Raw genomic sequence first — 57,014 nt, 5'->3', positions numbered from 1 at the left:
GGCCGCCGGACCCCCTCGAGACTCCCCCCGGCTGCCCGTTCCAGCCGCGCTGTCATCAGGCCGGTAGTCGCGAGATCTGCCGTACCGAGTTGCCGCCGCTGCAGCAGATCGAGCCTGCCCACTGGTCGGCCTGCCATTTCGCGGCAGAGCGGTTCGCCGACCTGGCAACGCGCCCTGCCGCAGAGGTCCAGGCCGCCGGCGGGCGTGCGGTGGCGCAGGACGAGGTGCTGCGGATCGAGGGGCTCAAGGTCCACTTCCCGATCGTCCGCGGCGTGCTACGCCGGCCGGTGGGAACCATTCGCGCGGTCGACGGCATCGACCTGGTGCTGCACCGCGCCGAGACGCTCGGCATCGTCGGCGAATCCGGGTGCGGGAAGACGACGACCGGCCGGGCCATCGTCCGGCTGGTCGACCCCACCGAGGGCCGTGTCGTGTTCAAGGGCGAGGACGTCACCGGGTACGACCGCGACCGGCTGCGGTCCGTGCGCAGGAGCCTGCAGATCGTGTTCCAGGACCCGTACTCCTCCCTCGACCCGAGGATGAAGGTCGGCGCGCTGGTCGGGGAGGCGCTGCGCATCCATGGCGCGCCGAGGCCATCGCACCGCGACCGCGTTCGTCGGGTGCTCGACCTGGTGGGGCTGCGGGCTGAGGACGCGGACCGGTACCCGCACGAGTTCTCCGGCGGCCAACGCCAGCGCATCGCCGTCGCCCGATCGATCATCCTCGATCCGGACGTGCTGGTGCTCGACGAGCCGGTATCCGCCCTCGACGTCTCGGTCCAGGCACAGACCATCAACCTGCTGATGGACCTGCAGCGCGAGCTGAACATGGCGTTCGTCTTCGTCGCCCACGATCTCGCCGTCGTCCGCCACATCTCGCACCGCGTCGCCGTCATGTACCTCGGCAAGGTGGTCGAGGCCGGCGACAACAACGCGGTCTACGAGAACCCTCTGCACCCCTACACGCAGGCGCTGCTCTCTGCAGTCCCCGTCGCCGACGTCGACGCCGGCGAGCGCCCGCGCATCGTGCTGTCCGGTGAGGTTCCCAGCGCGGCGAATCCGCCGTCGGGATGCCGCTTCCGGACCCGTTGCTTCAAGGCGCAGTCGATCTGCGCCGAGCAGGAACCGCCTCTGGTGTACACGCCCACCTCGGAACACACCGTTGCCTGCCATTTCCCCGGGCCGCATCCGATCCCAATGAGGTGACCGTTTGAAGATCACGCAGGTCGAGGCGACGATGCACCGCGTCGCCACCCAGGTGCCTCTGCTCGAGGCGCCGGTCGTGCGCAAGTTCCTCCTGGTGCGGATCGAGACCGACTCCGGCATCGTCGGCTGGGGGCTGACCGCGGGCAGCCAGCGATACGTCGTCCAGAACATGATCAACAACGAGTGTCGCGAGCTCCTCGTCGGCACGGACCCGCTCGCCACCGAGCGGCGGTTCGACGAGCTGCAGGCGAAGCTCAATGCGCGGGCACAGACCGGCGCGTTCTCCTCCGCCCTCAGCGCGATCGACATCGGCCTGTGGGACATCAAGGGCAAGGACGCCGGCCGGCCGGTCTGGCAGTTGCTCGGCGGGTACTCGAACACCGTCCCGGCCTACACGACCTTCGGGCTGCGGGCGTACAGCCGGGAGCAGCTCGGCGAGGTCGCCAAGGAACTGGTCGGCAAGGGTCACGACAAGCTCAAGATCCGCGTCGGTGAGTACGGCAACGGCGAGGCCCCGGACGAGGACGCCGCCCGGGTCATCGCGGTGCGCGAAGCCGTCGGCGACGGCGTCCAGCTGATGCTGGACGCGAACTACAAGTTCAAGCTTCCACACGCGATGCGCCTGTGCCAGCTGCTCGAGCCGTACGGGATCACCTGGCTGGAGGAGCCGGTATGGGGCAACGACCCGCGCCTGCTGGCGATCCTTCGCCGCAAGACCAGCATCCCGATCTCCGCCGGGCAGAACGAGGGGTCGCTCGCCCGCCATCGTGAGCTGCTGATGAATGAGGCGGTCGACATCCTGCAGCCCAACGTCGTGCACCTCGGCGGCTACACCGAGGGCGCAAAGGTGGCCGCGCTGGCCAGCGCCTGGAACACGCCGATCGCCAACGGCGGCGGTTGGCCACTGTACAACATGCATCTGCAGGGCGCCGTTGCCAACGGGTGGCGGGTGGAGTTCCACATGGACGTCTGGAACTCCGCTCCGATGATCTACCGCGACCCGCCGTTGCCCGAGAACGGTGTGCTGCGGCTGCCGGACGCGCCTGGTCTCGGCCTCGAAATACGCGAGGACGGGTTCCAGGAGTCACTCGAGACGGTCGAGCGCCACCAGCCGGCCGGTGCGCGATGACCGCCCGCGCCGACCTGACCCATGAGCTGGCCGGCACCGCGCTGCGGATCACACTCGACCGGCCGGACCACCGCAACGCGTTCAGCGGTGACATGATGCACGCCTTGGTCCGGTGCCTGCGCGAGGCCGAAGAGCGCGAGTGCGCGGTCGTGAGCATCGAGGCGGTCGGCGAGGACTTCTGCACCGGCCGCGACCACAACGAGTCGCCCAAGGTGTCGACCAGGTGGACGCACGAGCAGTGGCGAGCGATGACCAAGGACGTGTTCGGCGCGTTCGGGGCGTTCGGCGGCGCGACGGTCGCAGCGGTCAAGGGCCGCGCGGCCGGGTTCGGTGCGCTACTGGCGACCTGCTGCGACGTCACGATCGCCGCCGACGACGCGCGTCTGGCGTTCGACGAGGTGGTCCTGGGCTTCGCGCCACGCGGCGTGATGTCCCGGCTCTTCAACCGGCTGGGCGAACGGCGGTTGACCGAACTGGTGCTCACAGGGCGGTCCGTGCCGGGCAACGAGGCCTGGGTGCTGGGCTTGGTCACCGAACACGTGGCGCCGGAATTGCTGGCCGGCCGGCTGGACGAGACCGTCGCCACCCTCACCCGGCACGATCGCACCATCCTGCGCGCGGCCAAGTCGTACCTCGCCGAGCTCGCCACGATGAACCCCGCGGATCGCGTCCGCCTCGGCACATCTGACCGGCTGCACCCGGTCGACGGCGCCAACGTCTAGGAGGTCACCGATGCCCTCGTTCTCGATCGACCAGATCCGGGAGCTGACCGTCCGGATCTTCGTGCAGGCCGGCGCCCCCGTTGAGCACGCCCAGCAGGTGGCCGCGGCACTCGCCGACAACCACCTGGCCGGCCACGACTCACACGGCATCCAGCGCATCCCGCAGTACGTCGGGGCCGTCCTCGACGGCGCGATCGTCCCGACGGCCAGTCCCACCGTCCTCCAGGAGACGCGAACCACCGCGGTCGTCGACGGGAACTGGGCTTTCGGTCAGGTGGCCGCAAACTACGCGGCCGACTTGGCCATCGAGAAGGCACTGGAGTCGCAGGTCAGCGCGGTGACGATCGTGCGGATGAACCATACCGGCCGGCTGGCGCTGTTCACCGAGCGCGGTGCCGACCGCGACATCGCGATGTTCATGGCGGCCGGCAGCGGAGCACGCTACACCGTTGCGCCGTTCGGCGGGGCCGCGCCGTCGCTGGGGACCAATCCGGTCGCCTTCTCGGTGCCGACCGGTGAGGACCATCCGGTCACCCTCGACTTCGCGACGGCGGCGATCGCCGCGGGCAAGGTCAAGGTGGCACTGTCCAAGGACGAGCCGCTGCCACCCGGAGCGGTCGTCGACAAGCACGGGCAGCCGACCACGAACGCGGCAGACTACTACGACGGCGGCCACCTCGTCCCGTTCGGCGGTCACAAGGGCTACGCGCTGTCGGTCATCGCCGAGCTGCTGAGCGGCCCGTTCTCGGGCGCGGACGCCTACACGAACAACACCAAACGTACCGGCGGCTTCCTCTTCGCCGTCAACGCGGCGGCCTTCCGGAGCATCGAGAGCTACCACGCGGCGACGGCGGCCGTCACCGACCGGCTGCGGAGCGTGCCGCCGGCCGCCGGCTTCGATCGCGTGCTGGTGCCGGGCGACCCGGAGGCGGCCAGCAGGCGGGCCCGCAGCCTGACGCCGCTGGAGATCCCGGAGAAGACCTGGGCCGCCGTGTGCGCGGCGGCCGACCGGGTGGGTCTCAGCGCCGAGGATCTGCTCGACGGCGCCGCCGTCGGCTCGTAGCCGGCGCTGGAGTCCGACCGTTTCCAGCGCGCCTTGCGCTGAACACAGCAATGTATACAATGATGGATACCTGGGGACACTTCCTCGGTTCGCAATGACGCGAAGGCCAGGAGGACTGACGTGCATGACCTCGGTGGAGTTCTCACGCGTCGGGCGTTCTACGGATTGTTGACACTCTTCCTGCTGATCACGCTGGTCTTCTTCGTCACACGATTCGTCGGCGATCCCGTCGCCATGCTGGCCGGCAGCGACCCCACCGAAGAGATGCTGCAGCAGATCCGCGAACGCCTCGGCCTCGACGTTCCGGTCTGGCAGCAGTACGTCACCTTTCTCGGCGACATCGTCCGCGGCGACCTGGGCGACTCCTACAGCCAGGGCGTGCCCGCGGTGGAACTGGTCGCGGAACGGCTGCCGGCCACGCTGCTGCTCGCCGTACTGGCGCTCCTGCTGGCGATCGTGATCTCCATTCCGATCGGCGTGATCGCCGCCATCCGCCCGGGCTCCCTCATCGACTCCGTCGCGCGCGTGCTCGCCGTGCTCGGCCAGTCGGTGCCGGTGTTCTGGCTGGCCATCCTGATGATCATCTTCTTCGCGGTCAACCTGCGGATCCTGCCCGCCGGCGGCACGGGGACCTGGCAGCATCTGGTGCTGCCGGCTGTCGCGCTGTCGATCTCGTCAGTGCCACTCACCATGCGACTGACCCGCTCCGCCCTGCTCGAGGTGCTGAACAAGGACTACATCCGGACGGCGCGCGCCAAGGGCTTGAGAGAATGGGAAGTCGTCATCAAGCACGGCCTGCGCAATGCGCTGATTCCGATCGTCACCGTGCTCACGCTTCGCCTCGGCGACCTCATCGGCGGCGCCATCGTCCTCGAGCAGGTCTTCGCCTATCCAGGACTCGGCCGGCTCGCAGTTCAAGCCCTGCACGTCCGCGATTTCCCGGTCATCCAGGCATTCATCATCGTCACCGCCGCAGCGATCATCCTCATCAATCTGATCGCCGACGTCATCTACACGGTCGTGGACCCGCGCGTGCGGGTGAACTGATCGGCCACAGGACGAGCCGAAAGGTCCAGAGGTGAGCGCAACGAAGACTCCGGCCGGCACCGACGGCCGTCCGGCCGACGGTCCGGCCCGTCCGGTCCGGCCACGGCGCCGGTGGCGGCGTGCGTGGCGGCGACATCGGCTGGGCGTGCTCGGCATCGTCATGGCGTCGTTCGTCGCGCTCAGCGCGATCTTCGGTCCGATCATCGTCGACTTCGATCCGAACGAGCAGGTGCTGACCGACCGGCTGCTCCCGCCCGGCACCGAGGGCGAGGCGGGCTACCACCTGCTCGGCACCGACAACCTGGGCCGTGACGTTCTTGCCCGGGTCCTCGCCGGCGCCCGCGCATCACTCGGCGTGGTGCTGGCAGCCCTCATCCTCGGGGCCGCCATCGGCGTCACGCTCGGCGCGATCGCCGGGTTCTACTCGGGCTGGCGCGACAACCTGATCATGAGGGTCGTCGACGCGCAGCTGGCGCTGCCCACCATCATCGCCGCCCTGTTCATCGCGGCGGTGCTCGGCACCGGCTACTGGAACACCGCACTGACGCTGGGCGTCACGAGCTGGCCCGCCTACGCGCGGCTCATGCGGGCGGAAGTCTTGCGGATCAGGGAGGAGGACTACATCGACGCCAGCATCGGACTCGGCGCACCAGACCGTAACCTGATCCGGCGGCATGTCTTCCCCAACCTGGTCAGCTCGCTGTGCGTGGTGGCCAGCCTCGAGCTCGGCCGCACCGTGCTGACCGAGAGCTCGTTGAGCTACCTCGGGTTCGGTATGCAGCCACCGGACGCGAGCTGGGGCTCGATGATCCGTGACGGTCAGGCCTACATCTTCGAGGCGCCCTGGCTGGCGACCGTTCCGGGGGTCTACATCATGCTCACCGTCCTCGGCATGAACCTGCTCGGTGACTGGCTGCGCGACGTGCTGGACCCTCACCATGAGTGACCGCAGCAGCGCCGTGGCGCCGGCCGGTTCGCTGACCCGGAGGACAGGAAGCATGGTTGCTGAACCCATCTTGTCGGTGCGTGACCTCGTCACCGAGTTCGACACTCGGGACGGTGTCGTGCACGCCGTGGAGGGCGTGTCGTTCGACCTGTATCCGGGTGAGGCGATCGGCATCGTCGGCGAGTCCGGGTCGGGCAAGAGCGTCACCTCGATGTCGATCCTCGGGCTCGTGCAGCGGCCGCACGGACAGGTGGTCTCCGGCGAGGTGGTCTATGAAGGGCGGGACCTGCTGAAGGTTTCGCCGCAGGAGCTCCGGGCGATCCGCGGCCGCGACATCGCGATGATCTTCCAGGATCCGATGACCTCGCTCAACCCCGTGATCAGCGTGGGCAAGCAGATCCGAGAATGCCTGCGGACCAAGAACCCCGGCATGTCCCGCTCGGCGCTGCGGCGCCGGTCGGTCGAGCTGCTGGACCTGGTCGGCGTGCCCGACCCGGGAAGGCGGGTTGGCCAGTACCCGCACGAGTACTCCGGCGGCATGCGCCAGCGCGCCATGATCGCCATGGCCATCGCCAACGCGCCCAAGGTCCTCATCGCAGACGAGCCGACGACGGCGCTGGACGTCACCATCCAAGCGCAGGTGCTGGACGTGCTGCGCACCGCGCAGGCCGAGACGAACGCGGCGACGGTCCTGATCACCCACGACCTGGGCCTGGTCGCAGAGTTCGCGTCCCGGGTCGTGGTCATGTACGGCGGCCGAGTGGTCGAGACCGGCGATGTCGAGTCGATCTTCGCCGAACCGAGGCACCCCTACACGGTTGGACTGCTGTCCAGCCTGCCGAGACTCGACACCAACCTGAAGCAGCTGTCCCCGATTCCCGGCCAGCCGCCGAGCGCAGTCAACCGGCCTCCCGGCTGCCCTTTCAATCCCCGCTGCCGGCTCCGGCAGGACCGAGCGATCTGCACCGAGGTGGTCCCGGCGCTGAGCGGCGACGCCCACCGGTCGGCCTGCCATTTCATCGAGGAGGTTCCGACGCTTCGACGGACCGTCGAAGAAGAGATCGGGCGCGTCCTCGTCACCACCGCCAGGGAGCCGGCGGAGGCGGACGTCGGCGCCCGCCTCCCCCCGCCCGCGAGCCTCGAGCTGGTCGAGCCGAGCGACGAGCCCGCGCCGTCGGGCAAGGAGATCCTCCGGGTCAGTGGGCTGAAAGTGCACTATCCGATCAAGGCGGGCATCTTCGGCAGGACCGTGGGGACCGTGCGGGCCGTCGACGGCGTCGACGTGACTCTGCGTGCCGGGCAGACGCTCGGTCTCGTGGGCGAGTCCGGCTGCGGCAAGTCCACCACCGGCAAGACGATCATGCGCCTGCTCGAGCCGACCGCCGGAAAGATCGAGTTCCACGGCGAGGACATCACCCGGGCGTCGCGCAGTGACCTGCGTGGCGTCCGCCGCCGGATGCAGATGGTGTTCCAGGACCCGTACTCGTCCCTGGACCCGCGGATGACGATCAGGGAACTGATCGGCGAGCCGTTGAAGCTGCACAAGACCTACCGCGGCCGCGACGTCCGCACACGGGTCGGCGAGCTGATGGAACTCGTGGGCCTCAGCCCGGAGCACGGGCGCCGTTACGCGCACGAATTCTCGGGTGGCCAGCGCCAGCGGATCGGGATCGCCCGGGCCATCGCACTGGAACCGGACCTGCTGGTGCTGGACGAGCCGGTGTCGTCGCTCGACGTGTCGATCCAGGCCCAGATCATCAATCTGCTGATGAAGCTGCAGCAGGAGCTCGGCATCGCCTACCTGTTCATCGCACACGACCTGGCCGTGGTCCGGCAGATCTCTCACGAGGTCGCCGTCATGTACCTGGGCCGGATCGTCGAGGTCGGCGAGAGGGACGAGGTGTTCGACCACTCCACCCATCCCTACACACAGTCACTGCTGTCCGCCGTCCCGGTGCCCGAACCCGTCAAGCAGGGTCGCCGCGAGCGGATCGTGCTGGTCGGCGATGTGCCGAATCCCGCTGCGCCACCCCCCGGCTGCAACTTCTGCACTCGCTGCTTCAAGGCGCAGGACCACTGCAGGGAGGTCGATCCGGACCTCGAGCCCCACTTCGGGCACCTCTCGGCATGTCACTTCGCCGGGCCCCGTGACCTTCTCACCTAGGAGCGCCATGCCCTACCTGTCCGCCGACTTCGACGACGACGTCGCCCGGGTGGTGTTCGAACGACCTCAGCACCGCAACGCGTTGGACCTGGACACGCTGGACGCTTTCACCGAAGCGCTGCTCGAGGCCGAACGCCGCGGCTGCCGCGCGGTGCGGATCAGCGGTGCCGGCGACGACCTGTCCGCCGGCCGCGACCACCGCGAGCGCGCCCATGCCGACCCGGCGCGCTGGCACAGCGCCAGCCGGTCGGTGGCGGGAGCACTGCAAGGCTTCGGCGGCCTGTCGATCGTCGCCGCCCGAGGCATGGCGTACGGCTTCGGCTGCGTGCTGGCCGCCACCGCCGACCTGTGCATCGCCAGTGAGTCGGCCCGGTTCGCTCTCGACGAGGTGCCACGGGGCTACACGCCCAAGTTCGTCATGGGTCAGCTCATGGTCCGGCTGCCGGAGCGCGTCGTCATCGACTTGGTGTGTACCGGCCGCACCATCGGGGCACAGGAGGCCATGCGGCTCGGGATCGTCAGTCAGGTGGTCGACGATTTGTGTCTCGAGGCGGCTGTCGACCGGCTGACTGCACGGATCACCAGCAACGACCCGCGTGCCCTGCGCGACTCGAAGCGGCATGTCCGGGGGCTGGCCACCCTCACCGAGATCGGTCGCCGGGAGGCAGCTGCGATCTACACCGGCGCGAACGTCATCATCCAAGAGGCATGACGTCACACAGAGCTGCCTCGCCAAGTCTTGACATCCTACATCAAGCACGATATTTTCAGCCATCGCATTCTACATGATGCATCATGCGGTCGCCTGAGGAGCCGCCGAGCCCAACCAGTCCGCCTCGCCACCCCTACGACTCGAGCGGTACTCGCGCAGCTGCCGTGGCCGCTCTCCCGGACGGCGGGGTGGCGCAGACAGGAGGCGCACGTGACGGGGCGAAACACAGCTCGGCTCATCCAGCCACAGAGCGTGTTCATGGCGACCGCGATCAACCACCTGAGCTACTGGGTCGCCGACTACGGAAAGACGCGCGACTACTACCTCGAGATGCTCGGCATGAGCCTGTTGTTCGATGACGGCGCGAGCTGTGCGGTGGGGTTCGGCACTCCCGTTCGCGCGCTCCACATCAAGCAGGCGCAGGGCGAACAGCCCGCTCCGATGGTCGACACCTTCGGCGTCTCGATCGCGGACTTCGACGCCGACGAGGTCGCCGCGAAGCTCGACTTCCATCAGGTGCCGCACGAGCGCGCGGATGACGGCTCCGTCATCGTCCACGACCCGGTCGGCTACACGTTCACGATCTGCCCGGAGGACCATCTGCTTCGGCCCGGCGCCGGCAGCGGCGATGCGACCGCCGGTGAGGGCGTCTTCACAGCGACCGCCTTCAACCACATCGCCTACCGTGTTCCCGACCACCTCGTCTGCCGCGACTTCTACGTCGACCTCCTCGGCATGCGGGTGGCTTTCGACGACGGGATCAAGCGCTGCTCGGTGGCGTTCGGCGACGAGCCGGAGGATGCGCTCTACATCACCCCACGCGGCCGGTCGCGAGGCGACTGGAAGGTCTTCGCGAAGCCCGGCGAAGGCTTCATCGACCACGTCGCCTACTCCGTGGCCGACTTTGATCTCGAGGGTTCGGCGAACGCCCTGCGCGAGCACGGCGTCGAGCCCCAGTACGACGGCGAGTACGCGTGGTCCGTGCCGGACGGCGACGGCTACAAGATCCAGATCTGCGCTGAGGTCGGGGTCTATCCAGGCGCCGCCGTGGACACATTCCACAATCCGGACTGACTCATCCCCCCAGGGCCTTCGTCCGATCCAGCCGACGACCTGGGCGAGAGGAAGGGGTCGTGATCATGCACGAGAACAGCGTGCGAACCCTGCGCTCCATCGCCTTCGTGGCCGCCGCTGCGCTCCTCGTCGTCGCGTGCCAGTCGGACGCGCCCGACGACGAGGGCGGCGCGGCCGCCGACGAGGAGACGACGGTGGTGGTCGCGATCAGTGACGACCTGTCGACCGTCGACCCGCAGGGCGGCACCGGCATCATCGACCGGAACGTCCTGCAGAACGTCACCGACGGCATCATCCGCCGTAACGGCGAGACGGGGGAGCTCATCCCCCACATCGCCACGGAGTGGGAGCTCAGCGATGACGAGCTGGTCTGGAGCATCACGCTGCGCGACGACGTGACCTTCCACAACGGCGACCACTTCACCGCCGAGGACCTCAAGGCGAGCATCGACCGGATGAACCACCCGAACCTCGGCGGCACACTGGGTGAGAACTTCTTCGTCGTCGAGGAGACCAGGATCATCGACGACTACCACGTCGAACTGCACCTCTCCGAGCCGGCTCCGCTGCTGATGCTCTTCGCCGAGCGCCTGCTGCTGGCACCGAAGAGCTGGATCGAGGACATCGGCTACGAGGTCTACTCCAGCCGTGAACCGGCGCCTGGCCTCGGCGCGTACCGGTTGGTCGAGTGGGACCGCGGCAACGAGATCGTCTTCGAGGCGTTCGACGACTACTTCCTCGGCCGGCCGCAGATCGATCGCGTCATCTTCCGGGTGATCCCCGACGAGGCGGCCCGGGTGGCAGCCTTGCGGGCGGGCGAGGTCGACGTCGTCGACCAGCTCAGCCCGGTGCAGGTCGACCAGGTCGAGGGCGACGAGGCCCTGAAGGTCGTCCCATCACTCAGCATGGCGCGTGTTCGCGTCTCGATCGACCAGCGCAAGCCGCCGTTCGACATCCTCGAGCTCCGCCAGGCGATCAACTACGCGATCGATGTCGACACGATCATCGACGAATTGCTGCCGGGAGCCGTGCGCACGCCGGCGGGCTTGGTCCCCCAGGAGCTGGGGTTCAACCCCGACCTCGAACCGTACGAGTATGACCCGGACCGCGCGCGGGAACTCCTCGCCGAGGCGGGTTTCCCGGACGGGATCGGCCCGGTCGAGTTCTCTGTGTATCCGAGCTATTCGCAGTCAGAGGAAGCGGCGCAGGCGATCCAGTCATATCTGGCGGAGGTGGGCATCCAGACCGAGATCCGCGTCTACGAGGCGGCGGACTTCGTCACGCGCAAACAGGAGAAGCACGACAATCCGGCTGGCCTGGGGCCTTTGATGCTCGACGGTCACTCCGGTGGAAACACCTTCCACGGCTACCACTTCTACCAGAACGTCGTGAACTGCGTGCAGGGCTCGGTGACGCACGCCGGCTATGGCTGCCACGACGACATCGACGCCCTGCACGATGAGGCTGTCGCCACCTGGGCGAAGAACCCGGAGCGCACGATCGAGGTCCTGCAGGAGGCGGAGGTCCTGCTGCAGCAACACGCCTGGGCCGGTTTCCTCTACCAGGTGCCCGCGCTCTATGCGATGGCCGCCGATCTGGACTGGCAGCCGAGTCCGGCCGAACAATCGCAGTTGCGTTTCGCCAGCTGGGCGAACTGACGCCTGAAGACCGAGGAGACCGCACATGCGCCTATCCGAGAGCCGCAACATGCGACTGGTCGGACACAGTGACCTCAACGGCATGGGCGACGGGATGCACATCAATGTCCGCGATGGCTATGCGTACTTCGCGCACCAGGGCAACGGTGGCACTTCCATCGTCGACGTCCGTGATCCGCGCGAGCCGAAGGTGGTGAACCGGATTCCGGCGCCGCCGAACACGCACTCGCACAAGGTCCAGATCGTCGGCGACATCCTCCTCGTCAACCGGGAGCGGCAGCAGGAAAGCATGGGGGGCGATCTCTTCCACCAATGGATGGCCGGAATCTCGGTGTACGACCTGAGCGATCCGGTGAATCCGCGCGAGATCTCCTTCTGGTCGTGTGCCGGTCGCGGCGTGCATCGCATGGTGTTCTGGGAAGAGCCCTACGTCTACGCGTGCGCCGGTGCGAGCCAGTACGACAACCAGATCCTGGCCATCCTCGACCTCAGCGACCCGGCGCGCCCGGTCGAGGTGGGCAGGTGGGGGGTTCCCGGCATGCGCCGCGACGAGGCCCACCTGCGCACCTGGACCGACGAGCAGACCGTGAAGTTCCACCACGGCATCCCCCGCGGAGACAGGCTCTACTGCGGCTGGTGGGACATCGGCCTGGTCATCCTCGACATCGCCGACAAGACCAATCCGAGCCTCGTCGCGAGCCTGAACCTGAACGAGGCCGACGGCCCCAGCCGCAACACCCATACCGTCTGCCCATGGCCCGGGACCGAAGCAGTGATCGTCACCGACGAAGCCACCAAGCAGGCCCGCGAAGGAATTCCCTTCTACTCCCGCGTGGTGGACATCACCGACGAGAAGCAGCCGGCGGTGCTGGCCCGGTTCCCGACCCCCGAGGGCACCTATCCCGAGCGAGCCGGGCGCTTCGGCCCGCACAACATCCATGAGCCCAGGCCGGGATCGTTCCAGGATCCGAACCTGGTGTTCATGACGTACTTCAACGCTGGGCTCCGTGTCTTCGACGTGAGCGACGTCTCGGCACCCGTCGAGGTCGCCTTCGCCGTGCCCGAGACCCCACCCGGCCTGCCGGCCATCCAGCTCAACGACCTCTATGTGAGTGCCGATGGGCTCGCGTATGTCTCGGACCGCTTCGGCGGCGGGATGTACATCTTCGAACTGACTGGGATCTAGGTCCGAGAATCGTGGGAGAGCACATGCAGCTGATGCGCATCGGTGAGCGGAACTCGGAACGCCCGGTCGTCCGCGCCGACGACGGCACCTTGTACGAACTGAGCCCTCTCACCGGCGACATCGACGGCGCGTTCCTGGCCGACGACGGCATTGGCCGCGCCCGCGCGGCGCTGGCCGCGCATGACCTCCCTGCTGTGCCTGACGCCGACCGGGTCCGGATCGGCGCGCCCGTCGCGCGGCCGGGGAAGATCGTGTGCATCGGGCTGAACTACCGCGACCACGCCGCCGAGACCGGCTCGCCGTTGCCGGCCGAGCCGATCGTGTTCATGAAGGCGCCGAACACCATCGTCGGCCCCCACGACCCGGTCTTGGTGCCGCGCGGCAGCACCAAGACCGACTGGGAGATCGAGCTCGGCGTGATCATCGGCCGACACGCCCGCTACCTCGGCTCTCCTGACGAGGCCGCGGACGTGATCGCCGGGTTCGCGATCTCCAACGACGTGTCCGAACGCGAGTTCCAGCTCGAACGCGGCGGCCAGTGGGACAAGGGCAAGTCGTGCGAGACGTTCAACCCCCTCGGCCCCTGGCTGGTCCCCACCGACGAGATCACCGACCCCGGCAAACTGGGGCTCCGGCTCTGGGTGAACAGGGAACTGCGCCAGGACGGCACCACCGCCGACCTCGTTTTCGGCATCGACCACGTCATCTGGTATCTGAGCCAGTTCATGGTCCTCGAGCCCGGCGACCTCATCAACACCGGCACTCCCGCCGGCGTCGCCCTCGGCCGACCCGACCAGCCCTACCTCCGCGCCGGCGACGTGCTGGAGCTCGAGATCGACGGCCTCGGCCGCCAGCACCAGCTTCTCCAGAACGCCTGACTCCCGGGCCGCTGCCCTCGTGATCAGGCGATGGGCTCGTCGACGTCGTCGCCATCGTCGCGGCGGGTGCGATCACCGTCGTCGGCTCCGGGACGGTGATCACGTTCCCGGCGTTTCCGGCGCTCGGTCACCCGCCCGTGGTGGCCCGCGTGTCCGACATGGCCAGGTGCTGCGGTACGGGCGCCGCCGACCCGTCCGCAGAGGTCAGAAGCATGTCCACCGCGGGGTCGCCGTCCGCATCGCCCGTGCGACCTCTGGCGCCCGCTGCACCCGGGTGATCCGCGACGAGGGCGGAACGGTGTTCACCGCCCGGCAGCACGGGGATCCCCCTGACCGACGCGTAGGCAGGGATCGGGGATCCGTGGGTAGGCGGGCCCTGAACAGCAACGCCGGATCGGCCGAGCATGGGTGGAGCACGACGATCACGCGGGCACCGGCCCGCACCATCCAGGAGGCCCCATGCCGAAGACCATCGACATCGACGTACCGGATCTGAGCGGGAGGCTCGCTCTCGTCACGGGCGCGAGCGACGGGATCGGGTTCCACATCGCCGCGCGGCTGGCGCGGGCCGGCGCCGAGGTCGTCATGCCGGTGCGCAACCGGGCCAAGGGGCAGGCCGCTGCCCAGCGCATCCGTGAGCGCACGCCCGCCGCCGAGCTCGACGTCCGCACCCTGGATCTGTCGTCGCTGGCGTCGGTCTCCGGCCTCGCCGGCGAGCTGCTGCGCGAGGGACGCCCGATCGACATCCTGATCAACAATGCCGGCGTCATGACGCCGCCCACGCGCCAGGTCACCGAGGACGGGTTCGAGCTGCAGTTCGCCACCAACCATCTCGGGCACTTCGCCCTGACCGTGCACCTGCTGCCGCTGCTGCGGGCCGGCAAGGCGCACGTCACGACACAGGTGAGCGTCGCCGCGAACCAGAACGCGGTCCACTGGGACGACCTCGGCTGGGAGCGGGGCTACCACGCCGGCAGGTCGTACAGCTCCTCGAAGATCGCCGTCGGACTGTTCGCCATGGAACTGCATCGCCGAGCCGAGGCCGAGGGCTGGGGCATCCGGAGCAACCTCTCGCACCCCGGCATCTCCCCCACCAACCTGCTCGCCGCACAGCCCGCGATGGGCCGCTCGCGGGACACCACCGGGGTGAGGCTCATCCGGGTGCTCTCCCGACTCGGCGTTTTGGCCGGCACCGCCGAGTCGGCGGCGCTTCCGGCCGTGTACGCGGCGACCAGTCCTGACGCCGAGGCCGGCCACTTCTACGGCCCGAGCGGGTTCATGCACCTCAGCGGCCCGCCGGCCGAGCAGGAGCCGTACTCGCGGCTGCGCAGCCCCGAGGACGGCCAGCGGATCTGGGCACTGTCCGAGCGGCTGACCGGCGTGACCATCCCCGCCTGAGCGGGCAGCGGCGGAGCCAGGGATCGACAATCCCTTGCGCCGGTCCCGCCCGGACCGGAGACTCAGCTGGTGGACAGAGCGCAGCTGGCCGACTTCCTCCGCCGCCGGCGCGAGGCACTGCAGCCCGAGGACGTCGGGCTCGGCCGCGGCCAGCGTCGCCGCACCGAGGGCCTCCGCCGCGAAGAGGTCGCGGCGCTGTGCGACATGTCGGTCGACTACTACAGCCGCCTCGAGCAGCGCCGCGGCCCGCAGCCGTCCGAGCAGATGCTCAGGGCCATCGCGAGGGGCCTGCGGCTCACGCTCGACGAGCGCGACCACCTGTTCCGGCTCGCCGGTCACCACGCACCTGAACGCGCACCGACGGGCGACCACGTGTCGCCGGGCCTCATGCGCGTCCTCGACCGACTCCCCGACACGCCCGCGCAGGTGATGACGGAGATCGGCGAGACCCTCGTCCAGACGCCGGCCGCACGGGTCCTGTTCGGCGACGAGACCCGGCACCAGGGGCTGCGGCGCAGCGTCGTCTACCGCTGGTTCACCGACCCCGCGGCCCGCGACGTCTACCCCGCCGAGGACCACGCGGACCTGTCTCGCGCCTTCACCGCCGACGCCCGCGCCGTCTACGCCAAGCACGGTCCCCGCTCCCGCGCCGCCGCGATCGTCGACGCGCTGCTGGAGCAGAGCCCCGAGTTCGCCCGGCTCTGGCAGGCACACGAGGTCGGCGCGTCGCACCCCAGAGAGAAGCGGCTGCAGCATCCCGAGGTCGGCGTCATGGAGCTGCAGTGCCAGGTCCTGCTCGACCTCGACCAGGGCCTGTCGCTGCTCGTGCTCACCGCCACGCCCGGCACCGAGAGCCACGACAAGCTGCAGCTGCTCGCCGTGCTCGGCACCCAGCACGTCGACGCCGGCCGCTGACCTACGTCAGCACCAGCCGGACGAACGCCTCGAGGTTGACCACGCCGCGAGCGATCTTCTCCTCGACGGTGATGGTCTCCTCGATCTCGGCGCCGACGATGGACTGCTTGCGTCCGCGCACATAGAGCGAGCAGGCCAGGTCCGCGCACAGGTACTGCCCGACGGTGTTGCCCTGGCGGCCGGACTCGCCGGCACGCCGCGCCGTCATCAGCGACACGCCGCCGCTGGTGTGGGTGGTGAGGCACAGCGAGCACATGCTGCGCGTGGTGAAGCCGCGCGAGCTCTTCGGGTTGGTCCGCAGCGCGATGCCGACCAGCCCGCCATCGGACTGCACGGCGACGACGTAGCCGCGGTCGAGCGTGCTGTGGTCGCGCCAGCCGAGGAAGTCGAGGTCGTCCCAGGGCTGCTCGTCGAGGTCGCGGGGCACGTTCAGCCGCATGGCCTCACCCTTGGAGCAGTTGACGAACGAGCGACGGATGTCGCTCTCGCTGAGAGGCCGCATGGGTCACGACGGTAACTCCGCCGCGAACGGCGAAGCCAGGCATTTATTCGTCGAGGCAGAGGCAGTACGGGTGGCCGGCCGGGTCGCGCAGCACCGGCCGGGCGTCCAGGCGCCTCACGGCGACGGGAACGAGCCGTCCCCGAACAGGATCCTCGCGGCCGTGGCCCGGCCCGCCCGCGTCCGCAGCACGGAGAACGCCGTCGTCGCCATGGCCGGGGTGCGGACCTGCGCGAGCCCGTGGCGCAACAGCAGCCGGCCCCGGAACCGGGCCCGCAGCGCGGCGCCGTCGTAGTGCTCGAGCGGGTCGGGCCGGCCCGAGCGCAGGGCGTCGTCGAGGACGGCGGCGGCGTGCTCGGACAGCCGCAGGCACGGGTCGAGACCGCCGGCGGTCAACGGCGACACCGCACCCGCCGCGTCGCCCACGAGAAGACCGTCGACGCAGCTGATGCGCTTGAGGACGCCGCCGACGGGGATCGGCCCGCCCCGCCGCTCGACCTGCGCGTGATCGACGACGGCGTCCGCCGCGGCCCCGCGCGACCCCAGTCCCGGCGCCGTCGCCGCGAACCGCGTCAGCGCCCGCCGCATGCCGTTCGGGAAGCGCTTCGCGTAGCCGGCGACGCCGACGTGCGCGTGCCGTCCGTCGTTGACCACCCAGGCGAGGTAGCCGGGCGCGAGCGAGGGGTCGAGCACGCAGTGGAACGTCGGCGGCCCGTCGCCGGCGGCTATCGGGAAGACCTCCTCGGCGCCGATGAGCAGGTGCCGGTTCCGGTCGAGGGAGAGATCGCGCGCGACGGCCGAGCGGGCACCGTCGGCGCCGACGACGAACCGCGCCTCGACGCGGAGTGCGCCGTCGCGGCCGGCCAGCAGGAACGAGCCGGGTCCGCGGCGGGCGACGTAGTGCGTGCCCAGCAGGAGCCTGACGCCGTCGTCGACCGCCGTCCTCGCAGCGGACAGATAGAGCGGGGCCATGTCGCCGACGCGGTACTCGTCGCGTTGACTGACCAGCGTCACCGGCCGGCGCAGGCTGGGCGGGTAGAGCATGACGTGGCGGATCGGCGGGCCGAGGTGCTCCGGCGGCAGCGGGAAGTCGTCGAGGGTGCGGCGGACGAAGATCCCGGTCGTGCGGATCGTGCCGTCCAGTGCCGGTCGGCGCTCGGCCAGCACGACGGCATGACCGGCCCGGGCGAGCAGCGTGGCCGTGTGCAGACCGGCCAGCCCGGCTCCGACGACGAGCACGTCGGTCCTCATCCGGGTGCTCATGCGTCACCGTCCGGAACCCATTCGAGCAGGTCGCCGGGCTGGCACTCGAGCACCCGGCACATCGCCTCGAGCGTGCTGAACCGAACCGCCTTGGCCCGCCCGTTCTTGAGCACGGCGATGTTGGCCGGCGTGAGCCCGACCCGCTCCGCGAACTCGCCGACGCTCATCTTGCGCCTGGCCAGCTCGACGTCGATGCGCACGACGATGGCCATCAGATCACCGCGTCCATGTCGCTGCGCAGCGTCGTCGCCTGGCGCAGCAGCGCCCGCATGACGACCATGAGCAGAACCAGCACGCCCCCGGCCAGCACCACGCCGAGCAGCAGCACGGGCAGCCCGGGACCCTCGACGATGAACGCCACGGAGACGAACGCGCCGAAGAGCAGCACCCACGCGGCGACCATGGTCCACACGATCGTGTTCACCCAGGCGAACGCGGCCTCGCTGAAGATGCGGTCGTCCTTGACCATGCCCAGCAGCTTCCAGGTGCAGACGATGACCACCTGCACGCACACCAGCTCGACGATCGAGAAGGCCAGCGCCGGCCAGCGCAGGTAGGCGAGGTCGGGCTCCTCGTCGGCCAGGGACGCGAGCGTCCCCGGCAGGATCGCGACCTGTGCCACCACCAGTCCGGCGAACAGCAGCACGAGCAGGATCCGGAGCAGGCCCACTGCCCGATGCTTGGATGGCATGCCATCGACTGTCGCTTGCTATCGATCGATTGTCAATAGATTTCGCACGACAGCCAATCAGCTCACCCCAGAGCGTACGCCCGAATGACCTCCTGCTCGACAGAATTGCCCTCGGTATCCGAGGCGATCACCCGCAGCGAGAGGAACCCGCCGGCCGCACCGCGGTCGTAGAGCGTCGCGACGTACCGGCCGCCGTCACGCTCCCGCAGGTTGCGGACCCGCTGCCAGCTCGCGCCGTCGTCGTAGGACACCTCCAGCGCGACCTGGTCGACCGGGATCGGCTCGGCACCCTCGGGATGTCCGACGGTCAGCCCGACCTCGTGGGGCCCGCGGCGCTCGCGCGGATGCGGGGCCCGGTTCCGCAGGTCGACGTCGACGTCGTAGTCGACGGCGAGCAGCGGTTCCACGCGCCGTTCGCCGCCACCGGGGCGCTGCGACGTGAACGTCCACACCGAGCGGGTCCGGGTGGACAGCGCGGCCCACACCGAGGCGTTGTCGACGTCGTACTCGACGCGGTAGCGCGCGGGCTCCGGCTTCGTCTCGAACGATGCCGAGGACTGCCACGGCGTCTCGAGCAGGAGCTCGTCGTCCCGGTAGATTCGCAGGTCGGTGTCGAAGCCCTGGTCGAACCAGCTGGTGACGGCACTGCCGAAGTTGCCCGCGCCGTCCAGCAGGCCCATCGACACCGTGACGGTGTCGCCCGTGCGGTTCGGCGGCTCGAACGGGCTCGCGCCGGGCGCGAGCGGCTGCTCGAACCAGCTGCGCTGATAGCGCTCCCCCGCCTCGAAGGAACTCAGGTCGCCGAAGAGCAGGAGATGTTCGGTGGGCTCGTACTGACCGAAGCCGCCGCCGTACGGCGACTCCGGTGCCTGGCCGGTGTGCAACCAGCGCAGGGACGGGCCGGCCGTCAGGTACGTGACGAGCGTGCGCGGGCCGCGAACCGGCACCGGCTGCGAGAACGAGCTGGTGTCCCACGCCTGGTACGGGTACCAGGTGCGCGTCATCGTCGTCTCGTCGGCAAGCTGGCTGTGCACCGGTACGTCGATCCTGGCCAGCCGGGCGGTGCTCGCGACGTAGCGCAGATCGGCCGGGATCGAGCCCTCCTCGGTGTAGACCAGCTCATAGGAGTACGGGCTGTCCGGTTCGCCGCGGGCGGCCACCCGGACCGGCCCGGCGGCGAGCAGCCCGAGCAGCGCGTCGCCCTCCTCGCCGGTCACCCTGACGGTGGGCACCTGCAGCAGCGCGGGCGCCGGGCCCGGATCGGCGCTGGGACCGGGCCGGTCGTTGGCGATCACCACGAGGGCCGCGCCGGCAGCCGCGGCGTTGTTCGCCTGCTCGGCGACACCGATCTCGTCCGACCGCCGGATCAGCGCGACGGCACCCTCCAGGTCGGCCGCGGCGACGTCGCCGGGCCGGCCGATCCCGGCGTCGACGATCTCGGTCTCGAGCTCACCGTCGAGCATCGGGAACTGCCAGGAGAAGTCGCTGAACGCCGACGCCGGGTAGTACTGCGGATCCAGCACGACGTCCGGCCGGCCGGCGACGGCGACGGCGATCTGCGGCGCCTCGAGCCGCCAGCGGGTGTAGGCGGCGAACCCGCCCGTCGACACCGCGTCCATCGGCTGCATGAACAGGCGTTCCTCGAGCAACGCACCCGGCCACATGCTGCGTCCGACGTCGACTGCGCTGCCCGCCTCCGGGACGCGGTGGTAGGCGATCGCCATCGCCGCGCCGACGTTGGGCTTGGTCTCGTGGTCCGGTGTGTCGACGACCACCTCGGTGGCCAGGCGGGCGTCGAGCACCACCTCGGTGTCCTCGGCGATCTCCATCTCCGGGTCGCCGACGAGACTCCGGTTCAGCGGGGTGCCGAACACGCCGGGCTCGACGTAGGCGGGCATGGTGTCGACGAAGCCCAGCACCGAGTACGTGCCCACCGGCACCCGCACGCAGGTGGAGCTCGCGTACGGATCGTCGGTGCACGGCGCTGCGGGGTCGCCGTCGAGGCTCCGGGTGGCGTTCACGCTCCCGTCCTCGACGTCGACGACGGTGGCGCTGCCCGGTGCCGGGCGGCCGTCGCGCCCGATGCCGCGGACCGTGAGCTCCACCATGTGCGGCTCCTGGTGGTAGCCGACCGGCGTGCGCACCGTCGTGCCGTCGGCCGCCCGAGCGGTCAGGTACCCGCCGTACACGCCGGGCTCGCCGCGCGCGGTGTCGAGCACCAGCTCGACAGTGGCGGTGCCCTGCGCCGGCACGGTCACGGACGGCGCCGACGGGTTCAGCGTGCCGGCCGGCGGCGTGGTGCCGTGCTCGGTCGCGACGTCGACGGACAGGTCGAGGACGACGTCGGCTCCGGTCGGGTTGCGATACGTCACCGTGCGGCCGACAGGGGCGCGGTCGTCGTGCGGCCAGGGCAGGTGCCCGAAGCTCACCGAGCCCGGAACGGCGAGCACTCGGCTGCCGAGGGCCCGCTCGATGTCGATGCGGCCCGCGCCCTGCTCGTAGACCGTCAGATCGGATCTCGGCTCGGCGCTGTTCATCAGCCAGGCCTTGAGCTGGTCCGGGCGCAGCGACGGCTCCGCCTGCAACAGCACGGCCGCGGCGCCGGTGACGTGCGGCGCGGCCATCGAGGTGCCGTCGGCGTTGGTGTAGAAGTCGTCGACGGGAAAGCCCATGGCGGTCCCGGCGCCGCGGGCGGCGACGATGCCCACCCCCGGCGCGGTGACGTCGGGCTTGATGCCGTAGGTCTGCGGCAGCGGTCCCCGATTGGAGAACTCGGCGAGGGCGTCGGACTTGGTGACGGCGCCGACCGCCAGTGCCGACGCCGCGGACGCCGGGTGGCTGACGCAGCCGGCACAGCCGTCGTTGCCGGTGGACACCACGAACAGGGTGCCGTACTCGGCGGTCAGCGCGTCGGCGGCGGCGCTCATCGGCTCGCCGTCCGTGCCGTCGGCGCCGAGGCTCATGTTGACGACGTCGGCGCCCTGTTCGGCGGCCCACTCCATGCCCTCGACGGCCCACGAGACGAAGCCGCCGCCGCCGTCGTCGAAGACCTTGCCGTTGAGCAGGTCCACGCCGGCCGCGACGCCGCGGTACCGTCCGCCGGACGCCGCGCCGGTGCCGGCGACGATCGAGGCCACATGGGTGCCGTGCCCGACGCCGTCGGCCGCCGTCTCGCTCCAGCTGAAGTTGCGCTCACCGACGACGGCGCCGGCGAGGTCGGGGTGGGTGGTGTCGATGCCGGTGTCGAGCACGGCCACGGTCACACCGCTGCCGTCCAGGCCCGCGGCCCAGGCGGCAGGGGCGCCGACCTGCCCGGCGCTCTCGGACAGCGCCGCCCGGGTCCGGCCGTCGAGCCAGATCTTCTCGACGCCGGCCAGCGCGGCCGGCGCCGTGATCGCAGCCGTCCGGCGGTTCGCGTCGCCGGACTCCGCGAGGGTGACCAGCGCCGCGCCCAGTTCGGCCGTGTCGTCCTTGTCGACCCGGACGCCGGTACTGCCGATGCTCTCGAGCCGGCTGGTGGCCTCCGCCGCGGGCAGGGCGTCGAGTCGGCCGCCGGCGTGGCTCACGATGAGCGGCAACGTGTCGAATGACGCGTCGTCGTAGCCCTGGTCGACCAGCGCCGTCACGTTGAACAGCGCCGGATCGAGCCGGGCCGGGACGAGCGAGCGGACGTCGTCGGGGATCACGTGCAGGTCGCCGTCGCGCTCGACGGTGAGGAAGCTCGGCGCCCGCCCGCCGGGCCGTGGCGCCGGAACGACCTCGACCGCGCGCGTTCCGCCGGCCGCCCCCGTCACGTTCACGACGTCGCCGGTGATCAGCGTGACCGATGCCGTTCCCGCCGGACCCGGCCGCTGACCGCCGGCGGCGGAGGCCGGTGGTGTGGCCGGCGCGTCGGCGGACGAGGCCGTGGCTGACGCGGCCCAGAGGCCGGGCACGAGGGCGAGGGCGGACATCGCGGAGAGCAGGCGGCGGCGCATGGCATGGGTGTCTATCGGCATCGTGTTTCGGCCGTCCACGTCTGCGGATGTCTGATTCCGGACATGTCGACTACTCGCCAATCTGCGTAGTATCACCCGCGTGCTGGAGAGCGTGGGCGTCGACGCCGATGACGAGGCCGTGTACCGCGCCCTGCTGCGCGCTCCGGAGTGCACGGTGGCGGAGCTCGCGGCCGGGACGGGACGCGACCAGGCGGCGATCCGCCGGTCCGTGGCCCGGCTGGAGGAGCTGGGGATGCTCAGCCGGACGGCGCACCGGCCGGCCCGGCTGATCCCGGCCCGGCCGGACGTCGCGGTCGAGGTGCTGGTCGCGCGGCGGCAGGCCGAACTGGAGCGGGCCCGCACAGCGGCTCTCGGCCTGGTGGCCGAGATGCAGTCCCCCGCGAGGTACCGCCCCGAGAACCTCGTCGAGGTCGTCGTCGGCCAGCCGGCGATCGCGGCGCGCTACGCCCAGTTGCAGAACAGCACCGAGCGCGAACTGCTCGTACTGGACCGGCCGCCGTACGCCGCCGAGCGCGCCGAGTCGGACTCGCGGGAGCGGCAACTGCTGCGCTCGCAGGTGGACGTGCGGGTCATCTACTCCCCGGAATCGCTGGCGCTGCCCGGCGGCGTCGAGCTGGCGCTCGGCGCGGCCGACGCCGGCGAGCGAGCGCGGGTGCACCCGCAGGTGCCGATCAAGCTCGCCATCGCCGACCGCTCGATCGCACTGCTGCCGCTCGCGCTGGACCAGATGCGCGGCAGCGCCCTGGTGGTGCGCGAGAGTGCGCTGGTCGAGGCACTCGCGCAGCTGTTCCACCAGCTGTGGGAGCAGGCCCTGCCGCTGGTCCCCTCGGGCGATGACGACGGCGCGGACGTCGACCGGCGGCTGCTCACCATGCTGGCCGCCGGCCTCAAGGACGACGCGATCGCCCGCCAGCTCGACGTCAGCAGCCGCACCGTCGGCCGCCGCGTGGCGGAGCTGATGGCCTTCCTCGGCGCCCGGACCCGGTTCGAGGCCGGGGTCCGGGCGCAGCGGCTGTTATAGCCGTCGCCGACGCCGCCGCGGCGTCAGGTCGCCGGGCCCGTGCCGACGTTGAGGATGTTGCCGTCGGGATCCTTGAACCAGGCGCCGCGGAACGGGCCGAGCTCGGCGATGCCCCGCTCGTCGGTCTTGAGCCCCGGCAGGTCGTACTGCTCGAACGTCACGCCCTTGCCGACCAGCTCGTCGACGGTCGCATCGGCGTCGTCGACGATCCAGGTCCCCACCGTCTGCTGCGCGGTGCCCGCGAACTGGCTCTCGTAGAGCAGGAAGCGGGTCGCGCCGGACCGGTACATCACCCCGCCGGCCGGGTCCTCCATCTCGGCCGTGAACCCCAGCGTCTCCTCGTAGAACGACCGTGCTCGTGCCATGTCGCCCGTCGCGATCGTGGCGTAGACCGGATAGTCGTTGAGCATGCCGATCACCCCCCGAGTCGACTGTACGCCGGTATCCGCGGGCGGAGCCGGTAGCGGCTGGACAATCTGCGTGACGCACGTCAGGGCGTCAGGGCCGGAACTCCACCTCGTCGACGAAGAAGGTCTGGCTGTTCACCGCCGGCGTGGTGTCCGTGGCCAGAGTGTGCGACGTCAGGGCGGTGGCCTTGCCGTCGGGAGCGACGGTGGCGACCACCGAGCCGTTGACGCTCACCGTCGCCGACCGCATTCTCGATACCGCTGGGTCGTCCGACCGGACGGAGGAGTCCGACACCATCGAGGACGTGGCATGCCTCCTCGACGCATTGGAGGCGCCGCGAGCCGTCATTGCACGCGTGGACTCGACCCGAGCACTGGACGGGATGCAGGATGCTGAGTGGGACGACCTCACGGCGTCGTGGACCTACCACCCGGACGACGGTCTCAGTCTGATCGTCACCGTTGCGGAGTGACCGCCTGCGGCGGTTACGGTGTCGTCCTCACGTGGCAGACGTTCGACGAGGTCCGGGGGTTCGCATGAGCACACCGCATCCACCGGAGCCGTCGGTATCGCCCGAGCCGGCGACGCCGCCGAGCCGGGTGCGCGGACGGGTCATCGCCGGGGTCGTCGCGGTGGTCGCGTTCGCGGCCGGCATCGCGATCGGCGCCGTCACGCAGTCCGAGGACGAGCCGGAGCAGCCGGTCGCGGCGAGCACCGGCACCGAGGACGACGGCGGCAGCGAGACCGCCGCGCTGGAGGAGCAGGTCGCCGCGCTGCAGAGCCGGGTCGACGAGCTCACGAGCGAGCGCGACGGGCTGCAGGCGTCGGTGACCGAGCTCGAGGCCGCAGCAGCGGCCGCGGCGGAAGCAGCCGCCCAGGCGACGGCGACCCAGGCAGCAACGCCGGCGGCGACGCAGGCACCGAGCCCGCCCGCGACCGAAGAGACGACCCCGCCCGGCGGTGAGGGGACCTACACGGCCGGGCAGTTCCGGTTCGCCGACGTGCAGGTGTCCGACGACGGCATCGGCGGATTCGCGCTGCGGGCCAGGGTCACGAACAACGGCCAGGCCGTCGCGGGCGCCCTGTGGACGGCGACCCTGTTCCTCGACGGCGTCGTGGTCGCGACGTTGAACGGCTCGGCACAGGGTTTCGCCGCCGGCGCGACGGTGACCGCCGACTTCTGGTCGGACGACCCGTTCGGCGACTACGACACCGTCGAATTCCAAGTCGACGGGCAGTTCTGAGCGCGACCCGGCTCAGCCCGAGCCGGACGGCGGCCACCATGCGCGCCGCCGCACCGGCGTCGGACAGGTAGGCCGGCACCACCAGTGCCAATCACCGGGTCCGCTCGACGTCGGCGGCCACCGCGGCCAGCGCGTCGGCCGGGCGCGCGACCAGCGCCACCGACGCCTCCGCGGCGCCGAAGGCGCGCGCCGTCGCCGCCCCGATGCCGCGGCTCGCCCCCGTGACGAGCGCGACCTGTCCCTCGACGTCATTCGTGACAGCGATCGTGCTGGACCGCCTGGCCCAGCACGCCGAGGGCCGGCTGGCCCTGTCCCCACCACCGGCGGCACGCCACCATGCACCCCATGCGGTTCCAGCACGCGGCCGGCATCAGGGCCGACCATCCCATGCTCGCGGCCGGGGTCGTCGCCGTCGAGGGCATCGACGACGGCGCGGACGTCGACGACGCGGTCGCGGCCCACGTCGCCCGCGCCACGACCATCCTCGCCACCACCGCCGTCAGCGAGCTCCCCCAGATCCAGGCCTGGCGCCGGACGTTCGCCGCGATGGGGCTGAAGCCGACCCAGTACCGGTGTGCCGCGGAGTCGCTGCTGCGCCGGCTGTCCAAGGAGGGCACGCTGCCGCGGATCCATCCGCTCGTCGACCTGTGCAACGCGGTCTCGGCGGCCGCCGCCATCCCCGTCGCCGTCCTCGACCGCGACCGGATCAAGGGCGACCTCGAGGTCCGCCACGCCCACGGCGACGAGGCCTACGCGACCTTCGCCGGCGACGTCGAGCACCCGGCACCCGGCGAGGTGATCTTCGCCGACGAGGCCGGGCACGCGCACGCGCGGCGCTGGACGTACAAGCAGAGCAGCACGTCCACCGTCCGGCCCGAGACCCGCGACGTGCTGATCGTGAGCGAGGCCCTGCACCCGGGCGCCGACGCCGATGTCGAGGCGCTGCTCACGACGATCGCCGCCGAGGTCGCCCGGGCCTGGCCGGGCACGACGCCGGCACTGACCCTCCTCACGGCGGATCGGCCGGTCGCCGAGATGTGATGGACTGGCGTCGTGGACGCCGCCGCCATCGCCGACCGGTTCGCCCTCGGAGCCCGCGCGGCGCTGTCCGACGGTCCGGCCGCCCGCGGCAAGCAGGGCGCCGTCTGGCTGCTCACCACCACTGACGGACGATGGGCGGTGAAGGTGCCGTTCCGCCCCGACGACGAGGCCGCGCTCGCGCCCGCCGCCGCGTTCCAGGAGGCGGCCGCCGCGGCCGGGGTCCCGGCGCCGCGGATCCCCCGCACCACCGAGGGCGACCTCTTCGCCGTCGTCGACGGAATCCGGCTGCGGGTCTACGAGTGGGTCGACCTGGGTGACCCCGATCCGCTCCTCGACCCGGAGCTGGTCGGGGCCGCCGTCGCCGCGACCCACCGGGTGCCCGGCGCCGAGCCGGCCGCGCCGTTCGCCGACATCGACCGCTGGTACCTCGACCCCGTCGGCGCGCCGCGGTGGGACGAGCTGATCCACGAGCTGGACGCCGAGGGCGCGCCGTTCGCCGCGAAGCTGGCCGTGCTGCGCGACGAGCTGGTCGGGCTGGAGTCGTGGCTCGCTCCCCCGGCCGCGCCCCGGACCTGCCACCGCGACCTCGTGGCCGACAATCTCCTCCCGCTGGCTTCCGGCGGTGTGTGCATCATCGACTGGGAGAACAGCGGCCCGGCCGATCCGAGCCAGGAGCTCGCCGTCGTGCTGTTCGAGTACGGCCGCACCGATCCCGGCCGGGCCCGTGCCCTGGTCGCCGCCTACACCGACGCCGGCGGTCCCGGCCGCGTCACCGAGCGCGGCGACTTCTCCATGCTGATCGCGGTGCTCGGGCACATCACCGAGCTCGCCGCCACCGACTGGCTGCGGCCCAACGACCGCTCCCCCAGCCGGTCGCACGCGGAGGCCTGGATCAACGAGGCGCTCGACGACCCGCACACCCGCGTCCGCCTCGACGGCCTGCTGGCGGGAATCACTCACCCCGGGTGAGGCCGGCCCGGCGCGTCCGGCGCATGCTCGGGAGGAGCCGAGGAGAGGACGTGGTCGGCATGGCGCTGGGGCGACGGCGCGAACGACGCGAGGAGCGGCGCTACGGCGAGCCCGTCCACTATCGGATGCGGCAGCGGCTGATGTCGATCGGCGACGACTTCTGGATCGAGACCGGCGACGGGCAGCGCGCCTACAAGGTGGACGGGAAGGCCCTGAGGCTGCGCAAGACGCTGATCCTCGAGGATCCCGGCGGGCGCGAGGTGGCGAGGATCCAGGAACGGCTCCTGCACGTCAAGGACGCGATGGAGGTCGAGGACGCCGACGGCAACCGCATCGCGATGATCAAGAAGGCCCTGATCAGCCCGCTCCGCGATCGGTGGAGCGTCCAGATCAGCGGCGGGCCGGACCTCGACGTCAAGGGGAACATCGTCGAGCACGAGTACACCTTCACCGACGGGCGGACGTCCGTCGCGACCGTCTCGAAGAAGTGGTTCCGGATCGCCGACACCTACGGCGTCGAGATCGCGCCCGGCCAGGACCCGGTACCCGTCCTCGCGGCCACCGTCGCCCTCGACCTGATGACCCACGACCACTGACGCGGGTCGAACGCCGCCACCACGACGCCGGCGTCGCGACGGTGCGCGGCCACGAGCATCGCGTCGAGCGCGTCGCCGGCCCGAGGCCGCATCGCGGCCTGACGCCCCGGGCGGGGAGAATCGCCGGATGCGACTCACGGTGTTCGGCGGCTGCGGCGCCTGGCCGGCGGCCGGTCAGGCGTGCAGCGGCTATCTGCTCGAGCATGACGGCTTCCGGCTGCTGATCGATCCCGGCTACGCCGTCCTGCCCAGACTGCTGGCAGCGGTCGACGCGGCCGGCGTCGACGCCGTCGTCGTCTCGCACCGGCATCCCGACCACTGCGCCGACCTCAACCCGCTGCTGCGGGCCCGGGCGCTCGGCGACGTGCCGGTGCCGCCGCTGCCGGTGCTGGCCCCGGCGGGCGCCGTCGACGCCGTCCTGGCGCTGGACTCGATGCGGTCCATGGCGAGCGCCGTCGAGCTGATCGTGGTCGACGACGGCGACACCCTGCGGACCGGGCCGTTCGAGCTCACGGCGGCCCTGCTGCCGCACCACGTCCCGAACCTCGGCGTGCGGATCAGCGCCGGGACGGCGACGCTCGCCTACAGCGGCGACGCCGGCCCGGACCCGGCGCTGGTCGAGCTCGCCCGCGACGCCGACCTGCTGCTCATCGAGGCGACCTACCCCGACGCCGTGCCGGACGAGGACGCCGGGCTGCTGTGCAGCGCCGTCGAGGCGGCGGAGCAGGGCGCGGCCGCCGGCGCCCGCCGGATCGTGCTGACGCACCTGTGGCCGGGCAGCGATCCCGCCGCGTACCTGACCGCGGCGGCGACGGTGACCGGCGCGGGCCGCGTGGCTCTCGCCGTGCCCGGTACTCAGACGATCGGCGTGTAGTCGATCTCGAGGAAGTCGTCGACCTCGGCGGCCCACCGGTCGGCCACGAAGGCGACGTGCACGGGGTGCTCGTTGTAGCCGTCGTAGGCGGCCTGGTCGGCGAACTCCATGGAGAAGCCGAGGGTGAAGTCGTTCTTCGGGCTCGTCTGCCGCAGCTGCTCGAAGCGCTCGACGCCGGGGATGTCCGCGAGAGCAAGGGCTGCGGCGAGGAAGTCGCGCTCCTCGTTAGAGCCGGCGGCGTGACGGAGACGGAAGGCAACGGTGTGGCGGATCATGGTCGGAGCGTAACGGAGCCCCGTTCCTGGTAGAACGTCCGGATGCTGCCCGACGTCACCGCCTGGGCCGGGCTCGAGCTGGTCGAGCCGCTGCGCGGCGGAGCCCGCAACCCGGTGTTCCTCGCCCGTCGCGGCGGCGAGCGGTTCGCGGTGCGCGTGTCCGGCCGGCCGGAACCGGCGCTGACCTGGGAACTCGACCTGCTGGGGCACCTCGCGGCGTACGGTGTCGCCGTCGCGGGCATCGTCCCGGCCGACGACGGTCGCCGCTGGGGCGCCGGTGGGGTGCTCGTGCACCCGTTCGTCACCGGCGGCCCTCCGTCGACTGCGGACGACTGGCGCCGGGTGGTCGCGGCGGCCGGGTCCGTCCACGAATGCACGCGGGGGTGGCCGCAGCGGCCGGGGTTCGCGAGCAGCACGGCGCTGCTGACGACCGCCCGCGGCGGCGACGTCGACCTCGCGGCCATGCCCGACAGCGCGGGCGAGCTGGTCCGCGCCTCCTGGCGCCGCCTCCCGCCCACCCCTCCGACGGCCGTTCACGGCGATCTCGGCGCGGGGAACGTGCTCGTCGACGGCGACCAGGTCACGTTGATCGACTGGGACGAGTCGCGCGCCGACGTGCCGTGGCTCGACTTCGCCCACCTGCCCGAGGACATCGAGGTGCCGGTGCCCATGGACCGGGCCGACCTCGTCACCGCGGGCGTCGCCTGGGAGGTCGCCACCTGCTGGGTCGCCGAGCCCGAGTATGCCGCCCGCCGGCTGGCCGAGCTACGCGGGCGGACCGGCAGCTGACGCCGTCACCCCGTCGAACAACCGCGCCGCGTTCGCGGTCGTCACCGCGCGCCAGTCGGCGGCGGCCGCGTCGAGCCGCGCGAGCTGCCGGGCGACGGCGTCGGCCGGGGTGAAGCAGAAGCCGCTGCCGTAGACCACGCGGTCCGTCACCGACGGCCAGACGCCGGAGGTGCCGAGGTCGGACCAGAGCGACCCCAGCTGCGACGCGAGCCGGACGCCGTCGTCGGCCAGGAGCTCCAGCCGCGACGCCAGCAGCGGCAGCACCGATCCCGCGTCGCCGACGACGAATCGGATCCGCGGATACCGCGCCAGCACGCCCGACAGCACCAGGTCGCCGACCGCGCGGACCCCGTCGAACAGGAACTCCATGAGCGGCCGGGGCCGGTCGAGCGCGACGTCGCGCCAGTTCGGCGGCGACGTCGGGTGCAACAGGACGGCGGCGGCCCGCTCGTCCAGCGACCGCCACAACGGCTCCAGCCGCGGGTCGCCGGGGTACCGGCCGGCGGCGTTCGTCAGGACGACGACCCCGGACGCCCCCAGCTCGTCGAGCGCGTGCCCGGCCTCGGCCAGCGCGCCGTCGAGGTCCGGCAGCGGCAGCGCGGCGAGGAAGCCGAACCGGTCCGGCCGGCTCTCGGCGAGCGACGACGCCGCCGCGTTCACCTGCCGCGCCAGCACCCGGGCCCGCACGTCGTCGCCGAAGTACACGCCCGGCGACGACACCGACAGCATCGCCCGGTCGATCCCGTGCGCGTCCATCAGCGCCAGGTGCTCGCCGGCGGACCACCGCGGCCAGCCGGGCATCCCGTCGGGGACGCGATGCCCGGCCCGGACCGCGGCCGCCACGTACTCCTCGGTCAGGAAGTGGGCATGGACGTCGACCAGCGTCATGCGACGCTCGGGTGCAGCAGGTCGTCGAGGCCGATGCGGCGCAGGAGCTCCGCGCGGACCCGGTCGGCGACGGCGTTGACCACGACCGAGCCGTCGTCGGACGGGTCGATGTGCACGCGGAACGGGCGGCGGCCCTTCTCGGTGCCGACGACGCCCACGATGGCCCGCGCGACCTCCGTCACGTCGGCCCACTCCGGCTCCAGTTCGGCGAGCTTCTGCCCGACCTGCTCCATCAGCCCCGCGTACTCCTTCTCGTACTCGGCGGCGACGGCGGTGTCGGCGGGCGAGCCGCTGTGGGCGAAGTGGTTGGTGCCGTGGGTGAACGCGCCGGGCACGACGATGGTGGTCTCGATGCCGAACCGTGCCAGCTCGAGCGCATAGCTCTGGGCGAGCGCGTCCATACCCGCCTTCGCGGCGAAGTACGGCGCCAGGTACGGCGGGGTGCCGCCGCGAGTGCTGGAGCTGCCGACCCAGACGACCAGCCCGTCGCGCTGTCTGCGGAGAACGGGGAGGGCGGCGCGGTTGAGCCGCTGGGTGCCGACGACGTTGGTGTCGTAGAGCTCGGCCAGCTGCTCGGGCGTGAACGCCTCGGCCGGGCCGGTGACCATGTGGCCGGCGTTGTGGATCAGGACGTCGAGGCGGCCCTGCTCGCCGACGACGGTGGCGACGGCCTGCCGGGCGGACTCGTCGGTGCTGACGTCGAGCTCGACGGGGCGCAGCCGGCCGCTGGGGTGCGCCTCGGCCTCGGCCGCGGCCGGGGCGTTGCGGCCGGCGAGGTCGCGCATGCCGGCGTAGACGGTGTGGCCGTCGTCGGCCAGCGAGCGGGCGGTCAGGGCGCCGAAGCCGCTGGACGCGCCGCTGATGAGGATCGTGCTCATGATCGGGTTCTCCTGTCGATGAGTCTGAGGGTCGGCGGCCGGCGGCGTCAGATCGCGCCGCCGTTGGCGTACAGCGTCTGGCCGTTGATCCAGCGGGCCGGGCCGGCGAGGAACGCGATGACCTCGGCGATGTCCGTCGGGGCGGCGATCCGCTCCAGCGGCACCTCGGCCGCCATCCGGTCGATCAGCTCCTGCGGCTTGCCCTCGAGGAACAGCGCGGTACTGGTGGGGCCCGGGGCGACGGCGTTGACGGTGATGTCGCGGCCGCGCAGCTCGCGGGCGAGGATCAGCGTGATCGCCTCGACGGCGCCCTTGCTGGCCGCGTAGGCGGAGTAGCCGGGCCGAGCGAACCGGGTCAGCGAGCTGGTGACGTTGATGATGGCGCCGCCGGGACGCACCCGCCGGACGGCCTGCTGGTCGACGACGAAGGCGCCGCGGACGTTGGTGCGCAGGTGCGCGTCGAGCTCGGCGAGGTCCAGCTCGGCCAGCGGCGCGAGCCGCATGATGCCGGCCGAGTTCACGACGACGTCGACGCCGCCGAAGACCCGCTCGGCCTCGTCGAAGAGGGCGGCGACGGAGGTCTCGTCGGCGATGTCGGCCTGGACGGCGATCGCCTGGCCGCCGGCCGCGACGACCTCGGCGGCGGCCTGCTCGCCCTCGTCCTTGGCGCCGCCGTAGGTGACGACGACGGCGTAGCCCTCGCTACCGAGCCGGGCGGCGGTCTGGCGGCCGATGCCGCGGGAGCCGCCGGTGACGATCGCGACGCGGGGAGTGTTCTGGTCGGTCATGGCCGGTCCTTCCGGATCTGAGCTGTCGTGCTGACATCTCGATCCTGAGCCCGGCAGTGCATCAATACAAACGAATCTCCTCGATGCCCGAATCAGTGGCGTTGATGCAAGTCCGCGCCGACGACCGTGCCGTCGAGCAGCCGGACGTGCCGCATGACCAGCCGGAGCAGCGCCTGCACCGCGGCCGACGGCCGGCGCTTGCGCAGCATCGCCAGGTGCACCGACCACTCGAACGTCTGCCCCTCGACCGGCAGCGTCCGCACGCCGTCGACGAGCCGCGCCGCGTACTCCGGCAGTAGCGCCACGCCGACCTCGTGGCGGACGAATGCGGCGGCGTCGTCGACTCCGGCGACCTCGACGGCGATGCGGCGCGCGATGCCGGCCGCTTCGAAGACCTGGTCCGCGACCGCACGGTTGGTGAAGCCGAGCGGGAAGTCGACGAAGCTCTCGTCGGCGAGGTCGGCCAGGGTGACCCGACGCCGTCGCGCCAGCCGGTGCCCCACCGGCACCGCCAGCACGTTCGGCACCCGGACCAGCTCCCAGCCGGTGACGTCGCGGTGCGGCGGCCCGGCCAGCGCGAGGAACGCGACGTCGCACTCGCCGGCCAGCAGCGCCGCCAGGTTGCCCGCCGACCCCGTCGACTCCACCCGCAGCTGCAGCTCGACCTGTGGGTGGCGGGCACGGAACACGCCAGCCACGGCCGGCAGGTCGACCAGCGCCAGCCCGCCGAGCATCGCCACCCGGACTCGGCCGCGCAGCCCGCTGCCCAGTTCGTCGACCACGTCGCGCGCGCCCTGGACGGCGTCTTGCACCGCCAGAGCCTCGGGCAGCAGCGCCGCACCGGCCTCCGTCAGCACCACCCGCTGCGCGTTGCGCTCGAACAGCGTGACCTTGAGATCCTTCTCGAGCGCCGCGATGGCGGCCGAGACGGCGCTCTGAACCACGTGCAGCCGTTTCGCGGCCAGCGTGAAGCTCTTCTCGTGCGCGACGGCGACGAAGTACTCCAGCTGCCTCAACTCCACGAGGCCAGTGTGGCGTACGTCAGCCGCAGTGGATGTTCGTCAGCGTCCGCCCGATGTCCATGATGTAGCCCTTGATGTCGACGCACTTGTTGGACATGTCGACTCCGGCCGGCGTGTAGACCGGGCCCGCGTAGTAGCGATACATCTCGCCGTCGCAGCCGACGCTGCTGGGACACGAAGGCCACGAGTAGCCCGACCCGGACGGTTTGATGGTCGCCTGGGTGTAGAGCAGGACGCCGTACGTGGCGCCGGTGTGATTGGTGACCAGGCAGTTCCGCTTCGTGGTGCTGGACCAGTAGACGTCCATGTAGGCCTTGACCGGCGAGCCGATGGCGTAGTGGCCGATGTGCCGGTACGTCGAGCCGCACGGGCCGCCCGCCGCGACGGCCCGCTCCTCACCGCCGACGGCGGGTTCGGGATCTCCGCCGGCGGTCGCGGGCGCGGCGAGACCGAGCAGAGTGAGCAGGACTATGGCACACACAGAAAGGGCGCGCTTCATCCGGTGGATCCTCCTTGCCCCGAGACAACCGGATTGTCACGACGACCCTGTCTGACGATCCCGCCCCAACGCAAGATCATCGGGGCATCGATCTCACAACGGTGCCGAATCGGCGTCGTGCACCGGGCCCGGCTGCTTCGCGCCGCCTTGTTTCGGCAGCGGCCGGTCGAGCGGGCCGACGGTGACCTCGAGGCCGAGGTGCTCGGCGAGCAGGTGGGTGAGCTGCCCGCCCTCGATCAGCTGGATCCGCCCGTGCCGGGCGGCGAACTCGTGCGTCGCACGCCCGAACCAGGACGTGGTGACGAGGACGCCGCGGCCGGCCCGCTTGTCGTCCATGACGCCGGCCAGCGCGCGGACGGCGTCGGGCGGGACGACCTTGCGGTAACGCTTGGCCTGGACGACGCAGACGCCGCCCATGATCGGGTCGGCGTTGACGGCGACCGCATCGACGCCGTCGTCGCCGGAGGCCTGCGTGACCCACGACCGCATGCCCATCGCCTCGAACAGCTGCCGCACGAGGTGCTCGAACTCGGCCGGCCGCAGCTGCAGCAGCACCGGCCGCCCGTCGAGGACGGCGGCGGCGTCGATCGGGTCGACGACGCGGTACCTCGACAGGTCGGGATCGAAGATCGGGCGGACGGCCTCGAGGTCCCACGGATGCGGCGACACGACGGCGTCGAGGTGGCGCAGGCACTCGCGCGGGTCGAGGCGGGCCAGGACGAGGTCGCCGAACTGCTCGCGGGTGGCGGTGACGCTGACCAGGCACGGATGCTCGGCCCGGCCGGTGGCGCGATTGCGGGTCGTGACGTGCGCGTTGACGGCGACCTCGTCGACCGGGCCGGGCGGTTGCACCTCGAACGCCGCGTGCAGGGTCCGCAGCACGAGCTGCGCGACGAGGCCGGAATAGAGCCGGCGGATCTCCTTCGCCGTGCGCAGCCGCGGCGCGACCTTGTCGAGCGCACGGACGTACTGGTACTCGCGGACGACGGGGATGATCTCGGCCGTCGGCAGCTCGCGGACCACGAGCAGCCGGCGCGCGTCGGGCCGGTAGGCGACGTCGACCTCGGCCGAGACGCCGTCGGGCAGCCGCGCGGCCTGGATCAGCAGCTCGTAGTAGTCGGCGATGCCGCGCGGGTCGCCGGCGTCGAGGCCGAGCTCGACCTGGTCGACCAGCGCGTTGTGCCGGTCGATCTGCTCGCGGCGCGTGGCCTCGGCGACGGCGTGCCGGCGCTCGGCCTCGGTGAGCGCGGCCAGCCGGAGCGCCTCGTGGTCGCGGTAGGCGCGGACGGCCCGCTCGAAGCGGGTGCGCGCCTGCGTGGCCGCCCGCCGCCGGCCGCCGACGAGCAGCCGCGCGACCCAGCCGAGCTCCGGCGGCGCGTAGTCGTCCCACGCGGGCGACTCGGCGGGGGTGACCAGGGCGCGGTCGGGCACGAACGGCCACGGCCGGTAGCTGTGGCGCAACTGGTCGACGTGGACGGGGTTGCCCGCGAGGCCGTCGACGAGGACGGACTCGAGCTCGGCGACGCGCGCCGCGAGCGCGCTCGTCATGTCGGCGGCGTCGGCCTGCTGTTGCCGGACGTGCTCGCTCTCGTCGTCTCGGGGCCGTGCGGCTGGCCGCTCGGCCGGGTGCCCGACGGCGGAACCGGGGAGCCGCCGGGGATCTCGGGGATGGGGGTCGTCGTGCGATTCAGTGCTCCGTCGCGTCATGATCCGCCCCAGGCTCGACGCGGCAACGGTAAGGACCATTATATGGCCGGATAATGCCAAAAATGATCGAGAAAGCCGCCGGACGGGCGTTGTCGATGAAAACTCGGTGAACGCCCGGCGTCAGGACGAAAGCCAGTGATCGACGCCCGGACCTGCTGCGACGTGTCGGCTTGCCGTCTGACTTCTGCCGCGACTCGCGATGACGACACTGCGGGATCTTGACATGGCACGGTATTCCATCTTCGATGTCGGGCGAGGAGGCCGCCTGTGCGCATCACCGACGTCCGGCCCGTGCTGCTGACGGGACCGTCGAGCAACGACCCGTGGATCACCGTCGCCAAGGCGACCCGCACGGCCGGCTTCGTCGAGGTGCACACCGACGCCGGGCTGGTGGGCGTCGGTGAGACCTACGCCGGCTACTTCGCGCCCGAGCTCATCGCGCCGATCGTCGAGTACGTGCGGCCGATCCTGCTGCACGGCGACACGGTGGATCCCGTCGTGCTGACGCAGCGGATGCGGCGCAGCCTGGTGTACTGGGCACGGGTCGGCGTCGGCGCGGCCGTCATCAGCGCCGTCGAGGCCGCACTGTGGGACCTGGCCGGCAAGGCCGAGGGCGTCCCGGTGTACTCGCTGCTCGGCGGGTCCTCGTACTCGCGGCTGCCCGCCTACGCGACCGGCGGGCCGTCGAACTGGCCGGCGGACGAGCTGAAGCGGAAGCTGGACCACTACCTGTCGCTGGGTTTCACCGCCGTCAAGGTCGGGTCCGGCTGGTTCGACGGAACCACCCGCAGACCGCAGGCGCCGCCGTCGTCGATCACGGAGATCGCCGGCCTGGAGGCGGAGAAGCTGGCGCTGATGCGCGCGCATGCCGGCCCCGGCGTGGCGTTCATGCTGGACGGGCACATGGGCCACAAGACCGGCGCGGAGCGCTGGGACGTGCCCACCGCGCGAGCCGTGCTCGACGGCGTCGGGGCCGGGGGCGTGGAGTTCTTCGAGGAGCCGCTCCCCTACGACGACCCCGATGAGTACGCGGCCCTGACCAGCGGCGCGCCGGTGCGGGTGGCCGGCGGCGAGCAGCTGACCAGCGTCGAGGAGTTCCGGCTGTGGCTGTCGCGCGGGGCGTTCGCGGTGGCGCAGCCCGACGCGGCCTGGCTCGGCGTCTCGGGCTTCGTGGAGGTGGGTCGGCTGGCGGCGGCGCAAGGCGGGTGGGTCGCGTCGCACGCGTGGAGCGGCGGTGGCGGCGTGCTGCAGAACGTGCACGCCGCCTTCGCCTCGCCGTCGTCACTCATCGTCGAGATCCCGCCCGACGGCGGTGAGCTGCACACGCTGCTGTGGGGCGACAGCCTCGTCATCGAGGACGGCTGTGTGCTGCCGCCCCAGGCGCCCGGGCTGGGGGTCACGCTCACCGACGAGATCAAGGAGCGGTTCCCGTTCCGGCCCGGGCACGAGGAGTTCGTCAGCGTGCCGGGAAAGGTGCTGTCGACCTAGGGTGACGCGGCCGTCAGGCCGTCGGGTCCTCGCCGTCGGGCAGCACGGCCACGCAGTCGATCTCGACCTGGATGAACGAGAAGTGGTTGCCGACGGTGGTGCGCGCCGGGTACAGCGGCTGGAACGCCTGCGCGTACAGCTCGTTGTAGCGCTCGCGCGACGCCTCGTCGCGCAGGAACGCCCGCACCTGCACCACGTCGCGCAGCGTGGCACCGGCCGCGGCGAGGATCTCCTCGAGGTTGCGGATCGTGCGGCGGAACTCCCCGTCGAACGTGTCCGCCACGATCCCCTTGCCCGGCTCCGTCGACGCCTGCCCCGACACGAACAGCAACCGCCCGACCCGGACGGCGGACGACAACGGCACCGGAGGCGGGTTGTCGGGGTCCGGCTCGATGTACTCGATCACAGGTCTCTCCTCGGAATGTCGGGTCGGGCCTCGCTCACCCTCCGGTGGGGCGTCGTTCCATGTCAACCGTCCGGGGTGGGTGGGAGTCTTCGTGGGTGGACCGTTGGGAACAGCGCACCGAATGGCCGCTCATGGCCGCGGCGTTGCTCTTCCTGGTCTCCTACGCATGGCCGATCCTCGACCCCGATCTGTCTCCCGGCCTGGTCGCGGCATGCGCCGCCGTCGGCTGGGCGACGTGGGCCGTGTTCGGCCTGGACTACCTCGTCCGGATCGCCCTCGCCGAGCACCGCGGGCGGTTCGTCGCCCACAACCTCGTCGACCTCGCCGTCGTCGCCCTGCCGCTGCTGCGGCCGCTCCGGCTGCTACGCGTGCTGACGATGCTGCGTTTCCTCAACCGGTCGGCGGCGACCGCGTTCCGCGGCCGCGTGATCATCTATGTCACCGGCGCCGCCGCTCTGCTGATCTTCGTCGCCGCCCTTGCCGTCCTCGAGGCCGAGCGCCTGCATCCTGAGGCGACGATCACCGAGTTCGGCGATGCCGCGTGGTGGGCACTGACCACCATGACGACCGTCGGCTACGGCGACCACGTCCCCGTCACCGGCACCGGCCGAGTGGTCGCCTCGGCTCTGATGCTCGGCGGCATCGCGCTTCTTGGGACGGTGACGGCGACCCTCGCGTCGTGGATCGTCCAGCGGATCGCCGAGAACGACACGAGCGAGCAAGCGGCCACCCGCGCCCAGGTCGAGGCGCTCGCGGTGGAGATCCGGGCGCTGCGGAACCGGCTCGACCGGTGATCAAGCCGGTACGCTCGGCTGCCATCGCAGGTTCACGCCGGCAGGGGGCAGGCCATGGGACTCGACGCGAACTTCCCGGTCGTCACGATGAACGACCTCTCCGGGACGGTGCCGATCTACAACGACGACCACCTCGTGGTCGGGATCCTCAGCGGCGACCGGTTCCGGACCAACGTCACGTGTCTCGCCCAGAAGTGGGAGGGCGAGTGGTTCTACAAGCAGATGACCACCGAGGGCAACAGCTTCCCGTCGCGCAACGGTTGGATCCCGGCCGACCGCGTGCACGTGACCCACAACCCGCACGAGCCCGACCCGGTCCCGACCTGCAAGAACCTCTCAGGCTGTCTCAAGAAGGCGGCCACCGGCGCCGCCGTCACGACGGCGGTGGGCGTCAGCATCCGGCAGTGGAGACGACGCCGCGGCGAGCAGTGAGCGCCACCGCCGACGCCATAGCGGATAGTATTCCGCTATGGCGGACGACCTATCGCAGCGGCTGCGCGCGCAGCTCAAGGCGGAGCGGCGGCGGCGCGGGCTGAGCCTCGAGGCGCTGGCCGCGGCCAGCGGCGTGAGCCGCAGCATGATCTCCGACATCGAGCGCGGCGCGAAGATGCCCACCGTGCTGGTGCTGGCCCGGCTGGCGACGGCGCTCGGCGTCACCGTCGCGCGGCTGCTGGGCGAGGACAGGGCCGAGCGGGTGATCGTCCGCCGAGTCGAGGACCAGCCGGCGATCACCGATGCCGGCGGCTGGCAGCGGCGCATCCTCTCCCCCACGCTGCCCGGCGTCGAGTTCGAGTTCATCCGCACCACCATCCCGGCCGGCGTCGTCCTCGGCTCGTTCACGGCCCACGCCGCCGGGTCGCGCGAGTACGTCGCCGTCGAGAGCGGGGCGCTCGCCGTCACCGTCGACGGGGTCGAGTACCGGCTCGCCGCGGGTGATGCCCTGTACTACGCCGGCGACGCCGTCCACGAGTTCGCCAACCCCGGCACCACCGAATGCGTCTACTACACCGCCATGCACGTCGCGAAGGAGCCCGCATGACCATCGAACGGCTCGACCCCGCCGTCCTGCCCGATGCCACCGGCAACTACACGCACGGCACGTTGGTCACCGGCGCCCGCCGGACGGTGTACGTCAGCGGCCAGGTCCCCTGGGCCGGCGGCGACCGACGGGTGCCGCCGGAGTTCGAGGACCAGTGCCGGCTCACCTGGCGCAACGTGCTCGCCGTCCTCGCCGAGGCCGGCATGGGGGTCGAGCACCTCGCCAAGGTCACGACGTACCTCTCGGACCGGCGCCACCGCGAGGCGAACAGCCGGATCCGGCAGGAGGTGCTCGGCGACCACACCCCGGCGCTCACGATCATCATCTGCGACATCTACTCCGAGGACTGGCTCCTCGAGATCGAGGCCATCGCCGTCGACTGACCTGGTGGCAGCGAGAGGCTGCATCGGCAGCTCCCCTCGCCGCACGGATAAGAGTGTCGCACGGATACGACTTTCGTGCGACACTTCTATCCATGGCTCCACCAGCGGACGAGCTGCCCGACACCTTCACGACCCGCACCGCGCTCGAGTGGGGCGTTCATCCTCGCGACCTCTATCGATGGCGCGACGAGGGCCGTGTCATCGAGCTGTCCCGCGGCGTCTTCCGCCACGCCGACGCGCCACTGGCCACCCACCCGGACTTGCTGGCAATCGCCTACCGTGCACCGCGTGCCGTGATCTGCTGCATCTCGGCAGCAGCTGTGCACGACCTCACCGACGAGTTGCCCAGCCTCGTCCAACTGGCCGTGCCGCGTGGGAGCCGCCCATCCAGGATCTCCTATCCGCCAACTGAGGTGTTCCGCTTCGACGCCTTCACCTTCGACCTCGGGCTGTCCGGGGTCGAGGCGGCTCCCGGGGAACGGGTCCGGATCTACGACCCCACCCGTACCGTCGTCGATCTCATGCGATTGCGCCACAGGCTCGGCGAGCCGGTGGCACACGCTGCGCTGCATCGATACCTGCGGCGGCCAGATGCGAAGCCGCGTGAGTTGCTGCGGACAGCGGCGCGACTGGACGTCCTCGGCCCCATGCGCAGGGCCCTCGACGTGGCGAGCGCACTGTGACCAGGCCTACCAGGAAGACGCCTGCCGGACGGGCCTACCTGGACCTACAGAACCGGGCCCGCCGCGAGGGCCGCGGCACCCAGGAACTCCTGACGCTCTACGTGGTCGAACGCTGGCTGGCCCGGCTGAGTGCTTCCCAGCACGCCGACCGCTTCGTGCTCAAGGGCGGGATGCTGCTCGCCGCATTCGGCGCACGCCGGCCGACCGTGGACGCCGACGCGCTCGCGCGCCACCTCGCCAACGACATCGACACAGTCATCCAGGTCGTGGCCGAGATCGCCGCGCGCCCGGGTGATGACGACGGCGTGGAGTTCCTGCCCGAGACGGCGCAGGCCCGCGTCATCCGTGACGACGCCCTGTACTCCGGAGTGCGCATCACCATGGAGGCCCGGCTCGCCAAGGCGGCGGTCAAGTTCCGGCTCGACGTGAACTTCGGTGACCCGATCTCGCCCGCTCCACGATTCGTCGAGCTACCGCCCCTACGTCCGGACACCAAGCACGTTCGGGTGCTCGGCTATCCGATCGAGACGGTGCTCGCCCAGAAGATCGCCACAGCCGTCCTTCTGGGCGCCACCGACACCCGAGTCCGCGACTATGCCGACATCTACACCTTGACCGGTGCGCACGACCTGGGCCACGCCGCGGCGCGGACGGCCTTCCTGGCGACGACCGAGTTCCGCGGATCTCCAGCCGCACCGCTCTCCGAGTCGATCGACGACCTCGTCGAACTGCGCCGCACCACCTATGCCGCTTACCGCACGTCGCTCCGCGCCGACGGCGCGCACCTGCCGCGCGACTTCGCCGAGGTGGTCGCTGCCGTCGTGACCTTCGCCGACCCACTCGCGGAGGAGCACGGGCAACTCAGATGGTCGGCGAGTGCCCGCCGTTGGAGTGCGACGCCCACAGCCTGAGCCGCGCCGTTCATGGACGCTTCATTCGGCCGCCGAGGGGCGTTCCCACGGTGGATCCGGGCGGGTTCGAGGCTTCTGTGCCACCACCCCCGAGACACCCGGAGGACCCATGATCCGCCGCAGGAAGCTCGCGACCACGGCCGCCGCCGTCGCGACGACCGCCGCCGCGCTGGGGACGTTGCTGGTCGCGCAGGCCGTGCCGCAGGCCGGCGCCGTCGTCGCCAAGACCGCCGCGTCCGGCGCCGACCAGGTGCTCCCCGGCACCGAGATCGCCCGCTACGACGCCTTCGACGCGAACCAGGGCGTCGCCGTCGACGGGCGGTACTTCTACGCCGTCAACAACAGCACCATCACCAAGCACGACCGCATCACCGGCGAGCCGCTGCTGCAGTTCGCCGGCGACGACGACGGCCCGATCGAGCACCTCGACAGCGGCGTCGTGCACAACGGACGGCTCTACGCGGCGCACTCGAACTACTCCGAGTACCCGATGGAGAGCTCCATCGAGATCTTCGACACCCGCACCATGCGCCACACCGGCACGCACAGCTTCGGCATCTACCGCGGCTCGCTGACCTGGCTGGACCGGCACGACGGCGCCTGGTGGGCCACGTTCGCCAACTACGACCGGCCGCGCAACGGCACCGAGATCCCGTACGGCGAGACCTACAACACGCAGGTCGTGAAGCTGGACGACGATTTCCAAGTGGTCGAGTCGTGGACCATCCCGAAGGAGATCCTCGACCGCTTCGACGTGATGAGCAACAGCGGCGGCTCGTGGGGTCCCGACGGCCGGCTGTGGCTGACCGGCCACGACCTGCCCGAGGCGTACGTCATGCAGCTGCCGAAGGCCGGCAGCGAACTGGAGTGGGTCGCCACCGTCACGCTGCCGGGCATCCAGGGCCAGGGCATCGCCTGGGACGACGCGCGGCAGAACTCGACACTGTGGGGCATCAGCCGCAGGAGCTCCGAGGTGCTGAGCTACCGGATCCCGGTGAGCGACATCCAGGAGTCCGGCGACGACCCGTGGCAGGTCAACGGCCCGGGCGAGTTCAAGCAGTGACACGCTGAGACGCGGCGGCTCAGCAGGCCGCCGCGTCTCATCTTCTCCCGTTACATTCGGCAGATCATGAATCGACGCCGCCCTATGTCATCGGAGAGCGGCGTCAGACCTCGCGGTCGGCTGCACACGTCGTGGATCGCCGGCGCGGCCATCCTCGTCACTGCACTGACCGCGGTGTCGACGGTCCTGGGTCTGGCACGCGACGTCGTCATCGCCGCCGTCTTCGGAGCCGGCGGCGAGCTGGACGGCTACTTCGTCGCGCTGGGGCTGATGAACGTCGCGCTGGGGCTGCTGGCCGGCGCGATGTCCAAGGCCGCCGTGCCGGTGCTGTCCCGGCAGTACGCGGACGAGGATGCGAGCCGGCGCAACCGCCGCCGGTCCAGCACGACGATGTCGGTGGCGATCTCGGCGACGGTCACCGGCCTGGGCGTCGCGACGCTGGTGATGCAGCTGTTCGCGGCCGAGATCGTCGGCGTGCTGGCGCCGGGGTTCGGGCCGGCCGAAGCGGAGTCGGCGGAGCAGCTGACCCGCATCGTCCTGATCGCGACGGTGCTGGTGGCGGGGACGAACCTGCTGGCCGCGGCGGCGCAGTCGAGGCGGACGTTCTTCTGGTCGGCGATCCAGGGCGTCCCGTTCAACCTGTCGATGATCGTCGCGGCCGCGGTGTTCGGCCCGCAGTACGGCGTGACGGCGCTGGCCTGGGGGTTCGTCGCGGGCTCGGCCGCCCGGTTGCTGGCGCAGCTACCTCCGCTGCGCCGCATCGGGATCCGCATCCGGCCGAGCCTGCGACTCTCCGACCCCGACTTCCGGGCGATGCTCCGGCTCGTCCCGCCGCTGCTGGTGGGCAGCGCGATCGGCAACGTCAACACGCTCGTCGACCGCGCGGTCGGATCGACCGTCGGCGACGGCGTCATCTCGTCGCTGTCGTACGCGTGGCGGCTGGTGGGCCTCGCCGACACCGTGCTGATCGCGTCGCTGCTGGTCGCGCTCTACCCGGCCCTGAGCACGGCGGCCGCCGACACCGCGGAGCTGCGCCGGCTGATCGACCGCGGCCTGAGCGCGACGGTGATCGTGCTGGTGCCGATCTGCGTGGGGACGGCGGTCGCGGCCGGCCCCGTCGTCGAGACGGTGTTCCAGCGCGGCGAGTTCACCGCCGACGACGCGTCGCAGACGGCGACGGCGCTGCTCTGGTACGCGCCGGCGGTCCTGGCGCTGGGCTGGCGCGAGGTGATCGTCCGGGCCAGTTACGCCCTCGGCGACACGAAGCGGCCGGTCGCCGTCGCCGTCGTCGCCATGGTGGTGAACGTCGTGGGCGACCTCACGCTCGGCGTCGCGTACGGGATCCCCGGGCTGGCGGCGTCGACCTCGTTGTCGCTGGTCGTGGCGGCCGCCGGCAACACCTGGCTGCTCAGCCGCCGACATCGTGCCGTCGAGGTCGAGGCGCTGTGGGGGCTGCTGGGGCGGACGACGGTGTCCGCCGCGGCCACGGTCGGGGCGGCCCTGGGTGTCGCCTGGCTGGTGCGCGACACACCGGCGATCGCGCAGGTCGCCGCCGTCGGGACGGTGTGCCTGGCGGTGTTCGCGGGGATCACGTTGCTGCAGCGCGGCCCGGAGACCTCAGTGCTGCGAGACGCGACCCAGCTGCTGCGACGACCGCTCGCCCGCCGCTGAGCCGCCGGCGACGCTTCCGCCGTCGTCGTCGCGGCGGACGATGCCGAACGGCGTGCTGGACGCCCGCTGCCCCAGCGGGTTGCCCGACAGCGCCGCGAACAGCACGTCGGCCGGCAGGGACCGCGCCGAGACGGCGCGGATGCTGCCGCCGTAGTCGTTGAGGTCGACGATCGCGACCCCCGCCCCCAGGAACGTCTCGAGCTCCGCGCACAACGCCTGGGCGTCGGAGACGGTGAACGGCGGCAGGACCAGGTGCTCGTACGGCGGGCGCCCGCCGTCGATGTCGCGCGCCACCGGGCCGGCCACGCGGTAGAAGACCCCGCGGATGCGCAGCGGCCTGGTGACGGCGCCCGCGAGCGCCGCGGCCAGGATGCGCGCCCCACCCGTCGTCCGGACGACGTACTGCATCTTCTCCGGTACCGACAGCCCACGCGATCCCGGCCGCGGCCGCACCAGTCCGGCCAGCAGCAGGGCCAGCCGGCTCGGGCGCAGCTCGTCGACGGGCACCGCGCGCCCGGTGAGGAACACGGTGGCCTTCTCGCTCAGGACGACGGTGTCGCCGGGCTCCAGCGGCGGCAGTGCCTCGCGCAACGCCGAACGGAGGTCGTCGTTCTCGGTGAACCAGCGCGTACGAACCGCGTGGCGCACGTAGTGAACGCCACCGACTTCCGTACGGGTCCACGAGCCCGCCACGACCACACGACCTCCTCAAGCCCCCTCGAGCCGCCGGGCCCAGCCTGCCGGAGCAGATCGAGGATTTATGTGAAGGGCGCATGAGAATCCTTTAATCCGCCTCGCGTCAACGCACCCGGACGGTCACGGGGACCCGCAGCTCGGGCGCACCGGGATCGGACGTCGCCACCAGCAGCGTCGCGTGGTGCGTCGACCCCGCCGCCAGGTCGCCGGCGTCGACGCTCACCGCCAGCCCGACCCGGCCGCCGGCCGCCACCGAACCGCTGGCCGCCCGCACGTCCAGCCACGCCACGTCGGTCGCGATGCCGGCGCACCGTTCGCCGGGCACCGGCAGGAAGCGGGCCCGGTCCAGCCCGCCGCCCATGCCGCCGAGCGACCAGATCTCGCCTCCGGAGTGCGCCTGCGTGCAGAACCCGGCCGGCGCGGCGTTGACCGGCGACGGCAGCTCCGCGGCCGGGTCGGCGCTCCAGGTCCCGCCGGCCCAGCCGGCCAGCGCGAGCCGCTGCACCGTCGTGGTCGGCAGGCGGCCGTACGGCGGGTCCTCCCGCTCGCCGCCGACGACATAGAGCGCCTTGTCCGTGGCGACGAGCGCGGCGCCGGCCCGCGGCTCGGCCAGTGCCGGCCCGGCCGACCACGTGCCGGTGCGCAGGTCGAGCCGCTGGACGACGTCGCTGACGGCGCCGTCGGCGGTGAGTCCGCCGGCCAGGTAGAGATACGGTCCGGCCTGCGCGAACGCGGGGTCCCGGACGGGGTGCGGCATCGGTTCCTCCGGGTTCCAGGCGCCGGCCGCGACGTCGAGGACGTGGACGTCGCCGGTGACGGTGCCGCCGGATCCGCCGCCGGACCCGCCCGTGGCGCCGCCCGCCACCCAGACCCGGCCGTCCCAGGCCGCGGCGGCGGCACTCGACCGGCCGGTGGGCAGCGGCGTCCCCTCGGACCAGGAGTCGCGCGCGACGTCGTAGACGTAGTGCCGGTCGGTGTCGTCGCCGCCGAGTACATGGATCCGGCCGGCCTCGCAGGCGGCGACCGCGCTGCGCGCGGCCTCGGGAATCGGCGCGAGCTCGGTCCAGTCGCCGTCGGCCGCGTCGTACCGCCAGGTCCGGCCGGTGAGCTCGATCCGCTCGTCGAGGCCGCCGACGAGGTACCCGTGGTCCGGCCGGCCCGGGCACTGGGCGGCGGCGAACAGCATCCGCCCGCCCGGCACCGGCGCGCCGTCGGTCCACCCCGCCGAGTCGGCCGCCGCGCCGGTCGCGGCCGCGAGCGGCCGCAGCACCTCGGCCGTCTCCGTCACCGCGTAGTCGAACGCGGCGGCGCCGTCGTTGCCGAGGGTGAGCCGCTCGACGGCATGTCCGCGCGTCCGCACGTCGATCTCCAGGCCCGCGGCCGGCGTGGCGACGGCGCACGGCTCGTCCCGGCGCAGCCGCAGGTCCTTCGTCGCCGTCTCTGCGGCCTGGACGGTGACCGCACCGCTGCGCGACTGCCAGCCGTCCGCCGTCGCCGTCACCGTGACGCGCCGGTCGGAGCGGTCCAGCCAGTGCCGGTATACGCCGTCCCCATCGGTCGTGACCTCCACGTCGGAGACCGCTCCGCGCAACCGGACGGTGGCGCCGGCCAGCGGCCGCTCCGGACCGTCGCAGCGGTCCAGGCCGGTGACGGTGCCGGTGACCAGGCCCCACGATTCCGGCGCGGTGGCGTCCATCGCGACGGTCAGGGCCGGGATCGCGGCCGGGGTGTCCTCGAGCAGCAGCAGCCGGGCCAGGTAGTCGCCGGGCTGCCCCGCGGCCGGCCCGCTCGCGTCCAGCGTGACGGTGACCTCGGCGGACTCACCGGGCGCGAGGGTGCGCGGACCGCCGTCGGCCGACAGCCACGGCACCGGGTCCTCGGTGGTGGTCTGGCAGTCGTCGAACCCGGGCAGGCGCTCGACCCACGGGAACGTGCCGGGCTGGCCCTGCGTGCCGCCGAGCTTGTAGAACCCGCAGGTGCCGGCCAGCCGGTACACGTCGAAGATCGAGTTCGGCAGCGACGCCCACTCCCCCGCGGCCGGGTCGTAGAAGAAGCCCTCGTTGCTGCGGTAGCCGCCGACCTGCCCGCCCGACGTGAGCAGCAGCCCGTTCGCGGCCGTGTGCGCGGTGAAGGTCACCGTCTTCGGCAGGTCCGCGATGCGATACCAGGCGTCGGTGGCCGGGTTGTAGACATAGCCGCGCGTGCTGTGCTCGATGTGCGGCGCCTGGCCGCCGGCGCAGTACACGAGGCCGTCGATCGGCCCGCAGGCCTGCCAGGACACCGGCTCCGGGTAGTCGGCGACCTGCGACCACGAGTCGGCCGCGGCGTCGTAGACGTGGACGTCGCTGCTGCCCTGGTCCGGCTCGGCCGCAATCCGGCCGCCGATGACGTACAGCCTGCCGTCGAGGATGGCCGACCCGGCCGCGGCGAACCGGACCGGCGCCGGCGTGCCGTTCGACCAGGTGTCGGTGGCGGGGTCGTAGATCAGGACGGTGTTCGTCTCGCCGGCGCCCGCGGGCCCCCAGCCGCCGACCATGTACAGCCGGTCGCCGATGAACCCGCCGACGGGTTTGCCGCGCGGCTGCTGGAACGAGCCGGTGAACTCCCAGCGGTCCAGCGCGATGTCGTAGACCATGTTCCGATGCGAGATGCCTGACGTGCTGCCGCCGACGTAGTACAGCGTGCCGTCGTGGACGGCGGCCAGGCCGTCGGTGCGGGCGTCGGGCTTGTCGTGCAGCCGGACCCAGGCGGCGTCGCCGGGAACGTCGGCCGGGGCTGCGCCGGGCGCACCGTCGCCGGCGGGGGTCGCCGCGGGGTCGAGCGGGCCGCCGTCGTCGGGCACGATCTCGCGGCGCAGCGGGGCGCCCGGCAGGGTCGCGAGCGTCTCCTGCTGCTGGTCGAAGCCGGTGTTCCGCTCGGCCAGCTCGAACGTCGCGGGCGCGGTGCCGGTGTTGGTGACGGTGACGGTGGCGGTGCGCGTGCCGCCGACCTCGACCTGCTCCTCGACGACGGCGTCGCTCACCTGGAGCTCGCCGGTGCCCAGCTCGAAGTCGGCGCGGGTGACGGTGCCGGGGTCGACGGCGACGGTGCGGGTCCGCGCCCCGTGCTGGCCGAGGTCGTGCCTGGCGGTCAGCTCGTGGTCCCCGGCGCCGGCGACGAAGGCCGCGTAGAAGCCGCCGCCGAGACCCGGGTCGCCCGGGGTGGCGGTCGAGGTGACGTCGACCGTGCCGTCGGCGCTGCGCACAGTGGCGCCGTCGAGCGGGGCCTCGGTGCGGTCGTCGCGCACCTGGCCGAGGACGATCCCGCCCTCGACCGGCTCGCAGGCCCGCTCGCCGATGAGAACGTCGTCGAGCTGCCACCAGCCGTTGTTCGCGGTGTCGTTGCGGTAGTGGAATCGCACGCGCACGTCATCGCGCCCGCCGGCCTCCGGCAGCGGCACCTGCTCCTGCCGCGGGCCGCGCGAGTGCGCCGTCCGCCGCCAGACGTTCTGCCAGGTCGCGCCGCCGTCGACGGAGACGTCGGCCTCGGCGACGCCGCGCGAGAGCAGCAGGTCGGCCCGGAACGACAGCACCGGTGCGGCGATGCCGGTGAGGTCCGCCGGCGCGGAGACCAGCACGCCGTCCTCCAGCAGCTGCCCGGATGCGCTGTCGATGCTGGCGAAGTCGCCGTCACCGCCGGTGAGGTTGCCGCGCCGGCCGGAGTCGCCGGTCTCCCAGCCGTTGCCCCGAACCGTCTGCACCGCCCAGCCGGCCGGCAGGCCGGCGTCGAAGGACGCGAACGCGCCGCGGTGGGCAGGTGCGTAGCCGGGTGCCAGGCACTCGTTGGTGACGACGGTGGCAGCGAAGTCGGCCGTGAGGTCGCCGTCGCCCACCTCGACCGTGCGGCTGGCGGTCGCATACCCGTCGGCGTGCGGCCGGACGGTGAGCGCGTAGGCGGTCGACGCCGGCAGCTCCACCTCGTAGCGGCCGGTCTCGGGGTCGGTCCACACGGTGCCGTGCGGGTAGCCGGCGATGCTGATGCCCGCGTACAGCGGCCAGCCCTGGCCGGAGCCGTCGGCGACGGTGCCGCTGACCGTCACCGACGGGAGCGCGGTGAGGTCGAGGTCCAGGCTCGTGGTGGCGTCCTCGGTGACGACCACCCCGCTCGCGCCGCCGGGCGCGAAGCCGTACGCCGTCGCCGTCAGCTCGTAGGTGCCGGCGACCAGCGTCATCTCGTAGCGGCCGTCCGGGCCGGTCACCGTCGTGCGCTGGTAGCCGTCGCTCGCGGCGCGGAGCTGGACCCCCGGCGCCGGCTCGCCTGTGGCGCCGTCGGCGACGACGCCGGAGAGCAGCCCGGTCGCGCCGATCGGCGACGCCGTCACCGCCGCGAACGCGTCGAGGCGGCCCTCGCCGAACGCGTTGTTGCGCTGCTCGCTGCCGCCGCACTCGGCGTTGGGGGTGTCGACGGCGGTCGTGCCGAGCAGTTCGCGGGTGCCGTCGATGTCGCCGATCAGCGACGGCGCCGCCGCCCACATGAGCGCCACGGTCGCCGTCACGTGCGGCGCCGCCATCGACGTGCCGTTGGCGGTCCCGTAGCCGCTGCCGGGGACGCTGGAGCGCACCGCCACGCCGGGTGCGGCGACGTCCGGGCGGATCCGGCCGTTCGGGCCGGGACCGCGGCTGGAGAACGGCGCGATCAGGTTCGCCGGGTCGTGTGCGCCGACGGCGTACGCGCCCGGCGAGTCGGCCGGCGATCCGACGGTGGTGCAGCCGTTGGCGCCGTCGTTGCCGCTGGAGAAGACCGCAAAGACGCCGGCCGCGTTCCACGCGTCGACGATCTGGTCGTAGAACGGGTCGGCGAACCCGAGGGTGTCGGCGCCCCACGAGTTGTTGACGACGTGCGGGCGCAGGTCGATGCGCGGGTTCTGGCCGTTGGCGTCGGTCGGGGCGAGGGTCCACTGGCCCGAGGCGACCAGCGATGTGATCGAGCAGGCCGCCTGGGCCGTGGCCTCGCAGCCCTTCGCGGCGATCCATCGGGCGCCGGGCGCGACCCCGATCGCCGTGCCGCCCTCGTCGCCGCCGGCCATCGTGCCCATGGTGTGCGTGCCGTGGCCCTGGTTGTCGCACGGCACGGCGCTCGGGCAGACGTGGGCGGGGTCGTACCAGTGGTAGTCGTGGCTGACGGCGCCGTCGGCGTTCGCGCCGCGGTAGCGCGCCGCCAGCGCCGGGTGGTCGAACTGCACGCCGGTGTCGATGTTCGCGATGACCAGCCCCTCGCCGCGCACGTCGACCTCGGACCAGACGCGGTCGGCGTGGACGGCGGCGACGCCCCACTCGGCGGCTGCCGCGGCGGCCGCCTCCTGCGCCGCCGTCGTGGCCGCGGGGTCGGCGGGCAGCAGTTCCGGCACGTCGTACTGGGCGACCTCGAGCACCTGGTCCACGCCCGGCTGCTCGGCGACCCGCCGAGCGATCGCCTCCGTCGCGTCGCGGACCAGGATCGCGTTGGCGATCCAGTACGCCTCGTAGTCGGCGCCGGCCGCGTCGAGCTCCGCGCGGGTGGCGGCCTGGCTGTCCGCCGCGGTCTCCTGCAGGGCCGCCACGACGGCGGCGCCGCGCTCGTCCCAGTCGTCGATCCGCGCGGCGGCGGCCAGGTCGGCGCGTTCCTCGAAGGCGATCATCACGTCGGTGGTCTCGCCGGCGGCGAGCGTGGACACGACGGCGTCCTCGACCTTCGCCGTCCAGCCGTCCGCGGCGTCGCCCACTGCGGTGGCGGCGCTGACGGAGGCCGATGCGGCCGGGCCGGCCGGCGCGGCCGTCCCGGGGAGCGTCAGGGAGCCGAGTACGAGGACGGCGGACGTGAGGGCGGCGACGCGGGAGCGCACGGGCATGCTCGGCCTTCCGACGCTGGCGTGGATTGCCGGTATGGTCCGCGATGCCGCATATGAGTGTCCAGGCACTACGCTGGCCAGCTATGGCCATGGACAGAACTGGCCTCCCGGCCGGTGCCGACGCCCACTCCGTGCCGCTCGGCGCACTCGGCATCGGCTCGATCGAGGAGCGCGCCTACCGGACGCTGCTGCGACTGCCCGGCTCGACGACCGCCGAGCTGGCCGAGACCCTCGAGATACCCCGGCCGCGCGCCCGCCGCGCCCTGGCCGTCCTCGAGCACGCCGGGCTCGTCAGCCGCTCTACCGGGACCGTCGCCCGGTTCCTGCCGGCGGCTCCCGACGTCGGGCTGGAGGCGCTGGTCCGCGACAAGGAGGCGGAGCTGGGCCGCATCCGGACGCTCGGGGCGCTGCTCATGGAGGACTACCGCGAGGGGCTCGAGGCCGAGCGCAACGAGCTGTGCGAGATCGTCACCGGATCCGACGCGGTGCTGCGCCGGTTCGACCAGCTGCAGCGCTCGGCCACCAGCGAGATCCAGGTGCTCGACACGCCGCCCTACTCCGGTCCGCGCGGGCCTCGCTCCAACGACCTGGAGTTCGAGATCCTGGCCCGCGGCGTCACCTGCAAGGCCATCTATGACCGCGCGGCACTGGAACGCTCGCCGCTCGCCGCCGACGCGATCCTGCGCTACGTCGAGGCGGGCGAGCAGGCCCGGGTCACGTCGCGGCTGCCGCTGAAGCTGGCCACGTTCGACCGCAAGCTGGCGTTCGTCCCGCAGTCGCTGAACCAGCGCGACGTGTCCGGCGCCATCGTCGTCCACCCGTGCTCGCTGCTGGACGTGCTGCTGTACGTGTTCGACGAGCTGTGGGAGCGGGCGACGCCCCTCACGGCGGTGCGCGAGCCGGACGCCGTCGTTCCCGGGCCCGACGACCGGCGGCTGCTCGCACTGCTGGCCAGCGGCATGAAGGACCAGGCCATCGCCAACCACCTGGAGTGGAGCTACCGCACGACCCGGCGGCGCATCGCGGTGCTGCTGGAGGAGCTGGGCGCCGAGACGCGGTTCCAGGCCGGACTCGCCGCGGCCCGCCGCGGCTGGCTCCAGGAGGGACGGGCAGACCGGCGATAGGAGGGGCCGGAGGCCTCCTCGACATCGTCGGTTCGAAGCGCCGAGCCAGGGCGACCGTCACGAGGGCCCTGCCCGGCCCGACGACGTCCGAGGGCTCTGACCGCGCCCTAGAATGCGGCGCATGGAGAGGTCGCGGATCGATGCCGCCGTCGACGGTGCCCGCTCGCTCGCCGCCGAGGCCGGCATCGCGCTGCCGGGATTCGCCTCGTGGTCGCGGGCGGACTGGCTGGCGGGCGCGGGGTCCGAGGCGGCCGCCGTGCGCCCGGCCATGGAACGCGGGCTGGGCTGGGACGTCACCGACTTCGGCCGCGGCGACTTCGACCGCGTCGGGCTGGTGCTGTGCACCTTGCGCAACGGGACGCTCGCCGAACGCGACTCCGGCGCCGGGCAGACGTACGCGGAGAAGTTCCTGGTCGCGCAGGACGGCCAGGAGACGCCGATGCACCTGCACCGGCGCAAGACCGAGGACATCATCAACCGCGGCGGAGCGGCGCTGGTGGTCGAGCTGCGCCCCGAGCAGGCTGACCTCGACACCGTCGTGACCCTGGTCGACGGGCTGGAGCGGGCCGTGCGCGCGGGGGTGCCGGTGCGGCTCGAGGCGGGGCAAAGCATCCAGGTGCCGGCCGGGGTCTTCCACCGGTTCTGGGCCGACGGCGGCGTGGTGCTGGCCGGCGAGGTCTCGTCCGTCAACGACGACGTCGACGACAATCTCTTCCTCGACCCGTTCCCGCGGTACGCGGCGGTCGTCGAGGACGCGCCGGCGCGGTACCTACTGGTCAGCGAGTATGCCGAGGTCCTGAGCGGCGCCCGATAAATGCGGTGCGCCCGCGGCGGCGGGCGGTCTACGGTGCCGGGCATGAGCACCGACACCGCCGTCGTCGTCGAGGAGCTGGCGATCCCGGCCTCGATGGATGCGCCCGACGCCGCGGCCTTCGCGGAGATGGTCGACGTCCGTAACGCCATCGAGTCGCACCTCATGGGCACAGACGTGCTCAACTACAGCGCCCGCGAGCTGCTCCCCGTCTACCAGCGGCAGCAGCACGAGCCGATTCGGCTGTTCGTCGCGCGGGTCGCGGGCCGCATCGTCGGGCGGGGCATCCTGTCGTGGTCGTCGGCCGAGGACGCGACCGCGTCGTGGCTCGAGGTCGAGGTGCTGCCCGAGTTCCGGCGCCGCGGCGTCGGCACGGCGCTCTACGACCACCTCGCCGCCATCGCCCTCGACTCCGGCCGGCCGGTCCTGCAGGCCGACGCCATCCACACGCGACCGTCCACCGGCGAGCGCCTCGAGCCGCCGACCGGCTTCGGCTGGCTCTCCGCCGACGACCCCGGCGTGCGGTTCCTGCAGCGGCGCGGCTACCGGCTCGAGCAGGTGGCGCGCATCAGCGGGCTGCCGCTGCCGGTCGACCCGGCGCTGCTCGACGCGAAGCGGGCCGAGGCCCAGGCCGCCGCCGGCGACGACTACCGCGTCGTCTCCTGGGTCGGCACCACGCCGCCCGAGTGGGTCGGCGACGTCGCGACCCTCAAGACGCGCATGAGCACCGACGCGCCCAGCGCCGGGCTCGACTTCCCCGAGGAAAAGTGGGACGCCGCCCGGGTCGCCGACTGGGACGGCCAGCTCGGCGACAGCGGCCGCGAGCGCCTCACCGTCGCCGCCCTCCACGTCCCCAGCGGGCGGCTGGCCGGCTTCAACGAGCTCTACCTGGCCGCCGACCGCACCCGCCCGGTCACACAAGAGGACACCCTGGTACTCGCCGAACATCGCGGGCGCCGGCTCGGCATGCTGCTCAAGGTGGCCAACCTGCAGCAGCTCGCCGAGGTCAGCCCGTCGTCGCCCATGGTCTACACGTTCAACGCCGAAGAGAACCGCCACATGCTCGACGTCAACGAGGCGGTCGGCTTCACCGCCATCGGCTACGAGGGCGCCTGGAAGCTCACGCCGTGACGGCGGCGGCGATCCGCGCGGCGACGTCGCGCGGATCGGTGCCCGCGGTGTCGACGACCGTGCCGGCTGCGGCCCGCAGCCACGGCGGCGCCGCCCGGTAGGGCGCCAAGTGGTCCAGCCGCCACTGCCGGGCCCGGTCTCGGCGGTGTCGGTCTCGATGCGCCGCATCACGGTGTCCTCATCGGCGTGGAGGAGGACGTGATGGACGGGAAGGCCGGCCTCCTCGAAGCCGGCCCGCAGCTCCCGCCAGTAGGCCTCGACCAGCACCGTCTGCGGCACCACCAGCGCCGTCGCCGTCGTCGTCTTGCCGGCGCCGAAGGTGCCGCTCAGCCACACGATCACGGTGCCGAAAATATCCGCTTCCGACCCGGCTCCGCGCGGCGTCAGCGCCCTTAGACTCGTGCGGGTCCGAGACTCCGACGGGGGGCCGGCGCGCGTCGGCCGAGGAGTGATGGGTCATGGCCGTGACCACACCTGAGCGTGACGGCAAGCCGCCTGCCGGCGGAACGCGACGGCGGCTGGGTCCGCTCGTCTGCGGGCGCCGCAGCAAGTGGGTCGTCCTCGTGTTCTGGCTGGCGGTGCTCGTCGTCGCGTTCCCGCTGTCGGCGAAGCTGACCGGTGCGCAGGAGAACGACACCGCGTCCTGGCTGCCCGGCTCGGCCGAGTCGACCCGGGTGTTCGAGGTGCAGCAGGACGCCTTCCAGACCGGCGAGGAGCTGCCGGCCATCATCGTCTACGAGCGGCCGGGCGGCATCACGCCCGAGGACCAGGCGAAGGCCGCCGACGACGCACAGGCGTTCGCGGACGTCGACAACGTCAGCGGCGACGTCGTCGGGCCGATCCCGTCGGAGGACGGCGAGGCGCTGCAGATCATCGTGCCGGTCGATCCGGGCGACGGCGGCTGGTTCGCCCTCGGCGACGCCGTCGACGAGATGAACGACATCGTCAGCGGCGGGCCCGACGGACTGAACGCGTACGTGGCCGGGCCAGCCGGCGTCTCCGCCGACTTCGCCGACGCGTTCGAGGGCATCGACGGCACCCTGCTGTACGCGGCGATGGCGGTCGTCATCGTCATCCTGTTGTTCTCGTACCGCAGCCCGGTGCTCTGGTTCATCCCCGTCTTCTCGGCGTTCACCGCGCTCACCGCCGCCCAGGCCGTCGTCTACCTGCTGGCCGAGTACGCGAACGTGACGGTGAACGGGCAGACGGCGGGCATCCTGCTGGTGCTGGTGTTCGGCGCGAGCACCGACTACGCGCTGCTGCTGATCGCGCGCTACCGCGAGGAGCTGCGCCGGCACGAGGACCGGCACGAGGCCATGGCGTTCGCCCTGCACCGCGCCGGCCCGGCCATCGTGGCCAGCGCCGCCACCGTCGCCGTCGGCATGCTGTGCCTGGTGGCCGCGGAGATGAACTCGACGCGTGGCATGGGCCCGGTGCTGGCGATCGGCGTGGTCATCGGCGTGTCGGCGATGCTGACGCTGCTTCCGGCGCTGCTCGTGGTGACCGGCCGCTGGGTGTTCTGGCCGCTCAAGCCGAAGTTCGGGTCCGCGGAGCCGACGGAGCGCGGGTTCTGGGCGCGGATCGGCCGGTCCATCGCGCACCGCCCGCGGTCGGTGTGGATCGTGACGTCGCTGGCTCTCGGCGCGATGGCGCTCGGGCTGCTCGGCCTGAACACCGGCGTCATCGCCAACAAGGACGCGTTCGTCGACACGCCCGCCTCCATCACCGGCGAGGAGGCGCTGGCCCGGCACTTCCCAGCCGGCACCGGCAGCCCGGTGATCGTCATCGCCGACGCCCCGGAGGCCGACGCGGTGCGGCAGGCGTTCCAGGACACCGACGGCATCGCCGACGTGACCGACCCGACGCCCGTGAGCGACGACCTCGTCTACATGGAGGGCACGCTCGAGGCCGCACCCGACAGCCCGGCGGCACAGGACACCGTCGAGGCGGTCCGCGACAGCGTCCACGCAGTGGGCGACGCGAACGCGCTGGTCGGCGGCAACACCGCCGTCGCCCTCGACGCGCAGAACGCGGCCAGCCGCGACAGCTTGGTGATCATGCCGCTGGTGCTGGCCGCGGTGTTCGTGATCCTCATGATCCTGCTGCGGGCGTTCGTGGCGCCACTGGTCCTGATCGCGACGGTGGTGCTGTCGTTCGCCGCCGCGCTGGGGTTGAGCTCGCTGATCTTCGAGCACATCCTGGGCTTCGCCGGCGCCGATACGGCCTTCCCGCTGTTCGTGTTCGTGTTCCTGGTCGCGCTGGGCATCGACTACAACATCTTCCTGATGACCCGCGTGCACGAGGAGGCCAAGCAGCACGGCACCCGGCGAGGCGCGCTCATCGGGCTGGCCGCGACCGGCGGCGTCATCACGTCGGCCGGGCTGGTGCTGGCCGGGACGTTCGCCGTGCTGGCGACGCTGCCGGTGGTCGCGTTCGCGGAGATCGGGATCGCGGTGGCGCTGGGCGTCCTGCTCGACACCCTGATCGTCCGGTCGATCCTCGTGACGGCACTCAACCTCGACCTCGGACAGCGCATGTGGTGGCCGAGCGCGCTCTCGAGAAGCCGGAGCCGACGGCGGCGGAGGCGGCGGGCGTCGCGGAGGAGGAGCCGGTCGGGCCGCGTCCGTGAGGTTCGAGAGGTTGCCGGGGTTGGCGCAGAGTTCTGAGGTGGGCCGGGGATTGAGGTGGGCTCCCCGTCCCCCTGTTGCCCATTCTCTTGACCCTGGGCCACCCGCCGATCATCTCCAAGCATGGGGTTGGCCGGGCTCCTCGCCGAGTCGCTTGGGGGTGGGCTCCCCGTCTCCCTTGCCGCCCATTCTCTTGATCCCGGCCACCCGCCTACCGCCGCTCTTCGCCGGATGGCTCGCCGGGGGTGATGGGGTTCGCCGGGGGATGAGGTGGGCTCCCCGTCCCCCTTGCTGCCCATTCTCTTAACCCCGGGCACCCGCCTCAAGCCGGCGCCCTCTGTGGTTGCTTGACCCTGTGGTTGGGGGCTTCGGCTTGACCCGGGCACCCGGGGCATAAGAACGGGCAGCTATCAGGGGGACGGGGAGACCCTGGGCACGCCTCGCGGCCCGCGTACCCGTTTCGCGTCCCCCTTTCACGTGCCCGTTTCGTCCCGGTTCGCCGGGATGCGCACAGCGATGATCATCGGCGATCCGCTACATCACCAGGCGTTCTGCCACATCACCAGGCATGCATGCCTCGTGAAGCGGCAGAAAACCTCGTGATGGCCCCGCGAAACGCGGCAAATCCCACATCGCGGACGCACCAAGGCCCGCCGACAGCAGGCCTCGTGAAGCGGCAGAGAACCTCGTGATGGCCCCGCGAAACGCGCCAAATCCCACATCCCGGACGCACCAAGGCCCGCCGACCCCGCACCCGTCGCCAGACTCCCCCCG

At 71.9% G+C, this 57,014-nt stretch carries 53 protein-coding genes and 1 pseudogene (1 of these 54 running past the window's edge); 35 read left to right on the top strand and 19 right to left on the bottom strand.

The window, feature by feature from the left end; genetic code table 11:
- The 14 genes from E1212_RS07860 to E1212_RS07795 all read left to right on the top strand — a co-directional run.
- On the top strand, window positions 1-1,205 hold the 3' portion of the coding sequence (locus E1212_RS07860) for an ABC transporter ATP-binding protein (RefSeq protein ID WP_162605376.1). It extends 874 nt beyond the left edge of the window; only the last 1,205 of its 2,079 coding nucleotides appear in the window; its start codon lies beyond the left edge, outside the window; the stop codon is at window positions 1,203-1,205.
- A 4-nt stretch (window positions 1,206-1,209) separates the two neighbouring features.
- A complete protein-coding gene (locus tag E1212_RS07855) occupies window positions 1,210-2,334 on the top strand; it encodes a mandelate racemase/muconate lactonizing enzyme family protein (RefSeq protein ID WP_203416600.1) in 1,125 nt (374 codons plus the stop codon).
- Complete coding sequence (locus E1212_RS07850; protein WP_131981029.1) at window positions 2,331-3,056, top strand: enoyl-CoA hydratase/isomerase family protein; 726 nt, start codon at window positions 2,331-2,333, stop codon at window positions 3,054-3,056. Before E1212_RS07855 ends, E1212_RS07850 begins: the two co-directional genes overlap by 4 nt.
- Before the next feature lie 10 nt (window positions 3,057-3,066).
- Window positions 3,067-4,119, top strand: a complete 1,053-nt coding sequence (locus tag E1212_RS07845; protein WP_131981027.1) for an Ldh family oxidoreductase — start codon at window positions 3,067-3,069, stop codon at window positions 4,117-4,119.
- A 120-nt stretch (window positions 4,120-4,239) separates the two neighbouring features.
- Entirely contained in the window at window positions 4,240-5,166 is a 927-nt protein-coding gene (locus tag E1212_RS07840) for an ABC transporter permease (protein WP_238992273.1), read from the top strand.
- Window positions 5,167-5,197: 31 nt separating this feature from the next.
- Window positions 5,198-6,112 (top strand): ABC transporter permease, encoded by a 915-nt coding sequence (locus E1212_RS07835; RefSeq protein ID WP_131981023.1) that lies wholly within the window; start codon window positions 5,198-5,200, stop codon window positions 6,110-6,112.
- A 52-nt stretch (window positions 6,113-6,164) separates the two neighbouring features.
- The gene (locus E1212_RS07830; RefSeq protein WP_131981021.1) at window positions 6,165-8,276 is read left to right on the top strand and encodes an ABC transporter ATP-binding protein; all 2,112 of its coding nucleotides are present in this window, start codon (window positions 6,165-6,167) and stop codon (window positions 8,274-8,276) included.
- A 7-nt stretch (window positions 8,277-8,283) separates the two neighbouring features.
- Window positions 8,284-8,988 (top strand): enoyl-CoA hydratase/isomerase family protein, encoded by a 705-nt coding sequence (locus E1212_RS07825; RefSeq protein WP_131981019.1) that lies wholly within the window; start codon window positions 8,284-8,286, stop codon window positions 8,986-8,988.
- A gap of 27 nt (window positions 8,989-9,015) precedes the next feature.
- Window positions 9,016-10,062, top strand: coding sequence for a VOC family protein (locus tag E1212_RS07820; protein ID WP_131981017.1), 1,047 nt, complete (start codon window positions 9,016-9,018; stop codon window positions 10,060-10,062).
- A gap of 65 nt (window positions 10,063-10,127) precedes the next feature.
- On the top strand, window positions 10,128-11,720 hold the full coding sequence (locus tag E1212_RS07815) for an ABC transporter substrate-binding protein (protein WP_238992274.1): 1,593 nt from the start codon (window positions 10,128-10,130) through the stop codon (window positions 11,718-11,720).
- A 25-nt stretch (window positions 11,721-11,745) separates the two neighbouring features.
- Window positions 11,746-12,906, top strand: coding sequence for an LVIVD repeat-containing protein (locus tag E1212_RS07810; protein WP_131981013.1), 1,161 nt, complete (start codon window positions 11,746-11,748; stop codon window positions 12,904-12,906).
- Window positions 12,907-12,929: 23 nt separating this feature from the next.
- Window positions 12,930-13,784 carry a fumarylacetoacetate hydrolase family protein gene (locus E1212_RS07805; protein ID WP_131981011.1) on the top strand — a complete coding sequence of 285 codons (855 nt, stop codon included), beginning with the start codon at window positions 12,930-12,932 and terminating at the stop codon, window positions 13,782-13,784.
- A 459-nt stretch (window positions 13,785-14,243) separates the two neighbouring features.
- Complete coding sequence (locus tag E1212_RS07800; protein WP_131981009.1) at window positions 14,244-15,182, top strand: SDR family oxidoreductase; 939 nt, start codon at window positions 14,244-14,246, stop codon at window positions 15,180-15,182.
- A gap of 69 nt (window positions 15,183-15,251) precedes the next feature.
- On the top strand, window positions 15,252-16,097 hold the full coding sequence (locus E1212_RS07795; protein WP_131981007.1) for a helix-turn-helix transcriptional regulator: 846 nt from the start codon (window positions 15,252-15,254) through the stop codon (window positions 16,095-16,097).
- A 1-nt stretch (window position 16,098) separates the two neighbouring features.
- On the opposite strand, the gene E1212_RS07790 is transcribed toward E1212_RS07795, so the two are convergent.
- The 5 genes from E1212_RS07790 to E1212_RS07770 form a co-directional block, all read right to left on the bottom strand.
- Window positions 16,099-16,599: an FBP domain-containing protein gene (locus tag E1212_RS07790; protein WP_131981005.1), complete on the bottom strand. Its 501-nt coding sequence runs from the start codon at window positions 16,597-16,599 to the stop codon at window positions 16,099-16,101.
- A 114-nt stretch (window positions 16,600-16,713) separates the two neighbouring features.
- A complete protein-coding gene (locus tag E1212_RS07785; protein WP_131981003.1) occupies window positions 16,714-17,847 on the bottom strand; it encodes an NAD(P)/FAD-dependent oxidoreductase in 1,134 nt (377 codons plus the stop codon).
- An 8-nt stretch (window positions 17,848-17,855) separates the two neighbouring features.
- Window positions 17,856-18,071 carry a helix-turn-helix domain-containing protein gene (locus E1212_RS07780; protein WP_131981001.1) on the bottom strand — a complete coding sequence of 72 codons (216 nt, stop codon included), beginning with the start codon at window positions 18,069-18,071 and terminating at the stop codon, window positions 17,856-17,858.
- A complete protein-coding gene (locus E1212_RS07775; protein ID WP_131980999.1) occupies window positions 18,071-18,550 on the bottom strand; it encodes a DUF2975 domain-containing protein in 480 nt (159 codons plus the stop codon). Before E1212_RS07775 ends, E1212_RS07780 begins: the two co-directional genes overlap by 1 nt.
- 62 nt (window positions 18,551-18,612) lie before the next feature.
- Entirely contained in the window at window positions 18,613-22,527 is a 3,915-nt protein-coding gene (locus tag E1212_RS07770; protein WP_131980997.1) for a S8 family peptidase, read from the bottom strand.
- A gap of 100 nt (window positions 22,528-22,627) precedes the next feature.
- Between E1212_RS07770 and E1212_RS07765 the strand changes: the two genes are divergently transcribed.
- Window positions 22,628-23,569, top strand: coding sequence for a MarR family transcriptional regulator (locus E1212_RS07765; protein ID WP_131980995.1), 942 nt, complete (start codon window positions 22,628-22,630; stop codon window positions 23,567-23,569).
- Window positions 23,570-23,592: 23 nt separating this feature from the next.
- Here the strand turns inward: E1212_RS07765 and E1212_RS07760 are convergent, their stop codons facing one another.
- Complete coding sequence (locus E1212_RS07760) at window positions 23,593-23,979, bottom strand: VOC family protein (protein ID WP_131981125.1); 387 nt, start codon at window positions 23,977-23,979, stop codon at window positions 23,593-23,595.
- Window positions 23,980-24,067: 88 nt separating this feature from the next.
- Entirely contained in the window at window positions 24,068-24,193 is a 126-nt protein-coding gene (locus tag E1212_RS30725; RefSeq protein WP_275296156.1) for a hypothetical protein, read from the bottom strand.
- Here E1212_RS30725 and E1212_RS07755 point away from each other — a divergent pair.
- Together E1212_RS07755 and E1212_RS07750 are read left to right on the top strand one after the other, a co-directional pair.
- Entirely contained in the window at window positions 24,183-24,449 is a 267-nt protein-coding gene (locus E1212_RS07755) for a hypothetical protein (RefSeq protein ID WP_131980993.1), read from the top strand. The two genes, E1212_RS30725 and E1212_RS07755, sit on opposite strands and share 11 nt — an antisense overlap.
- Before the next feature lie 64 nt (window positions 24,450-24,513).
- Window positions 24,514-25,221 carry a hypothetical protein gene (locus tag E1212_RS07750; RefSeq protein ID WP_131980991.1) on the top strand — a complete coding sequence of 236 codons (708 nt, stop codon included), beginning with the start codon at window positions 24,514-24,516 and terminating at the stop codon, window positions 25,219-25,221.
- Between the two features lie 91 nt (window positions 25,222-25,312).
- On the opposite strand, the gene E1212_RS31045 is transcribed toward E1212_RS07750, so the two are convergent.
- Complete coding sequence (locus E1212_RS31045) at window positions 25,313-25,486, bottom strand: SDR family NAD(P)-dependent oxidoreductase (protein ID WP_131981123.1); 174 nt, start codon at window positions 25,484-25,486, stop codon at window positions 25,313-25,315.
- A gap of 80 nt (window positions 25,487-25,566) precedes the next feature.
- On the opposite strand from E1212_RS31045, the gene E1212_RS07740 reads away from it, so the two are divergent.
- The 4 genes from E1212_RS07740 (at window position 25,567) to E1212_RS07725 (ending at window position 28,701) form a co-directional block, all read left to right on the top strand.
- On the top strand, window positions 25,567-26,262 hold the full coding sequence (locus E1212_RS07740) for a B3/B4 domain-containing protein (protein ID WP_131980990.1): 696 nt from the start codon (window positions 25,567-25,569) through the stop codon (window positions 26,260-26,262).
- Between the two features lie 12 nt (window positions 26,263-26,274).
- On the top strand, window positions 26,275-27,231 hold the full coding sequence (locus tag E1212_RS07735) for a phosphotransferase enzyme family protein (protein ID WP_131980988.1): 957 nt from the start codon (window positions 26,275-26,277) through the stop codon (window positions 27,229-27,231).
- Between the two features lie 59 nt (window positions 27,232-27,290).
- Entirely contained in the window at window positions 27,291-27,827 is a 537-nt protein-coding gene (locus tag E1212_RS07730; RefSeq protein ID WP_131981121.1) for an LURP-one-related/scramblase family protein, read from the top strand.
- Between the two features lie 127 nt (window positions 27,828-27,954).
- Window positions 27,955-28,701, top strand: a complete 747-nt coding sequence (locus tag E1212_RS07725; protein ID WP_131980986.1) for an MBL fold metallo-hydrolase — start codon at window positions 27,955-27,957, stop codon at window positions 28,699-28,701.
- Here E1212_RS07725 and E1212_RS07720 read toward each other — a convergent pair.
- The gene (locus E1212_RS07720) at window positions 28,683-28,976 is read right to left on the bottom strand and encodes a Dabb family protein (protein ID WP_131980984.1); all 294 of its coding nucleotides are present in this window, start codon (window positions 28,974-28,976) and stop codon (window positions 28,683-28,685) included. The two genes, E1212_RS07725 and E1212_RS07720, sit on opposite strands and share 19 nt — an antisense overlap.
- Window positions 28,977-29,018: 42 nt before the next feature.
- On the opposite strand from E1212_RS07720, the gene E1212_RS07715 reads away from it, so the two are divergent.
- Entirely contained in the window at window positions 29,019-29,765 is a 747-nt protein-coding gene (locus E1212_RS07715) for a phosphotransferase enzyme family protein (RefSeq protein WP_131980982.1), read from the top strand.
- Here E1212_RS07715 and E1212_RS07710 read toward each other — a convergent pair.
- The 6 genes from E1212_RS07710 to E1212_RS07685 all read right to left on the bottom strand — a co-directional run bounded on the left by E1212_RS07710 (window position 29,742) and on the right by E1212_RS07685 (window position 35,388).
- Complete coding sequence (locus E1212_RS07710; protein ID WP_131980980.1) at window positions 29,742-30,653, bottom strand: amidohydrolase family protein; 912 nt, start codon at window positions 30,651-30,653, stop codon at window positions 29,742-29,744. The genes E1212_RS07715 and E1212_RS07710 overlap by 24 nt on opposite strands.
- Window positions 30,650-31,531 carry an SDR family oxidoreductase gene (locus tag E1212_RS07705; protein ID WP_131980978.1) on the bottom strand — a complete coding sequence of 294 codons (882 nt, stop codon included), beginning with the start codon at window positions 31,529-31,531 and terminating at the stop codon, window positions 30,650-30,652. The genes E1212_RS07710 and E1212_RS07705 overlap by 4 nt, the downstream gene beginning before the upstream one ends.
- Window positions 31,532-31,578: 47 nt before the next feature.
- The gene (locus tag E1212_RS07700) at window positions 31,579-32,319 is read right to left on the bottom strand and encodes an SDR family oxidoreductase (RefSeq protein ID WP_131980976.1); all 741 of its coding nucleotides are present in this window, start codon (window positions 32,317-32,319) and stop codon (window positions 31,579-31,581) included.
- 92 nt (window positions 32,320-32,411) lie between these two features.
- Entirely contained in the window at window positions 32,412-33,341 is a 930-nt protein-coding gene (locus tag E1212_RS07695; RefSeq protein ID WP_131980974.1) for a LysR family transcriptional regulator, read from the bottom strand.
- Between the two features lie 19 nt (window positions 33,342-33,360).
- A complete protein-coding gene (locus tag E1212_RS07690; RefSeq protein ID WP_203416594.1) occupies window positions 33,361-33,840 on the bottom strand; it encodes a hypothetical protein in 480 nt (159 codons plus the stop codon).
- Window positions 33,841-33,933: 93 nt separating this feature from the next.
- The gene (locus tag E1212_RS07685; RefSeq protein WP_203416592.1) at window positions 33,934-35,388 is read right to left on the bottom strand and encodes a restriction endonuclease; all 1,455 of its coding nucleotides are present in this window, start codon (window positions 35,386-35,388) and stop codon (window positions 33,934-33,936) included.
- 426 nt (window positions 35,389-35,814) lie between these two features.
- Between E1212_RS07685 and E1212_RS07680 the strand changes: the two genes are divergently transcribed.
- Window positions 35,815-37,035 carry a mandelate racemase/muconate lactonizing enzyme family protein gene (locus tag E1212_RS07680; protein WP_131980972.1) on the top strand — a complete coding sequence of 407 codons (1,221 nt, stop codon included), beginning with the start codon at window positions 35,815-35,817 and terminating at the stop codon, window positions 37,033-37,035.
- A 13-nt stretch (window positions 37,036-37,048) separates the two neighbouring features.
- Here the strand turns inward: E1212_RS07680 and E1212_RS07675 are convergent, their stop codons facing one another.
- Complete coding sequence (locus tag E1212_RS07675) at window positions 37,049-37,441, bottom strand: RidA family protein (RefSeq protein ID WP_162605375.1); 393 nt, start codon at window positions 37,439-37,441, stop codon at window positions 37,049-37,051.
- Between the two features lie 95 nt (window positions 37,442-37,536).
- Between E1212_RS07675 and E1212_RS07670 the strand changes: the two genes are divergently transcribed.
- The 8 genes from E1212_RS07670 to murJ all read left to right on the top strand — a co-directional run bounded on the left by E1212_RS07670 (window position 37,537) and on the right by murJ (window position 43,985).
- Window positions 37,537-38,235: a potassium channel family protein gene (locus E1212_RS07670; RefSeq protein WP_203416590.1), complete on the top strand. Its 699-nt coding sequence runs from the start codon at window positions 37,537-37,539 to the stop codon at window positions 38,233-38,235.
- 54 nt (window positions 38,236-38,289) lie between these two features.
- Window positions 38,290-38,667 (top strand): hypothetical protein, encoded by a 378-nt coding sequence (locus E1212_RS07665; protein ID WP_131980966.1) that lies wholly within the window; start codon window positions 38,290-38,292, stop codon window positions 38,665-38,667.
- 37 nt (window positions 38,668-38,704) lie between these two features.
- Window positions 38,705-39,274 carry a helix-turn-helix domain-containing protein gene (locus E1212_RS07660; RefSeq protein ID WP_131980964.1) on the top strand — a complete coding sequence of 190 codons (570 nt, stop codon included), beginning with the start codon at window positions 38,705-38,707 and terminating at the stop codon, window positions 39,272-39,274.
- Entirely contained in the window at window positions 39,271-39,657 is a 387-nt protein-coding gene (locus tag E1212_RS07655; protein WP_131980962.1) for a RidA family protein, read from the top strand. The genes E1212_RS07660 and E1212_RS07655 overlap by 4 nt, the downstream gene beginning before the upstream one ends.
- A 53-nt stretch (window positions 39,658-39,710) precedes the next feature.
- Window positions 39,711-40,340, top strand: a complete 630-nt coding sequence (locus tag E1212_RS07650; RefSeq protein ID WP_203416588.1) for a type IV toxin-antitoxin system AbiEi family antitoxin domain-containing protein — start codon at window positions 39,711-39,713, stop codon at window positions 40,338-40,340.
- Complete coding sequence (locus tag E1212_RS07645) at window positions 40,337-41,251, top strand: nucleotidyl transferase AbiEii/AbiGii toxin family protein (RefSeq protein ID WP_131980960.1); 915 nt, start codon at window positions 40,337-40,339, stop codon at window positions 41,249-41,251. Before E1212_RS07650 ends, E1212_RS07645 begins: the two co-directional genes overlap by 4 nt.
- Before the next feature lie 109 nt (window positions 41,252-41,360).
- A complete protein-coding gene (locus tag E1212_RS07640) occupies window positions 41,361-42,314 on the top strand; it encodes a hypothetical protein (RefSeq protein WP_203416586.1) in 954 nt (317 codons plus the stop codon).
- 84 nt (window positions 42,315-42,398) lie between these two features.
- Entirely contained in the window at window positions 42,399-43,985 is a 1,587-nt protein-coding gene (murJ, locus tag E1212_RS07635; protein WP_131981111.1) for a murein biosynthesis integral membrane protein MurJ, read from the top strand.
- On the opposite strand, the gene E1212_RS07630 is transcribed toward murJ, so the two are convergent.
- Together E1212_RS07630 and E1212_RS07625 are read right to left on the bottom strand one after the other, a co-directional pair.
- Entirely contained in the window at window positions 43,932-44,633 is a 702-nt protein-coding gene (locus tag E1212_RS07630; protein ID WP_203416582.1) for a hypothetical protein, read from the bottom strand. The genes murJ and E1212_RS07630 overlap by 54 nt on opposite strands.
- A gap of 151 nt (window positions 44,634-44,784) precedes the next feature.
- Window positions 44,785-50,547: a S8 family serine peptidase gene (locus E1212_RS07625; RefSeq protein WP_131980958.1), complete on the bottom strand. Its 5,763-nt coding sequence runs from the start codon at window positions 50,545-50,547 to the stop codon at window positions 44,785-44,787.
- An 89-nt stretch (window positions 50,548-50,636) separates the two neighbouring features.
- On the opposite strand from E1212_RS07625, the gene E1212_RS07620 reads away from it, so the two are divergent.
- The 3 genes from E1212_RS07620 to E1212_RS07610 all read left to right on the top strand — a co-directional run bounded on the left by E1212_RS07620 (window position 50,637) and on the right by E1212_RS07610 (window position 53,613).
- Window positions 50,637-51,671, top strand: a complete 1,035-nt coding sequence (locus tag E1212_RS07620; protein WP_162605374.1) for a helix-turn-helix domain-containing protein — start codon at window positions 50,637-50,639, stop codon at window positions 51,669-51,671.
- Between the two features lie 121 nt (window positions 51,672-51,792).
- Window positions 51,793-52,485, top strand: a complete 693-nt coding sequence (locus E1212_RS07615) for a D-lyxose/D-mannose family sugar isomerase (RefSeq protein ID WP_131980954.1) — start codon at window positions 51,793-51,795, stop codon at window positions 52,483-52,485.
- A 42-nt stretch (window positions 52,486-52,527) separates the two neighbouring features.
- Window positions 52,528-53,613 carry a GNAT family N-acetyltransferase gene (locus tag E1212_RS07610; protein ID WP_162605373.1) on the top strand — a complete coding sequence of 362 codons (1,086 nt, stop codon included), beginning with the start codon at window positions 52,528-52,530 and terminating at the stop codon, window positions 53,611-53,613.
- On the opposite strand, the pseudogene E1212_RS31040 reads toward E1212_RS07610, so the two are convergent.
- A pseudogene (locus E1212_RS31040) lies at window positions 53,603-53,955 on the bottom strand (hypothetical protein). The gene E1212_RS07610 and the pseudogene E1212_RS31040 sit on opposite strands and share 11 nt — an antisense overlap.
- 116 nt (window positions 53,956-54,071) lie before the next feature.
- Between E1212_RS31040 and E1212_RS07600 the strand changes: the two are divergent.
- Entirely contained in the window at window positions 54,072-56,279 is a 2,208-nt protein-coding gene (locus E1212_RS07600; protein ID WP_131980950.1) for an MMPL family transporter, read from the top strand.
- Window positions 56,280-57,014: the final 735 nt, after the last annotated feature.

The organism is Jiangella ureilytica (genome assembly GCF_004348545.1).
Lineage (GTDB): Bacteria > Actinomycetota > Actinomycetes > Jiangellales > Jiangellaceae > Jiangella > Jiangella ureilytica.
The sequence above is the reverse complement of the archived record's forward strand: the minus strand, read 5'-3'. Positions and strand labels throughout refer to the sequence as shown.

Excerpts from the sequence above, each read along its gene's own strand:
- E1212_RS07850 (WP_131981029.1), top strand. The coding sequence starts at position 2,331 with ATGACCGCCCGCGCCGACCTGACCCATGAGCTGGCCGGCACCGCGCTG.
- E1212_RS07845 (WP_131981027.1), top strand. The coding sequence starts at position 3,067 with ATGCCCTCGTTCTCGATCGACCAGATCCGGGAGCTGACCGTCCGGATC.
- E1212_RS07830 (WP_131981021.1), top strand. The coding sequence starts at position 6,165 with ATGGTTGCTGAACCCATCTTGTCGGTGCGTGACCTCGTCACCGAGTTC.
- E1212_RS07825 (WP_131981019.1), top strand. The coding sequence starts at position 8,284 with ATGCCCTACCTGTCCGCCGACTTCGACGACGACGTCGCCCGGGTGGTG.
- E1212_RS07815 (WP_238992274.1), top strand. The coding sequence starts at position 10,128 with ATGCACGAGAACAGCGTGCGAACCCTGCGCTCCATCGCCTTCGTGGCC.
- E1212_RS07810 (WP_131981013.1), top strand. The coding sequence starts at position 11,746 with ATGCGCCTATCCGAGAGCCGCAACATGCGACTGGTCGGACACAGTGAC.
- E1212_RS07805 (WP_131981011.1), top strand. The coding sequence starts at position 12,930 with ATGCAGCTGATGCGCATCGGTGAGCGGAACTCGGAACGCCCGGTCGTC.
- E1212_RS07800 (WP_131981009.1), top strand. The coding sequence starts at position 14,244 with ATGCCGAAGACCATCGACATCGACGTACCGGATCTGAGCGGGAGGCTC.
- E1212_RS07790 (WP_131981005.1), bottom strand. The coding sequence starts at position 16,599 with ATGCGGCCTCTCAGCGAGAGCGACATCCGTCGCTCGTTCGTCAACTGC.
- E1212_RS07785 (WP_131981003.1), bottom strand. The coding sequence starts at position 17,847 with ATGAGGACCGACGTGCTCGTCGTCGGAGCCGGGCTGGCCGGTCTGCAC.
- E1212_RS07780 (WP_131981001.1), bottom strand. The coding sequence starts at position 18,071 with ATGGCCATCGTCGTGCGCATCGACGTCGAGCTGGCCAGGCGCAAGATG.
- E1212_RS07775 (WP_131980999.1), bottom strand. The coding sequence starts at position 18,550 with ATGCCATCCAAGCATCGGGCAGTGGGCCTGCTCCGGATCCTGCTCGTG.
- E1212_RS07770 (WP_131980997.1), bottom strand. The coding sequence starts at position 22,527 with ATGCGCCGCCGCCTGCTCTCCGCGATGTCCGCCCTCGCCCTCGTGCCC.
- E1212_RS07760 (WP_131981125.1), bottom strand. The coding sequence starts at position 23,979 with ATGCTCAACGACTATCCGGTCTACGCCACGATCGCGACGGGCGACATG.
- E1212_RS07750 (WP_131980991.1), top strand. The coding sequence starts at position 24,514 with ATGAGCACACCGCATCCACCGGAGCCGTCGGTATCGCCCGAGCCGGCG.
- E1212_RS07740 (WP_131980990.1), top strand. The coding sequence starts at position 25,567 with ATGCGGTTCCAGCACGCGGCCGGCATCAGGGCCGACCATCCCATGCTC.
- E1212_RS07730 (WP_131981121.1), top strand. The coding sequence starts at position 27,291 with ATGGCGCTGGGGCGACGGCGCGAACGACGCGAGGAGCGGCGCTACGGC.
- E1212_RS07725 (WP_131980986.1), top strand. The coding sequence starts at position 27,955 with ATGCGACTCACGGTGTTCGGCGGCTGCGGCGCCTGGCCGGCGGCCGGT.
- E1212_RS07720 (WP_131980984.1), bottom strand. The coding sequence starts at position 28,976 with ATGATCCGCCACACCGTTGCCTTCCGTCTCCGTCACGCCGCCGGCTCT.
- E1212_RS07715 (WP_131980982.1), top strand. The coding sequence starts at position 29,019 with ATGCTGCCCGACGTCACCGCCTGGGCCGGGCTCGAGCTGGTCGAGCCG.
- E1212_RS07710 (WP_131980980.1), bottom strand. The coding sequence starts at position 30,653 with ATGACGCTGGTCGACGTCCATGCCCACTTCCTGACCGAGGAGTACGTG.
- E1212_RS07705 (WP_131980978.1), bottom strand. The coding sequence starts at position 31,531 with ATGAGCACGATCCTCATCAGCGGCGCGTCCAGCGGCTTCGGCGCCCTG.
- E1212_RS07700 (WP_131980976.1), bottom strand. The coding sequence starts at position 32,319 with ATGACCGACCAGAACACTCCCCGCGTCGCGATCGTCACCGGCGGCTCC.
- E1212_RS07690 (WP_203416594.1), bottom strand. The coding sequence starts at position 33,840 with ATGAAGCGCGCCCTTTCTGTGTGTGCCATAGTCCTGCTCACTCTGCTC.
- E1212_RS07685 (WP_203416592.1), bottom strand. The coding sequence starts at position 35,388 with ATGACGAGCGCGCTCGCGGCGCGCGTCGCCGAGCTCGAGTCCGTCCTC.
- E1212_RS07665 (WP_131980966.1), top strand. The coding sequence starts at position 38,290 with ATGGGACTCGACGCGAACTTCCCGGTCGTCACGATGAACGACCTCTCC.
- E1212_RS07660 (WP_131980964.1), top strand. The coding sequence starts at position 38,705 with ATGGCGGACGACCTATCGCAGCGGCTGCGCGCGCAGCTCAAGGCGGAG.
- E1212_RS07655 (WP_131980962.1), top strand. The coding sequence starts at position 39,271 with ATGACCATCGAACGGCTCGACCCCGCCGTCCTGCCCGATGCCACCGGC.
- E1212_RS07640 (WP_203416586.1), top strand. The coding sequence starts at position 41,361 with ATGATCCGCCGCAGGAAGCTCGCGACCACGGCCGCCGCCGTCGCGACG.
- murJ (WP_131981111.1), top strand. The coding sequence starts at position 42,399 with ATGTCATCGGAGAGCGGCGTCAGACCTCGCGGTCGGCTGCACACGTCG.
- E1212_RS07625 (WP_131980958.1), bottom strand. The coding sequence starts at position 50,547 with ATGCCCGTGCGCTCCCGCGTCGCCGCCCTCACGTCCGCCGTCCTCGTA.
- E1212_RS07620 (WP_162605374.1), top strand. The coding sequence starts at position 50,637 with ATGGACAGAACTGGCCTCCCGGCCGGTGCCGACGCCCACTCCGTGCCG.
- E1212_RS07615 (WP_131980954.1), top strand. The coding sequence starts at position 51,793 with ATGGAGAGGTCGCGGATCGATGCCGCCGTCGACGGTGCCCGCTCGCTC.
- E1212_RS07610 (WP_162605373.1), top strand. The coding sequence starts at position 52,528 with ATGAGCACCGACACCGCCGTCGTCGTCGAGGAGCTGGCGATCCCGGCC.
- E1212_RS07600 (WP_131980950.1), top strand. The coding sequence starts at position 54,072 with ATGGCCGTGACCACACCTGAGCGTGACGGCAAGCCGCCTGCCGGCGGA.